This is a genomic window from Microbacterium sp. NPDC056003 (assembly GCF_042274785.1).
In the GTDB taxonomy this organism is placed as follows: domain Bacteria; phylum Actinomycetota; class Actinomycetes; order Actinomycetales; family Microbacteriaceae; genus Microbacterium.
This window is the reverse complement of record NZ_JBHJXQ010000003.1, coordinates 56,662-112,811: the sequence shown is the minus strand read 5'-3', so window position 1 is coordinate 112,811 and position 56,150 is coordinate 56,662. Positions and strand designations below refer to the sequence as shown.

The following is a 56,150-nucleotide window of genomic DNA, read 5'->3' as shown; positions in this document are numbered from 1 at the left end:
CGGTCAGGTCATCCCGTGGAACTTCCCGCTGCTCATGCTCGCATGGAAGATCGCTCCGGCGCTCGCCGCCGGCAACACCGTCGTGATCAAGCCCGCCGAGACCACGCCGCTGTCGGCCCTCATCTTCGCCGAGATCCTGCAGCAGGCCGACCTGCCGCCGGGTGTCGTGAACATCGTGACCGGTGCCGGCGCGACCGGCGCAGCTCTGGTGCGGCATCCCGATGTCAACAAGGTCGCCTTCACCGGCTCGACGCCGGTCGGTCGCGAGATCGCGAAGGCCGTCGCCGGCACCGACAAGAAGCTCACACTCGAGCTGGGCGGCAAGGCCGCGAACATCGTGTTCGAAGACGCCCCCATCGATCAGGCGATCGAGGGCATCGTCAACGGCATCTTCTTCAACCAGGGGCACGTGTGCTGCGCGGGCAGCCGCCTGCTGGTGCAGGAGTCGGTGCACGACGAGGTCGTGGATCGGCTGAAGCAGCGTCTGTCGACGTTGCGGCTGGGCGACCCGCTCGACAAGAACACCGACATCGGCGCGATCAACTCGCGTGAGCAGCTCGACCGCATCCGCGAGCTCAGCCGCATCGGCGAGGAGGAGGGGGCGGTGCGCTGGAGCGCAGACTGCGTGATCCCCGAGAACGGGTTCTGGTTCGCACCGACGATCTTCACCAACGTGCAGGCGAGCCATCGCATCGCACGCGACGAGATCTTCGGCCCGGTGCTCTCGGTGCTGACGTTCCGCACTCCGGGCGAGGCCATCGAGAAGGCGAACAACACGCCCTACGGCCTCTCTGCCGGCATCTGGACCGACAAGGGATCGCGCATCCTCGCGGTCGCCGACCGCCTGCGCGCCGGCGTCATCTGGGCGAACACGTTCAACCGCTTCGACCCGTCCTCGCCGTTCGGCGGCTACAAGGAGTCGGGTTACGGCCGAGAGGGCGGCAGGCACGGCCTGCTGGCTTACCTGAAGGGAGCGGCGGCGTGAGCAAGCGACTGACCGTGCCGAAGACGTACAAGCTCTACATCGGCGGAGCCTTTCCGCGCAGTGAGTCGGGGCGCACGTACGAGGTCGTCTCGACCAAGGGCGACTTCCTGGCGAACGCGGCGCTCGCGTCGCGCAAGGACGCCCGCGACGCCGTCACCGCCGCTCGTGGGGCCGTGAAGGGCTGGGCGGGAGCGACCGCCTACAACCGCGGCCAGGTGCTGTACCGCGTCGCCGAGATCCTCGAGGGCCGCAAGGCGCAGTTCGTCGACGAGATCGTGCAGCAGACCGGCGTCTCGTCCGCCGCCGCCACCGCCGAGGTCGACGAGGCGATCGATCGCTGGGTCTGGTACGCCGGCTGGTGCGACAAGTTCGGCCAGGTCGCCGGCAACGGCAACCCGGTCGCCGGCCCGTACTTCAACATCTCGGTGCCCGAGCCCACCGGCGTCGTCGCGGTCGTCGCGCCGCAGGACACCGCGCTCGTCGGGCTCGTGTCGGCCATCGCGCCCGCGCTCGTGTCGGGCAACTCGGTCGTCGTCATCGCATCCCAGCGCTTCCCGCTGTCGGCTATCAGCCTCGCCGAGGTGCTCGCGACGAGCGATGTGCCCGGGGGAGTGGTCAACGTGCTCACGGGCTCGCCCGCCGAGATCGCGCCGTGGCTCGCATCGCACCCCGACGTGCACGGCCTCGACCTGGTCGGAGCAGGCGATCTCGACTGGATCGACCTGCAGATCGCGGCCGCCGAGACGCTCACTCGGGTGCTCCCGCCCGAGCAGGGGAAGGATGCCGCGTCCCCGAGCCTCGAGCGCATCGCCGCGTTTACGGAGACGAAGACGGTCTGGCACACCAAGAGCCTGATCTGACCGCGGGCGGGCTTCGGCCGCGTGAAGGCGACCCGACGACCGCGCGCGGTCAGGCCAGGTCGAGTTCGTCCCAGTGGCCGGGCTCGGCCAGTTCGCCGTAGGCGACTTCGAGCCCGTCCCGCGACACCGACGCGACGCACGCCAGCAGCGAGAGCGTCGGGTAGCCGAGCGGCCGGTTGTCGCGGATGATCGCGCGATCGTCCGTCGGCTCGAGCTCGGCCGAACGCCGGAGCACGCCGAGCCAGGCATCCCACCATCGCTCTCCGCCGCCGACGGGCGCGGCCCGGAAGTCGTCGAGCCAGCGCGCGATGCGCGGGGTCGCGGGGTCGTCGACGTCGTCGTGGGCGATCATGTGCGTGCCCGGTGCGAGGTCGGTCACGCGCAGCACGTCGCCGTCCCAGGTCAGCACCCGCGAGCCGTTGGCCCGCACCTCGACGAGGTTGAAGCCGTGTGTCGGCGGCTCGCCCTCGGGCGATCGGTCGAGCACCGATTCGAGCACGATTCCGCCGCGCGAGATGAGCTCCGATTCCGGCCGGGTCGCGACATCCGCACGGTTCAGCAGCACCGACAGCCGGAGCGTCGCGGGATCCGCCGCCAGCCACGCGCCGCCGGCGCGCGCATCGCGCACCCCCACGACGCCCTCGTTCTCGGGCCACCAGGGGCCGAGCGCGTTCCAGGGGCGCTCGGGATCCTCGTCGCGGATCGCCAGCACACGCGTCGGCTCAGAAGCAGATTCGGGAACGCGGATGACCACGGTGCACATCGAGCGGGCGTCTCCTGTCTGCGGGGATCGAGGTCGTGCCAAGATCGGATGGTGTTCGTCGTCGTCGGAGTCACGGGCGGGATCGCCGCCTACAAGACGGTGCACCTCGTGCGCCTCCTCGTGAAGGAGGGCCATGAGGTGCACGTCGTGCCGACCGACGATGCCGTGCGCTTCGTCGGACTGCCGACGTGGGAGGCGATCAGCCGTCACCCCGTGACGACCTCCGTCCACGATGACGTCGCGCGCGTCCGCCACGTCGCGCTCGGCCAGTCGGCCGATCTCGTGATCGTGGCGCCCGCCACCGCGAACACCCTGGCGAAGATGGCCACCGGCCTGGCGGACGATCTCCTGGGAACGACCCTACTCGCGACCACGGCACCGGTCGTCGTGGCACCGGCGATGCACACCGAGATGTGGCGGCACCCCGCGACGGTCGCGAACATCGCCACGCTGCGGTCGCGGGGCGTGATCATGGTCGGACCCGCCGACGGCGAGCTCACCGGCGGCGACAGTGGGCCGGGACGCATGTCGGAGCCCGAGCAGATCTTCGAGGAGGCGCTCGCCGCCGTCGCCGCACCGGCGGGTGACCTCACCGGACTGCGCGCCGTCGTCACCGCGGGCGGCACGCGGGAGCCGATCGATCCGGTGCGCTTCATCGGCAATCGTTCGAGCGGCAAGCAGGGGATCGCCGTGGCGCTCTCGGCCGCCGACCGCGGTGCCGACGTCGTGCTCATCGCCGCCCACGTCGACGAGGGCGTGCTGGCCGAGGCATCCGCTCATCCCCGCCTGACGGTCCTGCGCGCGGGAACCGCGATCGAACTCCGGGATGCGGTGACGGATGCCGCACCCGGCGCCGACGTGATCGTCATGGCGGCGGCGGTCGCCGACTACCGCGTGGCGGAGGTGTCCGACGCGAAGCTGGCGAAGGAAGCGGCCACGGGCCCGGGGATCACGCTGCACCTGATCGAGAACGACGACATCCTGGCGGGTCTCGTGCGCGCGCGCCTCGACGGCCAGACGGTGGTCGGCTTCGCGGCCGAGACGCCGGGCGACGGCGAGACGCTGCTCGACCGCGGACGCCGCAAGGCGGCACGCAAGGGCGCCGATCTGCTCGCTGTGAACCACGTCGGGTGGTCGAGGGGATTCGAGTCCGACGACAACGAAGTGGTGCTGCTCGACGCGGGCGGCGAGGTCGTCGCTGACGCGCGCGGCTCGAAGCGCGAGGTCGCCGACGCCCTCTGGGACGCCGTGCGGAAAACCCGCGCGAAAACTAAGTAACGAAAAGGTAACGGCGCATGTAGAGTGGTCCGCACCCACGTCGACGGAGACGTGGTGAAAGACCCGGAGGACATGCCCGATGCCCTACTCCGCGGCTTCCGATCGCCCACGCGACCGGATCCACGCCCTGCTCGTCGTGTGCGTGCTCGCTGTCGTGAGCCTTGTGATCGCCTTCCTCGGCGCGAGTCCCGCCAGGGTCAGCGCGACCGAACTGCTCGGCGATCCACGCACCCCGGGCGATGCCGCGTTCATCGCGAGCCACCGCGGCGGCGGCGCGACGGCGCCCGAGAACACGCTGGCGGCCGTCTCCGCCGCGCTCGCAGGCGGCTTCGAGTACGTCGAGGTCGACGTCGCGCTCACCGCGGACGGGCATCCCGTGCTGATGCACGACGCCAAGGTCGACCGCACGACGAACGGCACCGGACGCCTCGACTCCCTCACCCTCGCCGAGGTGCGCGCGCTCGACGCCGGATCGTGGTTCGATCCGAGCTTCGCCGGCACGCGCGTGCCGACGCTGGTCGAGTTCCTCGACCTGCTCGCGCAGTCCGGGGGTCGCGCCATCATCGAGTTGAAGGGGGAGTGGGATGCCGCGGCCGCCGGCCGCGCGCTTGCCGAGGTCACGTCGCGCGACCTCGCATCGCGCGTGGCGATCGCGAGCTTCGACGCGCGCAGCCTCGCCCTGTCGGCCGCGGCCTCCGACGTCGTGCCGCGACTGCTCATCCTCAAGCACCTGCCGAAGGACGTCGTGACCGCGACCCAGCAGGCCGGTGCCCGGGGAATCATCGTCGACCGGAAGGCGGTGCTCGCCCGCCCCGAGGTCGTCGACGCGCTCCACGCCGAGGGCACCCGGGTGGTGGTGTACACGCTGAACAAGGACGCCCAGTGGGACGCCGTCACCGCCCTCGGCGTCGACGGCATCGTCACCGACGACCCGCGCACCCTGTCGGAGTGGCAGAGCGCGTCGGCGGGGAAGCGCTGAGGCCGGAGCATCCTCCCGCCGGGAGCGGTCGCGGAGGTGCGCTCGCGGTGCGGGTGTGCGGCGTGCGCGTGTGGCGGCGTGCACGTTTGCGGCGTGCGCCGACACGCTGACGGCACGCCACGGCGTAGGGTCGAAGGCGCACCACAGAGGATCCAGGGGGATGTCATGTCGCAGGGCCGTCGCCGAGACGCGAGCCGCACACTGGTCGGAGCCGTCGCGCTGATCGCGATCGCCGCGGCGCTCGCAGGCTGCCGGCCGGAGCCGTCGGCGTCGCCGACCCGATCGGCGACGCCCACCACGACTGCGACGGCGACCCCGACGGTCACGCCCACTGCCACGCCCACTCCCACCGCTGCCGCGTTCGTCGTCCCGGCCACATGCGAGGAGATCTACTCGGCGGGCATGCTCGCGACCCTCGAGGACGAGAACCCGCCGCTGAACGACCCCGGCGTCACGATGCTCTCGACACAGGACGTCGACCTGCTCGAGGTCATCGACAGCGGGCTTCCCACACTGCGCTGCTCGTGGGGCCAGCCGAGCGAGTTCGGCCTCGCGACCAACGTGACCGCCGTCGACGCCGACCAGACGGCGTTCGTCGACGAGCAGCTCCGCTCCGGCGGGTTCGACTGCACCACCCTCGGCGACGGCACGATCTGCTCGATGGAGCAGAAGGGTGTGACCCTCGACGACGAGGAGTACACCAGCGGCGAGACGCACTACATCGGCGGTGGTGGCTGGGTGTCGACGGCGTGGATCAACTTCCACCCCGACGGCTACACGGAAGACATCGTCGACACGCTCTGGGGCTGAGACCCCCGATTCCGCTAGACTGGGCCGCAGGGAATCCGCTGGGGACGCCACAGCTCGCTGAAGCGAGTGCCCGTGGCCGTCGGCGAGAACCACCCGTCCCGCGTTCGCGACGGCGCTTGCGCCGCCCGCGGGAGCATCGCAGAACTTCGGTCTCGCACCGATCATCGCCGGTTTCCCCGGCACTCACGCTCAGGAGGAGCATGCCGCCCACGGCACCCGCCCAGACGTCTCAGCGACGCCGGAAGTCGTCTTCCTCGCGTCGCGACGACGAGGCGCCCATCATCCCGATCCTCGCCCGCAAGGTGCGCGAGGTCGAGGCCAAGGCCCAGCGAGGCAAGCTCGGGCCGACCAACCGCGTCAAGTTCCAGGTGATCGCGTTCCTGGTGCGCGAGGAGCGCGCCCGCGTGAAATCCGACACCTCGGTGACCGACGCCGCGCGCGCCGAGCTGCTCAAGCGGCTCGACGGTGTGGCGACGATCCTCGCCAAGACCGCAGCGCGCGACACGTCGCTGATCCAGCTGCTCGAGGTCGACCAGGCCACGTCGCCGGTCGCACGCCGCATGCGCCGCGACTGGCTGCTCGAGTCGGGGGCCGAGCTGCCGCCCGACGAGCTCATCATCACCGACGTCGCCCCGGTCGCCGCGACGGTCGTGCCGGCCGCGCTCGCCGAGCGCCAGGTCATCCCGCCGCAGGTCGAGGCGCGCCGCGAGGCGAACCCGTTCCTTGCCCCCGACCTCACCGCCCGTGCGCCGAAGGAGACCCCGCGCCGCCGTCTGGACGGCTGGGAGCTCATGGGCCCGCTCTACAAAGCCTTCGAGACCGGCGCCGGCGGCGGAAGCGCGACGATGGACCTGCCGCCCGTCCCCGAGTTCGACCGCCTGTCGCCGAAGAACCTCGAGGTCATGCCGCACCAGTCGCGGTTCCTCGAGGCCGTGCGCCACGGACACCGCAGCTTCCTGCTCGCCGACGAGCCGGGCCTCGGCAAGACGGCGGAGTCGGTGCTCGCAGCATCCGTCGCCAATGCGTACCCGCTGCTCGCCGTCGTCCCCAATGTCGTCAAGATGAACTGGGCACGCGAGGTCGAGCGCTGGACCCCGCAGCGCCGCGCGACCGTGATCCACGGTGACGGCGAGAACATCGACGCGTTCGCCGACGTGTTCATCGTCAACTACGAGATCCTCGACCGCCACCTGTCGTGGCTCGGCGACCTCGGACTCAAGGGCATGGTCGTCGACGAGGCGCACTTCATCAAGAACCTCACGTCGCAGCGCTCGCAGAATGTGCTCGCCCTCGCCTCGCGCATCCGCGAGCAGGTGCGCAACCCGCTGCTGCTGGCGCTCACGGGAACGCCGCTGATCAACGACGTCGAGGACTTCGACGCGATCTGGCGCTTCCTCGGCTGGACGACGGGTGAGAAGCCCGGTCCGGTGCTGATGGAGAAGCTCGACGAGACGGGGCTGACCCCCGCCGACAAGGCGTTCTACCCCGAAGCCCGTGATGCCGTGATCTCTATGGGCATCGTGCGGCGGAAGAAGAAGGATGTCGCGGCCGACCTGCCCGACAAGCTCATCGCCGACCTCCCCGTCGAACTCGACGACGAGTACGGCCGGTCGATCCGCCAGGCCGAGCGCGAGCTGGGCGAGCGGCTCGCCGCCCGCTACCGCCGCATCATCGAGGCGCGCGGCGACCGCGGCCTCGCCCCGGGCGAGGTCGACGGCGACATCGTGCGGCTCGTCGCGCAGAACGAGCTCGAGGAGTCCAAGGCCGCCGGCACGGGTTCCGAGAACGTGTTCACGATGGTGCGCAAGATCGGTCAGGCGAAGGCGCTCCTCGCGGCCGACTACGCCGTGCAGCTGCAGCGCTCGGTGGGCAAGGTCGTCTTCTTCGCGAAGCACATCGACGTGATGGACGCCGCCGAGGCGCACTTCACCGCAGCCGGTCTCAAGACCGTGTCACTGCGCGGCGACCAGGCAACCACCGCGCGTCAGCAGGCCATCGACGCCTTCAACAGCGACCCCGACGTCGGCATCGCCGTCTGCTCGCTCACCGCGGCGGGGGTCGGCGTCAACATGCAGGCCTCGTCGAACGTCGTGCTCGCCGAGCTGTCATGGACGGCCGCCGAGCAGACCCAGGCGATCGACCGCGTGCACCGCATCGGTCAGGACGAGCCCGTGACCGCGTGGCGGATCATCGCCGCGCACACGATCGACACGAAGATCGCCGAGCTCATCGACTCGAAGCAGGGCCTCGCCGCCCGCGCGCTCGACGGCGAGGCCGTCGACCCGCAGTCGAGCGACTCCGTGCAGCTGTCTGCGCTCATGCACCTGACACGTCAGGCGCTCGGCGCGGACTGAGGTTCGGGTTCGGACTCGGCGCCCCCTTCGCGTACGCGAGGGGGGCGCCGTTCGCGTGTCGACCGTCTGCGGCGCGGTGTGCCTCATGCGCCACCGGCTAGGGTGACCGGATGGCTTTCGATGCGGATCTGCTGCTCGCGGGTCCGCGCGGTCGTCGGCTGTGCCTCGAGTATGCGCGGGCGTGCGCTCTCGACGCCGACACGGACGAGGGGCGGGATGCCTCGACCGCGGTCTTCTGGGCCGCGCATGCGCTCACCGACCCCGCCGATCGCGGCGTCGTCCTGACCATCGGCGAAGACGGAGCGGAGACGGCCAGCGCCGCGTTCGAACCGCCGGCCGTGACCGTCGACGGCGCCGCGGACGCGCTCCGATCGATGCCGCTCCTGCCGCCGACCCCGCAGCGGCTGCGCGACGCGCTTCAGGCGAGCGTCGACCGCGCCATGTACTGGCAGCCGCCGGATGGCGAGGACCTGCTGGCGGCTCTTCCTTCGGTGCGCGAGGCGCTGGGTCCGGCTGCGGCGCTGATCGCGGCGTCGCAGGCCGCCGCGTGGTGGGCGACCGGGGTCGAGATCACCGGCCAGTGGACGCTGCCGTGGGAGGGTGGCGCCCGTCCGGCCGATGACCTCGACGCGGCACTCGCCGCGTGGCACCGGGACACCCTCGACGAGGCCCGGGCTGCGCGGGAGCGCCCCGCCGACCCCACCGCGAACTGGTCGGGCATCTGGTGGTCGATCCCGCCGCACGGCCTCGTCCGCACGACGCGCGCTCTCGGTGCGGACGGTCCAGCCCGGCTATGGTTCGAGGAGGATTCGTTCCGTGACGACGCGGCCTTCGCGGTGCCCGTCGACGGGCATCCCGCGCGCGTGATCGAGATCACCGGCCCCGACGACTGGGCGGCGCTGTGCCGGCAGCATCCGCTCGATGTATCTGCCGCCCGCCGCCACGACTGGTACCGCGTCACCGGCCGCGTCGGATCGTGGGTGATCCCCGACTGGCGGAGCGTCGCTGCCGAGGCGGATGCCGTGCATCTCACCGTGCTCGGGTACCTCACGGCGGCCACGCGCCCGATCGACGTGGACGGCGAGCGGGCCACCGTGCTGGCGGGCTGGAACCCCGACGAGACATTCTGGTTCCGCGGGACGCTGGCCCGGCCCGCGGACGAGCAGCGCTGGGTGCGCGCCGACGAAGGCTGGGTGAGGGTGGCGCCCTGACCGCTCGTGTGGCAGGGCGAGTCATCCGGCACTAATGTCGGGGGAGGCAGCGTCGCCGACCCTCTTCTCCCGACAGCGAGGAACACAGCTATGAAGATCGGCATCCTGACCAGCGGCGGTGACTGCCCCGGACTCAACGCGGTCATCCGCGGCGTCGTGCTCAAGGGGACGACGACGTACGACCTCGAGTTCGTCGGCATCCGCGACGGCTGGCGCGGGGTCGTCGACGGCGACTTCTTCCCGCTGACGCGTCACGAGGTCAAGGGCCTCTCGAAGGTCGGTGGCACGATCCTCGGCACCTCGCGCACGAATCCGTACGAGGGGCCGCGCGGCGGCGCCGAGAACATCGCGAAGACCATGTACGGCCACCGCCTCGACGGCATCATCGCGATCGGCGGCGAGGGAACCCTCGCGGCGGCGAACCGCCTCTCGAACGACGGCATCAACGTGCTCGGCGTTCCGAAGACGATCGACAACGACCTGCGGGCGACGGACTACTCCTTCGGCTTCGACACCGCCGTGAACATCGCCACCGACGCGATGGACCGCCTGCGCACCACGGGAGACTCGCACCAGCGCTGCATGGTCGCCGAGGTCATGGGCCGTCACGTCGGCTGGATCGCGCTGCACGCCGGCATGGCCGCCGGCGCCCACGCGATCTGCATCCCCGAGGTGCCGATGTCGATCGACGAGATCGCGGCCCTCGTCTCGCGCGCCCACGACCGCGGCCGTGCGCCGCTGATCGTCGTGTCGGAGGGCTTCACGCTCAAGGGCATGGACGAGGCCTACAGCGACAAGGGCCTCGACGCCTTCAATCGTCCGCGCCTCGGCGGCATCAGCGAGATCATCGCGCCCGAGATCGAGCGCATCACCGGCATCGAGACGCGCTCGACCGTGCTGGGTCACATCCAGCGGGGCGGCTCGCCCTCGGGCTTCGACCGCGTGCTCGCGACCCGCCTCGGCCTCCATGCCGCCGACGCGGTCGTCGACGGCGCTTGGGGCCAGATGGTCGCCATGCGCGGCACCGACATCGTGCGCGTGCCGTTCGCCGACGCCCTCGGCGAGCTCAACACCGTGCCGCTGTACCGCTACGAAGAGGCCGCCGCGCTCTTCGGCTGATCCCGCCGCCGGGGTTCCGCGGATCGCCGCCCCGCGGCATCCGTCACCGGCACCTCCACCTCGCCACTCGCCGAGAACAGGCGTTCTGCCGAGGGCAGGGCGGCACCTGCCCGATGTGTCCTGCGGTCGCCAGATCACCTGTACCGGGCGACGGGTCGCTCGTGTGCGCCCTGGGCCATCGCCGTCAATACCGTCTCCCGCACGACGTCCCATCCGAACAGCACCTGCTGATAGTCGAACCTGAGGACCACGAAGCCGCGCGTGACCAAACGAGCGTCGGCGGCGAGATCCCGGCGCCGGGCGCTCGGGTTGCCGTGGTGCTCGAAGCCGTCGAGCTGAACGACGAGCGAGTCGCCGATGAGTCCATCCAGCGGGTGACCGTCGATCCAGGCCTGCTGCCGCACCGCCACTCCGGCCTGACGCATTCCGTCGACGAAGCGCGTCTCGAGACCTGAGTCGGACAGTGACGACGCGAGGTCGGCCAAGGCGATCGCCTCCGCTCGCCGCCAAGCCACACGACGAAGCACCGCCGGGTCGGTCAGCTTCTTCCGGATCGCCGACTCCCACACCGCGAGCGCGTCCGATCGCGGCAGGCAGTGGGCGACATGGAAGAGCACGTTGAGGATCGGCTCCTCGGTCATGTTGCGGCCGACCGGCGCCGGTCCGGTCGCCCAGTGGAGCACGGTGTCGTCGCGCGGATGTCGTGAGGAGGTGCCGGGAACGGCGACGTGAATGGGCTGAGCAATGCCGCCGGCATCGTCTTCGGCCGGCGGGACCCACAGCCCGAGCAGTCCGGCGGCGCTCACGCACGTCACGCGGCCGCCGTGGGACGCGGCGATGACGCGCCGAGGATCGCAGTCCGGCGTGACGAGCCACGACCGACGGACACGTACGAGCCCGCCGAAGGACACGGCGTCGGCCATCTCGTACCGGCTGAAGCCCGCCGCTCGCGCATCCGACGTGTGGCTCACGCCGTGTCGCCGGCGCGTCCATGCGATGAGCGCTCGGCGCCGGGCGACGATGGCGGGTTCGACGATCTGAGCCACGTTGCCGAGCCTGTCGCCGAAGAGCGGCGTCAGGCACGATGTCCCGACGATCGGGGGAAGAAGTCCCGTTCCCCTCTTCGGTGGAGGAGTCGCCGACCGTCGGCGCCACCCTCCCCAGAACAGGTGTTCTGGCGAAGGGAGGGCGACGGGCGTCAATCCGACCTGCATGCGCCGGAACACCTGTTTCGGGCGACGGGCTCGAGCGAAGGGCAACGCCCGGCTCCTTGCCCAGGACAGGTGTTCCGGCGAAGGTAGGCGAACTCGCGGCGAATCGACCTGTACCCGCCAGAACACCTGTTGCGGGCAAGTGGCGTAGTCATCCAACGAGTGGCGCAACAACGAAGGGGAGCGGATGCTGCGGCATCCGCTCCCCGAACCGAACCCGACCCGGGGTCAGGCGTCGGCGACGCCGAGCGTGTCGAGCAGCCAGGCCAGCTCGAACGCTCGCTCGCGCCAGGAGTTGTAGCGCCCGGAGACGCCGCCGTGGCCGGCGACCATCTCGCACTTGAGGAGCGCGTCGGCGCCGACCTCGCGCAGGCGCGCGACCCATTTCGCCGGCTCGACGTAGAGCACACGCGTGTCGTTGAGCGAGGTCACTGCGAGGATCTTCGGGTACGAGGCATCCGTCCGCACATTCTCGTAGGGCGAGTACGACTTCATGTAGGCGTACACGTCGGGGTTGTGCAGCGGATCGCCCCACTCGTCCCACTCGATCACCGTCAGCGGCAGCGACGGGTCGAGCACCGTGGTGAGGGCGTCGACGAACGGCACGACGGCGAGGATCCCGGCGAACAGCTCGGGGGCGAGGTTCGCGACGGCGCCCATCAGCAGGCCGCCGGCCGATCCGCCCTCGGCGACCAGCTGCGCCGGCGTCGTGTATCCGTTGTCGATCAGGTGGCGGGCGCAGTCGACGAAGTCGGTGAAGGTGTTGCGCTTGCTGAGGAGCTTGCCGTCCTCGTACCACTGGCGGCCCATCTCGCCGCCGCCGCGGACGTGCGCCACAGCGAACAGCACGCCCCGGTCGAGTTCGGACAGCCGCGCGATCGACAACCCGGGCTCGATCGAGTGCTCGTACGAGCCGTAGCCGTAGAGGTGCACCGGGCGGGGCGCGGCGCCGGCGTCGCCGAAGGAGCGCTTCCAGACGAGCGAGATCGGGATCCGGGTCCCGTCCTGGGCGGTCGCCCACACTCGTGCCTGCGCGTAGTCGCCGGGGTCGTACCCGCCGAGCACCGGCTGGCGCTTGCGCAGCAGCCGCTCGCCCGTGGCGACGTCGTAGTCGAACACGGTCCCGGGCGTGACGAATGAGCCGTAGCCGAGACGCAGCAGCGGCGGTGCCCATTCGGGGTTGCCACCGGTGCCGACGGAGTACAGCGGCTCGTCGAATTCGATCTCGCTCACCGCGCCGCTCGCGTAGTCGAGCATGCCGAGGCGAGGGAGTCCGCCGCGGCGGTAGCCGACCACGCCCCAGTCGCGGAACGTCGAGACGCCCAGGAGGCGATGGCCGGGCTGGTGGGGGATCACGACGGAGCGATCACCGGTCGGATCGGATGCCGCGACCCGCACCAGCTCGAAGTCGAGCGCCCCCTCGTTGTGGAGGATGAACAGCACGTCCTCGCCGTCGATCACGGCATGCGCGGACTCGTACTCGACGCCCTCTGCGCGCGGCCACACCACGCGGGGCTCGCCGCGCAGGTCGTCGGCGTCGAGCAGCCACTCCTCGGACGTGATGGACGAGCCGATCTCGATCACGAGGTAGCGGTCGCTGCGCGTGAAGCCGGCGCCCACCCAGTACCGCTCGTCGGGCTCGTGGTAGAGCTTCTCGTCACTGTCGACCGAGGTGCCGAGCTCGTGCAGCCAGACCGTGTCGGGGCGCCACGCATCGTCGACGGTCGTGTACACGATGAAGCGGCCGTCGGGCGAGAACGTCGCGCCGGCGAAGGTGCCCTCGATCACGTCGGGGAGCTGCTCGCCCGTCGTGAGGTCGCGCACGCGCACCGTGTACCGCTCGTCGCCGGCGACGTCGACGCCGTAGAGCATCAGCCGGCCGTCGGTCGAGACCTCGAAGCTCCCGAGGGAGAAGAACTCGTGGCCCTCGGCCTCGACGTTGCTGTCGAGCAGCACCTGCTCACCCGGCACATCGACATCGGGGGAGAGCTCCGGCGGCGTCCAGTCGTCGGGCGAGGAGAGCGGAGCGCGGCACTGGATGCCGTACTGCTCGCCCTCGACGGTGCGGCCGTAGTACCACCAGTCCCCGCGCCGCGTCGGCACGGACAGGTCGGTCTCGAGGGTGCGACCCTTGATCTCCTCGAAGATGCGCTCGCGCAATCCGGCGAGGTGCGCTGTGCGCGAGTCGGTGTAGGCGTTCTCGGCCTCGAGGTGCGCGATGACCGCCGCGTCCTCCTTGGCCCGGAACCATTCGTAGCGGTCTTCGACGTCGTCGCCGTGGTGGGTGCGCACGATCGGGCGCGAGTCGGCGACGGGGGCGGATGCTGCGGCAGGGGTGTCGTGGACGGTCACGGCATCCACGCTAGACCCCGCCGGCCTGCGCTGTACCTGTGAGAGGCCCTGTCAAGTTGACCGGAGGCGAGGGCGGTGTAAGGATTCTTCTGGCCGGTTGCCGGTACCTGAACTCACGGTGAACTGTTCGTTCGTCACGCCGATCCCGTCGGCACTCCTCTCCACACCCCCTCTTCGGAAAGCGAACGGTGGAAACCGCAACCCTCATCATCGTCGTGCTGACGATCGCGCTGGCGCTGTTCTTCGATTTCACGAACGGATTCCACGACACCGCGAACGCGATGGCGACGCCCATCGCCACGGGAGCCCTCAAGCCGAAGGTCGCCGTGCTGCTGGCCGCAGTGCTCAACCTGGTGGGCGCGTTCCTGTCGACGGAGGTGGCGAAGACGATCTCGGGCGGGATCATCCATGAGGAGGACATATCGTCGTCGATCCTCCCGGCGGTGATCTTCGCGGGGCTGATAGGCGCGATCACGTGGAACATGATCACGTGGCTGCTGGGCCTGCCGTCCAGCTCGTCGCACGCCCTCTTCGGCGGTCTCATCGGAGCGACGATCGTCGGCGTCGGCGCGACGGCCGTGAACTTCAGCGTGGTGGTCTCGAAGGTCGTCCTGCCGGCCGTCATCGCTCCGCTCACCGCCGGGATCATCGCGTTCACGGCGACCAAGCTCGCCTACGCGATCACGCGCCGCTACGACAGCAAGCCCGACGGTCGCGACGGCTTCCGGGTGGGCCAGATCTTCACGTCGTCACTGGTGGCGCTGGCGCACGGCACGAACGACGCACAGAAGACGATGGGCGTCATCACCCTCCTCCTCATCACGGTCGGCTGGCAGACCAGCGACGAGCCCGAGCTGTGGGTCATCGTCGCCTGCGCCGTGACCATCGCCCTCGGCACCTACATGGGTGGCTGGCGGATCATCCGCACCCTCGGCAAGGGACTGACCGACGTCAAGCCCGCACAGGGCTTCTCGGCGGAGAGCTCCACCGCCGCCACGATCCTCGCGTCGAGCGCCCTGGGCTTCGCGCTGTCGACCACCCAGGTCGCCTCGGGTTCCGTCATCGGCTCGGGCCTCGGGCGCCGCGGTTCGAAGGTCCGGTGGCGCACCGCAGGCCGCATCATGATCGGCTGGATCCTCACGCTCCCCGCGGCCGGCGGGGTCGGCGCACTCGCCGCACTGCTGGTCGTGTGGTTCGGCGTGTGGGGCATCGCCGTCGACGCGGTGCTCGCCGTCGCGATCATCGCCGGGCTGTTCCTGCGCTCCCGCCGCGACGAGGTGAACGCCGGCAACGCCATGAGTGAAGTCGCGCACTCCGGCAAGGCCGTCAAGGTCAGGCGCAACCCCCCGCCCACGCGGCGTCAGCGTGCGATCGCGCGCGAGGAGGCGCGCCAGCGGGCCGCGCAGGCCGCCGAGGCCAAGAAGGCCGCCAAGGCAGCCAAGGCCGCCGAGCGATCTTCCCGCGGGCCGAGGAACGGAGCCGGCGCATGATCGTCATCAACTGGATCGCGTTCGTGCAGGTGTTCGTCGCGGCGTTCCTCGCGGCCACGATCGTGGTGAGCGCGTACGCGGTCGGCCTGCGCCTGCTCGTGCGTGCCGGTCGCGCCCCGGTGGTCGCACCGGCGGAGTTCACCGACGCGATCACGGTGATCACCGAGAAGGAGGCGCGTCGCGCCGAGAAGGCCGCCGCCAAGGCCGCCAAGAAGAGCCCTCTCACCGACGGCCAGAAGCGCGTCGCCCTCGTCGGCGCGTACCTCTCCTTCGCCGTCGCGGGTGCCGCGGTGCTCGGCGGCCTGCTGCTGATCGTCTTCAACCACTGAGGCCTCGTCGCCCGCGTCACGTCGAGGGCGCGGCCTAGGCTGAGTGGCATGCCAGCCGCCTCCGTCCAGTTCGGCCAGTATCCTCCCGCGCGGCGCACGCTGCTGCACATCAGCGACACGCACCTGCTCGCCGGCAATCGGCGGCTCGGCGGACGCTTCGACACTGCGGCGAATCTCCGGCGCGCGCTCGAGGCGGCCGAGGCCAGCGGCATCCGTCCTGATGCCATCGTCTTCACGGGTGACCTGACCGACTTGGGTGAGCCCGAGGCCTACGCGGCGCTGCGCGAGGCCGTCGCGCCCGTGGCCGCGCGCCTGGACGCGCCGGTGGTCTGGGTGGCCGGCAACCACGACGAGCGCCCCGCGTTGCGGCGCGAGCTGCTCGACCTCGAGCCCACCGAGGAGCCGGTGACCGGCGTGTGGGACCTCGGCGGCCTGCGCCTCGTCGCGCTCGACTCCACTGTGCCGGGCTGGCATCACGGCGACCTCGACCCCGCGCAGCTCGCCTGGCTGCGCGAGGTGCTGTCCACGCCGGCGCCACTCGGCACGATCCTCGCCCTGCACCATCCGCCGCTGCCGTCGCACGTCCCGCTGTTCGACATCCTCGAGCTGCGCGATCAGGGCCGGCTCGCCGAGGTCATCGCCGGCACCGACGTCCGGGCCATCCTCGCGGGGCACCTGCACTACTCGACGAGCGGGACTTTCGCGGGAGTCCCCGTGAGCGTCGCCGCGGCCACCTGCTACACGATGAACCTGGCCCGCCCGGCCGTCGACGTGAACGGCATGGACGCCGGTCAGTCGTTCCACCTCGTCCACGTCTACGACGACACGATCACGCACGCCGTCGTGCCCGTCGTCGATGCCCCCACGGGCGACTACTTCTCGGCGGAGTGGGTCGAGCGGATGTCGCGGCTGACGCCTGAAGAGCGCCTCGAGGCCTTCTCGCGCAAGCCGCGCTGAGCTCCGCACGCGATAGACGCGGTGTACACCGGACGGTGACCGGTGTACCCCGAGTACACACGCGTCTCCCACTCGGCGAGCGTAGGGTGAAGGCATCCCTCACACACCGCCGTGACCGACCCACAAGGATTCACATCACCATGGCTCTGGACGCAATGACGCGCACTCGCACCGAGACCGACTCCCTGGGATCCCTCGAGATCCCCGCCGACGCCTACTGGGGCATCCACACTGCCCGGGCGCTCGAGAACTTCCCGATCTCGAAGCGGCCGATCTCGGTCTATCGCGACCTCGTGACGGCGCTCGCGATGGTCAAGCAGGCCTCGGCCCGCGCGAACCGCGAGATCGGCGTGCTCTCGCCGGAGAAGGCCGATCTGATCGACCGTGCTGCGCAGCTCGTGATCGACGGTCAGTACCACGACCAGTTCGTCGTGGGCGTGATCCAGGGCGGCGCGGGCACGTCGACCAACATGAATGCGAACGAGGTCATCACCAACATCGCGCTCGAGCTCGCCGGCCGCGAGAAGGGCGACTACGCCTTCCTCTCGCCGATCGACGACACCAACCGCAGCCAGTCCACGAACGACGTCTACCCGACGGCGATCAAGGTCGGCCTCGGCCTCGACCTGCAGACGCTGCTGGAAGAGCTCGATCTGCTCCGCCGCGCGTTCCTCGCCAAGGCCGTCGAGTTCCACGACGTGCTCAAGGTCGGCCGCACGCAGCTGCAGGATGCCGTGCCGATGACCCTCGGCCAGGAGTTCCACGGATTCGCCACGACACTCGGTGAGGACTACAGCCGCCTCAAGGAGAACGCGTACCTCCTCTACGAGATCAACATGGGCGCCACGGCCATCGGCACGGGCATCACGACGCACCCCGACTACGGCAAAGCCGTGCTCGGCCACCTGCGCCAGATCAGCGGACTCGACCTCGACCTCGCGACCGACCTCGTCGAATCCACGAGCGACACCGGTGCCTTCATGTCGTTCTCGTCGTCGCTCAAGCGCAACGCGATCAAGCTCTCGAAGATCTGCAACGACCTGCGTCTGCTGTCGTCGGGTCCGCAGGCGGGTATCGGCGAGATCAATCTCCCGGCGCGACAGGCGGGCTCGAGCATCATGCCCGGCAAGGTCAACCCGGTGATCCCCGAGGTCGTCAACCAGATCGCCTTCGCGGTCGCCGGCGCCGACCTCACGGTGACGATGGCCGTCGAGGGCGGTCAGCTGCAGCTCAACGCGTTCGAGCCGGTCATCGCGCACTCGATCTTCCAGTCGATCACGTGGATGCGCCGCGGCATGCACACGCTGCGGGTGAACTGCGTCGACGGGATCACGGTCAACCACGAGCGACTCGGCGCCATGGTCGGCGCCTCGGTCGGAGTCATCACCGCGCTCACGCCCTTCATCGGCTACGCGGCGGCCGCAGCGCTGGCGAAGACCGCCCTGCTCACGGGGCGCAACGTCGCCGACCTCGTGGTCGAGGCCGAGCTGATGTCGCGGGAAGAGGTGACCAAGCAGCTGTCGCCGGCGCGCCTGTCGGGACTGGAGACCATCACCGCGGCGATCCCCGTCGTCGACAAGAGCGCCGAGATCATCGTCGACGACCCGCAGATCTGATTGCCGCATCGGGCCACCGACCGGTACCGTCATCCCGAGTCCCCACGAGAGGAATGACATGACCGATCCGCAGAGCCCCGCACCGGGCGACGGCAGCGTCCCGCCCCCGCCCCCGGGCTACTCGACCAATCCTCCGCCCGCCCCTGCCTACGGGCAGCCGCAGTCCTACGGGCAGCCGCAGGAGGCACACGGGCAGCCGCAGTACGCACCCGCGCCGCAGGCGCCCTACGGTGCCCCCGCGTCCGCCACGATCCCGGGCCGCACGATGGGTATCGTCGCGTTCATCCTGTCGTTCTTCGTTCAGCTGATCGCGCTGATCCTGGGCATCGTCGCGCTCGTCCAGAGCCGCAAGGCCGGGCACAAGAACGGCTGGGCGCTCGCCGCGATCATCATCAGCGCGGTGCTGATGGTGCTCGGCGTGATCCTATTCTTCGCGCTCGTCATCCCGTTGATCACCTTCGGCACGGAGGCGTTCCAAGCGTGCCAGGCGGTCGGCTTCGAGGGCACCGTGACCGTTCGCGGTCTCCCGGTCGAGTGCTCCGACGTCAACCGCTAGACCTGTCCACGACGGTGCCCCCTCCCGCGCACGGGAGGGGGCACCGTCGTTGCGGGATGCGGAGCGGTCGGGATGCGCGTCGGTCGAGGATGCGGCGCGGTCGAGTGTGCGCTCAGTCGAGGATGCGGCAGTGCGTGGTGAGCGCGCCGACGCCGTCGATGCCGACCGTGACAGTCGAACGGTCGCGGAGGAACACCTGCGGATCGCGCGAGTAGCCCGCGCCGCCGGGCGACCCCGTCGAGATCAGGGTTCCGGGCAGCAGGGTGACCGACTTCGACAGATGCGCGATGAGGGTCGCGACGGTCCGCACCATCTGCCCCGTCGACGCGTCCTGCATCGTATGACCGTCGAGCACCGTCCAGATGTGGAGGTCCTGCGGGTCGGGGATCTCGTCGGCGGTCACGACGAACGGGCCGGTGGGTGTGAAGCCGTCGAACGACTTGCAGCGCGACCACTGCGCCTCCGAGTACTGGATGTCGCGCGCGGTGATGTCGTTGACGACGGTGTAGCCCCACACGTGGTCGAGGGCCTCGTCGGCCGGGACGTCCTTCGCCGGGGTGCCGATGATGACGCCCAGCTCGGCCTCGTAGTCGATGGACTCACTGAGCGATCGCGGCCAGGTGGTGGTGCCGTCGTGGCCGGTCAGGGAGTTGGGCCAGAGCACGAAGACGGTCGGATTCGAGTCGGTCTTGAGTCCCAGCTCGCTCGAGTGCGCCGCGTAGTTGAGGCCGATCGCGAGGATGACCGGGGGAGTGAGCACCGCCGAGGCGTATCGCTGACCGGCAAGGGGGAGGCGGGTGCCGCCGGGCGCCGAGTCCCGCACCCGCGCGAGGAGGTCGTCACCGCCGGCGATCAGCTCTTCGAGGTAGCGCGGTGCGCCGTCGAAGAGCTCCTCGACGAGCACGGCGTCTTCGCCGTCCACGAGTACGAGCCGGGGGTCGTCCGACCCAGGCGGGAGCACATGGGCGAAACGCATCCCTCCAACCTACCCCGCCGGGCGGCGCTGATCCCCGGCCCGAGCGCGCCCTAGGCTGTGCGCATGACGCACGACCACGGCCATGCGCCCCAGCGACCCGGACTCACGCCGCCGGACTTCCCGTCCGCCCTCGCCCAGCCGCGGCACGCGGCGCCGGCGCTGATCCCCGCGGCGACGAGTTCGCCCACCGCGCTGCCGGTGTCGCCACGCCGGGGCCGCACGGCGCCGATCTGGATCGGCGGCCTGCTCGTGGTCCTGCTCGTGGCCCTGATCGCATACTTCCTCAACGCGCTCGGGCCCGCGGCATCCCTCATCGGAATGATCCTCGCCCTCGTCCCGCTCGCCGGCGTGCTGCTCGCGGTGCGGATCGTCGACCGGTGGGAGCCCGAGCCCGCCGGACTCGTCGTCTTCGCGGTCGCCTGGGGTGCGATCGCGGCAGTGGCCATCGCCCTCGGCGTGGACCTGGTGCTGTCGATGGTGTTCGGCCCCGCCTCGACACCTGCAGCCGATGCGCTGTCGGCCATCGTGCAGGCACCGATCGTCGAGGAGTTCGGCAAGGGACTCGGCGTCTACATCATCTTCGTGACGGCGCGGCGGGCGTTCGACGGTCCCGTCGACGGAATCGTCTACGGCGCGCTTATCGGCGCGGGGTTCGCCTTCACCGAGAACATCCAGTACTTCGCCGTGAGCTTCCTCGAGGGCGGGGCCGCCGACACGACCGTGACGTTCTTCATGCGCGGCATCCTCTCGCCGTTCGCGCACGTGATGTTCACGAGCGTCACGGGCTTCGCGCTCGGCCTGGCCGCCCGCCGGGGTGCGAGTGCCGGACGCGCGATCGGGCCGTGGATCGCCGGCATGATCGGCGCGACCGTGCTGCACGCGCTGTGGAACGGCTCGGCCGTGCTGGGCGACTTCTGGGCGCTGTACGTCACCCTGCAGGTGCCGCTGTTCGTGGGATTCATCCTCGGGATCATCGCCCTGCGCCGCGAGGAGTCGCGCCTCACCCGGCGCCGGCTCGGCGAGTACGCCGACGCCGGCTGGTTCACCGTGCAGGAGGCCGACATGCTCGCGACCGGAGCGGGCCGCAAGGCCGGGCTCGCCTGGGCGGGGACGCTGCGCGGCGACCGCACGCGCCTCATGAAGGAGTTCATCGCCGACGCCACGGCGCTCGCCGCAGCCCGCCAGCGCGCCATCAGCGGCCGCGATCCGCACGCCGCGGAAGACGAGCGGCTGCTGCTGCACCGCGCGACGGCGGCGCGCGCGGCCCTGTTCGCCCCGTAGAACCGGCGTGTCCCGGAGCGGGGTCTTGACATGTTCGCGGGGCCCCCTGCATCCTGGGGGCAGATCAACTCAGCGCTCGGTCGTTACGCAGGCATCGCCGCGACACCGAGCGCTGAGTCTTGTGCGAGGCGCCTCCCGCGCCGGGTGCTCGCGTTGACCCGGCGGACCCGCTCGGGTTGGATGGACACATGACTGACGACCGCACCAAGCCCGAGTTCGACGCCCCCGAGGGCCCCGCCCCCACCGAGCTCGTCATCCGCGACCTCATCGTGGGCGACGGAGCCGAGGCCAAGCCCGGCGACACCGTCACCGTCCACTACGCCGGTGTCGAGTACGAGTCCGGTGAGGAGTTCGACTCGTCGTGGAACCGCGGCGAGAGCATCCAGTTCCCACTCCGCGGCCTCATCCAGGGCTGGCAGGACGGCATCCCGGGCATGAAGGTCGGCGGCCGCCGCGAGCTCGTGATCCCGCCGCACCTCGCGTACGGCCCCGCCGGTGGGCACTTCCTCGGCGGTAAGACCCTGGTCTTCATCATCGATCTCATCGCGGTCGGCTGAGCCGCACGGCGACAAACGACAGAGGGGCGGATGCTGCGGCATCCGCCCCTCTTGCGTGCGCGCGGGAGGTGGTCGGCCGAGAAAATCTCTATTCATCGGAATAGATAGACGCGACCGTGGCGTTGGACTCCGTATGCCCGTCGCACACCGCGACTCACCGACACGAAGGACCACCATGACCGACACCGCCTCGACGCTCGACATCCCCGGCTACAAGACCGGCACCTGGGTGCTGGACCCTGCTCACAGCGAGGTCACGTTCAGCGTGCGCCACATGATGATCTCGAAGGTGCGCGGCACGTTCGGCATGAAGAGCGCCACGCTGGTCGCTCCCGAGAACCCGCTCGAAGCGAAGGTCGAGGCGAGTGTCGACGTGAGCTCGGTCGACACGAAGGATGAGGGACGCGACAACCACCTGCGCTCGGCCGACTTCTTCGACGTCGAGAACCACCCGACCATGGAGTTCCGCTCCACCGGTGCCCGCGTCGAGAACGGGGACTTCCTCGTCGACGGCGACCTCACCATCCGAGGCATCACCAAGCCCGTCACGTTCGACTTCGAGTTCGGCGGCTTCGGCACCGACCCGTGGGGCAACTACAAGGCCGGCGCCACCGCCAAGGCCGTCGTCAATCGCGAGGAGTTCGGCCTGACCTGGAACGCCGCGCTCGAGACCGGCGGCGTGCTCGTCGGCAAGGACATCACGATCACGCTCGACCTGCAGGGCGCGCTCCAGCAGGACTGAGCTCGGGTCCCGGCCGCTCGAGGGGGGCGGGGCGTTCAGCGTGAGATCGAAGGGGCGGGGGCTGCGGCCGTCGCCCCTTCGGCGTGTCCGCGTCGCCCGACACGCAGCCGATCCTGGGCGAGGAGGATGCCGAGGAACACCACGAGCGCGCCGAGCGGCTCGTTCCATGAGATGGTCTCGCCGAGGATCAGGATGCCGAGGATGACGCCGACGACGGGGGTGATGTACGTCACGGTCGACGCCCGCGTCGGACCCCACGCGCGGACGGTGTTCTGGTTCCAGACGTAGGCGATCCCGGTGCCCAGGCACCCGAGCAGGACGAGGCTGACGATGATCGGCAGGTCGAGCTGCACCGGCGTGAGGACGAGGAACGGCGTGAGCAGGGTCATCACGACGCCCGCCATGGCGATGTAGCCGAACGTGAAGGCCAGCGCCGACATCCCGGTGTTCGAGACGAACCGGCGCATGTAGGCGAAGCTGAAGCCGTAGCTGGCCGTCGCGCCGAGGATCGCGAGCTCCGCCACCAGGCTCCCGTCGAGCGAGATTCCCTGCCACGGCGCGATGATGACGACCACGCCCAGGATGCCGACGCCGATGCCGAGGACCTGCAGCAGCTTGAGCTTCTCGACGCGGAAGACGAGCCACGCCATGATCGCCGTCATGATCGGGATCGTCGCGTTGAAGATGCTCGCGACGCCCGAGCTCACGTGCTGCTGCGCCCACGAGAAGAGCAGGAACGGGACGACGCAGAACGTCAGCCCGAGAACGGTCAGATGACCCCACACGCGCAGGCTGCGCGAGAGCGACTCGCGCCGCAGCAGCACGAGCGCGCCCAGTGTGAGCGCACCGAGCAGGATGCGCGTCCAGGCGACCTGCGCGGGTGAGATGCCCGTCAGCGCCACCTTCATGAACAGGAAGCTCGCTCCCCACACGATGCCCGCGAGCACGAACTGAACGGTGATCCATCGCGCCGACGGCACGCCGCTCTCGCGCACCGTGGGGCTCGTCCGTGTCGTGGTCACGGCTTCACGGTACGCTCGCGCGCCGACGTCGAACGCGCTGGGCGGGTGCGACGTCCGAAATCCGCCGGTGTGCGGCCGTTCGGCTACGGCACCGGGTTCTCGGCGTCGTAGGCGCGGAAGCGCGGGCTGAGCCGCACCAGCGTCGCGACCAGGCCGACGATGACGAAGCCGCCGAGGAGCGGGGGGAACCACAGCGCGGTGAGCGTGGCGAGGGTGCCGGCATACAGGGCGCCCAGCCGCGGTCCTCCCGCGACGACGACGATGAAGACGCCCTGCAGGCGGCCGCGGATGGCGTCGGGCACAGCGGCCTGCACCATCGTGTTGCGGAAGATCGAGCTGACGTTGTCGGAGGCGCCCGACACCGCGAGCACGAGGCACGCCAGCACGATGAGCACGAGGTTCGGTGTCTGCGCGTCGACGCCGTCGGGTGCGAACCAGCCCAGCGCCGCCGCGCCGAGCACGAGACCGAGGGCGACGATCGACGTGCCGTACACCAGGATCGCCCGCTCGATGCCGAGCCCCTGGTGCCGCACCGCGCCGACGCGACCCGAGAACAGGCTCGAGCCGAACGCGCCGACGGCGACGGATGCGGTGAGCACGCCGGTCGTGATCGGACCGCCGCCCAGCAGCACGGCGCCGATGGCGGGGAAGAGCGCGAGCGGCTGCCCGAACGTCATGGCGATGATGTCGAGGATGAATTGCAGTCGGATGTTCGACGCCCGCCGCAGGAACCGCCAGCCGTCCCGCAGCGACTCGATACCCGGGCGCACCGTCTCGCCTTCGGGGCGCAGCTTCGGGAGCGTCCAGAGTCCGAGGAACAGCGACAGCATGAGCACCACGTCGAGCGTGTAGGTCCAGGCGTACCCGGTGAGTGCCACGAGGACGCCTGCCAGCGCGGGGCCTGCCATGACCATGATGCCGACCGTGATGCCGCCGAGGGCCGATGCCGCGGGCAGGAGCCGCCGGGGGAGGAGGCGCGGCACGATCGCCTGGCGCGTCGCCATGACGATCGAGTTGGCGGAGGAGTTGACGATGCTCAAGGCGTAGAGCCACCAGACCGTCTCGAGCTGCGCCCAGGTGAGTCCTGCCAGCAGCGCCGTGGAGCCGAACGTGATGGTCGCCGCGATCAGCGCGACGGCGCGGCGGTCGAACGCGTCGGCGAGCATGCCGCCGTAGATGCCCGCGAAGATCATCGGCACGAGTCCGGCGACGGCGATCATCGCCACGGCGAAGGTCGACCCGGTGAGGTCGTACATCTGCAGCATGATCGCCACGATCGTGAGCTGGCCGCCGAGGCCCGCGAGCGTGGAGCCGATCCACATCCGCGTGAACGCAGGGCTCTCGCGGAACGGGCTCAGATCGATGAGGTGGCTGCGGCGCTCCGTGTCGCTCACTCGTCGACCTCGACGCGCTTGATGCGCGCGGTGTGGCCGCGGAGGATCGTCACGCCGCTGCGCGGGACGCCGAAGTGCGCGGCGAGCGCCCGTACGACGCCGTCGTTGGCGGCGCCGTCGACGGCGCGCTCGCGCACGTAGACGACAAGAGCGTCGTCGGATGCCTCGACCAGCGGTCCGCGCCGGCTGCCGGGTTTGACGCGGACGGTGTACTGCATCCTTCGAGGCTAACCCGGCCGGCGGAGTGCGCGTCCGTCCCCGTACCGTCCGTCCCCGTACCGTCCGGGTCGTTCCGGCTGGTAGACTCTTGAGGTTGCCGTTTGATCGGCCGCGGATAAAGAGAGCTCACGCATCAGGCGTCGGGCACCGCGCAACGACGAGAAAGGGGATCACTTTATGGCACTGGAAGCAGACGTCAAGAAGGCGATCATCGAAGAGTACGCGACGCACCCCGGTGACACCGGATCCCCCGAGGTGCAGGTCGCGATGCTGACGCAGCGCATCAAGGACCTCACCGAGCACCTCAAGGAGCACAAGCACGACCACCACTCGCGTCGTGGGCTGTTCCTGCTCGTCGGTCAGCGCCGCCGTCTCCTGGGTTACCTCCAGGACATCGACATCAACCGTTACCGCTCGCTCATCGAGCGCCTCGGTCTGCGTCGATAAGGCAGAGCGAACCAGCGTTCAATCGCGCAAAACATTCTTGGAAGGCCTCCCCACGGTGTGGGGAGGCCTTCGTCATTCCCAGGTGCCGCGGCATCCGCTCTTCCGAATCAGGGGATTTGGCGCAGTCAGGACGGTTTCGACGATTCTGTCCTGATCTCGCCAGATCCCCTGATTTCGGGGGAGAGAAAGAGAGACGGCACAGGCGAGCGGATGCCGCGGCCTTCGGAGCTGCGGCGGTCCGGCGCCGTAGGCGGCCTAGGCTGCCTCGGCCGCGGCGAGCAGGCGGACTAGGTCGCTGCGGCGCCGCGGGAGGCGAGGAGGTCGGCGTGGTGGAGCTCGGCCACGTCGGGGTGCGCGCGCAGACGCGACTTGAGCGCGTTCTCGCCGTAGAGCGCGTGGATGGGGTTCGCCGGGTCCTGGGTGACTCCGCGCGCCTCCGCCGCGAGCTCGGGCGGCAGGTCGATCAGCGGCAGGCGCTTGTCGAGGGCGGGGTTGAAGAAGAACGGCACCGAGATGCGGTCATCCGGATAGGCCGGCGAGATCACCCGGTGGTTCGTCGCGACGAGGTAGCCCTGAGTCGCGTACTCCAGCAGCTCGCCGATGTTGACGACGAACGCACCCGGCACCGGCGGAGCATCGACCCATTCGCCATCGCGCTGCACCTGCAGGCCGCCCTTGCCCGGTTCGACCCACAGCAGTGTCAGCACGCCGGAGTCCTTGTGAGCGCCGACACCCTGCTGGGGCGTCGGGTCCTCCTTGCCGGGGTAGCGCACGATCTTGATCAGCGTCGAGGGCTCGCCGAAGTGCTCGTCGAAGTAGGTCTCGGGCGCGCCGAGCGACAGCGCCCAGGCCCGAAGGAGCTTGCGGGCGACACCGGACAGGTGGTCGTGCCACTCCGACACGACCTCGCGCAGCTCGGGCTGAGCCTCGGGCCAGAGGTTCGGCCCGACGAGACGGAAGAAGTCGGCCGCGCCCGGGTCGGCGACCGTCTCGCGCTCGGGGCCGATGTCGATCTGCTCGCGCCAGTCGACCTTGCCCTGCGTGCGCTCGCCGCCGATGCGCGTGTACCCCCGGAAGTGCGGGCTCTTCAGGTTCTCGATGGCGAGCTTGTCGGCTTCGGGGAGTGCGAAGAAGTCGCGCGCCGCCCGGTGCAGGCGCTCCTCCAGCTGCGGCGTGACTCCCGTGCCCGTGAGGTAGAAGAACCCGACGTCGTGCGTCGCCGCCCGCAGCTCGTCGCGGAATCGGGCGGCCGCCTCGGGGCCCTCGTCGAGCTGGGACAGATCGAGGATCGGCAGGGTGAGGTCGCTCATGTGCCGAGAGTAGGCGGATGCCGCGGCATCCGCTTCTTTGTTGCAGTCGATGACCATGCACCCGATCGACGACCCGACATCGCGCCGGCGGGACACGACGATGCTCGTGTCCGCGCAGCCCGGCGCCTGGGCGTCAGGCGCGAGCGGCCAGCACGAAGGGCAGCACCGGCCCGGCACCGGCCTGACGGAGCAGGCGACCGGCGACGGTGAGCGACCAGCGGCTGTCGACGAGATCATCGACGAGCAGGATCGGCGCGCCCTCCAGGCCGGCGATCGCCGACCGCAGCGCGGGACCGACGACGAAGCTCTCCGCCACTCCGGCCAGACGGTAGGCGCTGTTTCCGCCATTCCCGCCCGGACCTGACCCGGTGAGCTCCAGCGAGCCGAGCAGCGGCAGCCTGCCCACCTCGACGATCGTGCGGGCGAGCGAGCTCACCAGGCGGGGGTGCGTGCGCGACGGCATCGCCACCACCGCGGCCGGCCGGGCCTCCCAGTCCCACTCCGCCAGCACGCGCACGCAGGCGGACGCCATCGCCGGAGAGACCTCGGTGTCGGGCGCGCCGGGGGCGAAGAGCGCGCGCAACGGCCCACCCCAGCCGAGGTCGGTCAGACGCGCGAGCGCCCGCCCCGGCTCGAGACGCTCGTCGCGCGCGATGTTGCCGCGCAGCTCGAGCCCGAGTCTGGGCATGCCGCTCGGCCACTGTGCGCGCGGCTCGACCAGGACGCCCACGCGATCCATGGCGGCGCCGGCGGTGACTGTGGTGGCCGGGTCCACATCGGTCGGGTACCAGGGCGACGTGCAGTTGTCGCACCGCCCGCACGGCGCGGCGGCGGGGTCGTCGAGGGCGCGCTGGAGGAACTCCATGCGGCACTCCGAGGTCGTCTCGTACTCGATCATCGACTGCTGCTCGCGCGTGCGCGCGTCGGCGATCCGTCGGTAGCGCTCGGCGTCGTAGGTCCACGATGCTCCGGAGGACACCCAGCCTCCCTGCACGCGGTCGACCGCGCCGTCCACGTCGAGCACCTTGAGGAGCAGCTCGAGCCGGCTGCGGCGGATGTCGACGCGCGCCTCGAGCGCGACCGTCGAGAGCGGACCGCCCTCGTGGGCGAGCTCGTCGAGCACGGCGGACGCCTTCACCTCGTCGGGCATCGAGGCCGTCGCGAAGTACTGCCAGATCGCGGCGTCCTCGGGCCCGGGGAGGAGCAGCACGTCGGCTCGCTCGGTGGCGCGGCCGGCGCGGCCGACCTGCTGGTAGTACGCGACGGGCGTCGACGGCGCGCCCACGTGGATGACGAAGCCGAGGTCGGGCTTGTCGAAGCCCATGCCGAGGGCGCTCGTGGCGACCAGTGCCTTGAGCCGGTTCTCCTTCAGCAACCGCTCCGACTCCTCGCGTTCCGCGGTATCCGTCTGGCCGGTGTACGCACGCACCTCGTGGCCGGCCTCGCGCAGCAACCGGGCGGTGTCTTCCGCGGCCGACACCGTGAGCGTGTAGATGATGCCGCTGCCGGGCAGGTCGCCGAGATGGCTGAGGAGCCAGGCGAGGCGGGCCGCGGCATCCGGAAGTGTCAGCACACCCAGCCGCAGCGACTCGCGCGCCAGCGGGCCGCGGATCGTGAGCACGCCCACGCCCCCGGCGCCGAGTTGCTCCTCCACGTCGTGCACGACCCGCTCGTTGGCGGTGGCTGTGGTGGCGAGCACCGGCACGTCGGCGGGCATGCCGGCGATGAGGTCGCGGAGCCGACGGTAGTCGGGACGGAAGTCGTGCCCCCAGTCGGAGATGCAGTGCGCCTCGTCGACGACGAGCAGCCCGATGCGCGCCAGAAGGGCCGGCAGCTGCTCGTCTCGGAAGCGCGGGTTGTTGAGGCGCTCGGGGCTGACGAGCAGCACATCGAGCTCGTCGGCGCGCAACCGCGACAGCACGTCGTCCCACTCCGTCGGGTTCGCAGAGTTGATGCTCGCGGCGCGCACTCCCGCGCGCTCGGCCGCCGCGACCTGGTCGCGCATGAGGGCGAGCAGCGGCGAGACGAGGATCGTGGGCCCGGCGCCTCGGCGGCGCAGCAGCAGCGTCGCGACGAAGTACACCGCGGACTTGCCCCACCCGGTGCGCTGCACGACGAGCGCCCGGGAGCGGCCGTGCACGAGCGCCTCGATCGCCTCGAACTGGCCGTCGTGGAAGGTCGCGTCGTCGCGGTCGACGAGCCGGCGCAGCGCCGCCAGCGCCTCGGTATGCAAGTGGTCGGTCGTGTCGTCGCTCACCCCGCGACCGTACCCGGCAGGACCGACGTCGCGCGCATCGGTGGCCGCCGCACGCGGATCGGTGTCACCCGTTCTGGCGGGGATCGGGACGCGGGCGCACGGGCTTCGGAGCCTCGCGCGGGCGGCGAGATCCGGTCGGGTCGCTGCGGCGTCCCTCGAGTCCGGCGAGGGCGCGATCGGCGAACAGCCACGTGGGCCGCGGCTCGACGAGCGGTCGGAACACGCGCCGCACCGGCCGGGTCGCCAGGCCGAGCGCGATGAGCACCGAGGCGACGACGACGATCGGCAGCCACAGCCACGTCGGCTCGAGGTCGCGCAGCACGCCGGACTCCCGGAACGGGTAGAGGACGAACGAGTGCAGCAGATAGACGTACATCGTGTACTGGCCGAAGTGCGTCCACCAGTGGGTCCCGCGCGGGAGCAGCGCGAAGAACGCGGCGCTGAGCACGATCGCGGCCGCCATGAGCGCGAGTCGCACGCCGCCCGCCCACCACTCGGTGCCGCCGAGCGCCGCGTAGTTGTCGTCGTAGAAGAGCCACTCGCGCAGGTTCATGGCCCGCCAGCCGTCGACGAAGTACCAGGCCGACCACCCCGCCACCGCGAACACGGCCACCGCCGCGAGCGTGACGCTCCATCGGCGTCGCGCGAGCAGCCCGAAGCGCTCCACGACGTCGTGCTCGCGCAGCCACCAGCCGAGGGTGAAGAACGGGAGCAGGCCGAGCGTGCGCGAGAGTGAGAACGTCGAGTCGATGTTCGGCAGGTACCCGGCGCCGATCGAGATCGCCACGGTCCACAGCAGCGGCCAGCGCAGCAGCGCGAGGTACGGCAGCACGAGGCGGAAGATGCCGAGCGCCAGCAGGAACCACAGCGTCCACGACGGCTGGGTGAGGTTCGGGTTGGCGCTGCCCTCGACGATCCACTTCGTGAGCGTCCACAGGCCCTCGAAGATGAAGTAGGGCAGCAGGATGTCGGTGACGACGCGCGCCATCTGGCGGCGGTTGGGCGGATCCGACTTCGAGAAGTAGCCCGAGATGATCGCGAACGCGGGCATGTGGAACGCGTAGATCAGCAGGTACAGGCCGAGCGCGATGTCGGAGTCGTAGGTCAGCCGTTGCACGGCGTGACCGAGCACGACGAGCACGATGCAGGCGAAGCGGGCGTTGTCCCAGAACGGCGTCCGGCGCTTGGCGCGCGCGACGGCGGTGCTCCCGGTCAGCGGGGGAGCGGTGGAGGCCGCGTCGGAGGCGTTCGCTGGATCGGTCATGGCGCGTTGCCACCCTATCCTGGGGGTCTCGCCGCGCGCCGGTGCGCGGCCGAGAGCCGTCGATGACCCGAGGAGCGTGGGATGCCCGATTCCCCTGTCCTGTCCATCTCGAGCGGACGCCTGCGCGGTGTGCGGCAGAACGGGATCGATCGGTTCCTCGGCATCCCCTATGCGGCGCCTCCCGTCGGAGAGCTCCGCTTCCGCGAACCGGCTCCTCCCACCGCGTGGGAGGGGGAGCGGGATGCCTCGGCCTTCGGCCCCACGGCGCCGCAGACGGTCTATCCGCCGGCGCTCGCGCCCTACCTGCCGACCGTCGAGATCCCGGGCGCCGACGCGCTGACCGTCAACGTGTGGACGCCCTCCGATCGCGCTGAGCGTGAACCGCTGCCGGTCGTCGTCTACGTCCACGGCGGTGCGCTGACCCGCGGATCGGCGGCGCTGCCGATCTACGACGGAGTGTCGTTCGCACGCCACGGCATCGTGTACGTGTCCGTCCAGTACCGGCTCGGCCAGGAGGGCTTCGGGGTGCTCGACGGCGTGCCGCAGAACCTCGGCGTACTCGACCAGGAGGCGGCGCTGCGGTGGGTGCGCCGGGAGATCGCCGCCTTCGGCGGCGACCCCGGCCGCGTGACGGCGATGGGCCAGTCGGCCGGCGCGAACACGCTCACCGCCCTGCTCGCCCTGCCGCACGCCGGGGAGCTGTTCGATCAGGCCGTCCTGCAGAGCGGCCCCCTGTCGGCTCAGCCGTGTGAGAGAGCCGGCCGCATGTCGCGTGCGATCGCGAAGCGCCTCGGAGTGCCCGCCACACGAGAAGGATTCGCCGGTGTCGCACCGGAGGACCTCGCCGCAGCGCAGACCGCCGTCTCGGCGGGCGCGTCGCCGCTCGGCCGTGGTCCGTCGGTCGCGCTCGCGATCGGGGGTGCGGCGGTGCCGTCGAACCCGCTCGACGCTCTGCGAGGCGGCGCGGGGCGCGGCATCCCCGTCCTGATCGGCTCCACCAGCGAGGAGTACCGCCTGTGGTTCGTCCCGAGCGGTGCCGTGGAACGGGTCACCACGACCACCCTCACGCTGGCTCGTCTCGCCGCCCGCGTGCCGAAGCGGATCGTCGAGGCGCACCGCCGTCGTCGCCCCGGTGCGACTCCCGGCGAGCTGCTGGGCGAGGTCATGACCGACATCGTGCTGCGCGGCCCGATCACGCGCTTCGCCGACAGCCGGATCGAGGGCGCCGCACCCACCTGGGTGTACGAGTTCCGCTGGCGGAGCCCCGTCGACGGACTCGGCGCCGCTCACGCGATGGAGCTCGGCTTCGTGTTCGACCGGCTCGACACCCCGGACGCCGTCGCCCTCGGCGGCACCGACGGGCCGCGCGCGCTCGCCGACGCGATGCACGGCGCCTGGGTGTCGTTCATCCGCGACGGCGATCCGGGGTGGGAGCGCTGGTCGGAGCTTCGGCCGGTGCAGGCCTTCGATGCCGATGGCGGGCACATCGACTACGCGCCGCGTCAGGACGAGCTCGCGGGCCTTCCGGAGCGGTAGTCTGCCCCGCGATGACCACCATCGACGAGGCGCGCGACCAGGACCGCGCCATCCCCGACATCGACTGGCGGGTGTTCCCCGACGGCACCGAGCGCGACACCTTCGCCGCGCCCAGCGGCGGGCTCGCCCGGGTGCGCCTCGGGCCCGCCGATGCGCCTCGCGTGCTGCTCGTCTCGGGTGTCGCGGGGTCGAAGGAGGACTTCGTCCGGCTGTTCCCGCTCTTCGCGGCCGCCGGGTACCGAGTCGAGTCGTACGATCTCGCCGGACACTATCAATCGGCCGGCGCGGGTCCCCAGAACCTCGATCCGCCGCGCGACCACTACGACTACCGGCTCTTCCTCGACGATCTCATCGCCGTGCTCGAGGACGGACCCGCCCCGGTGCACGTGCTCGGCTACAGCTTCGCGGGCCTGCTCGCCGAGCTCGCGCTCACCGAGCGCCCCGAGCTGTTCGCCAGCCTCACGCTCATGGCGGCGCCACCGGCGACGGGGCAGGTCTTCCGCGGCGTGAAGCACATCGGACCCATCTCCGACATGCCGCCCCACCGTGCCGCCGGGCTCATCCTGTGGGGCATCCGCTACAACCTCAACCGCACGCCGCCGCTGCGCATCCAGTTCGTGCGGGAGCGGATGACAGTGACCGGCCGGCCGGTGATCGACGACGTCGTCGCGCTCATGATGACGATGCCCGACATCGCCGACGACGTGGCGGGCGTCGGCATCCCGAAGCTGATCGCGGTGGGCGAGCAGGACCTCTGGCCCACTGAGCAGCACGCCGCCTACGCGGAGCTCATCGGCGCGCGGATGGCCGTGTACCCGACCGGCCATGCGCCGTGCGAGACCGCACCGCATCAGCTCGTGCGGGACATGCTGGCGCTGTTCACGAGTTCCTGACCTGCGATCGGCCGAGGCCGCGATATCCGCCCGGGAATAACCTGGAGACGCACACGTTGCACGAGATACATTCATTTGCATAGAACCGTCCGGCGCCGGAGATCCCGGCAGGGCGCAGAAGCGGAGAGATCGTGAGCGAGAGCACCACGTGGCCGGGGATGCAGTTCGGCATCTTCACGGTGAGCGACATCACCGAGGACCCGACGAACGGCACCACCCCCAGCGAGGCGGAGAAGATCCGCAACACCATCACCGTGGCCAAGCACGCGGAGGAGGTCGGCCTCGACGTCTTCGCTCTGGGCGAGCACCACAACCCGCCGTTCTGGTCGTCGTCGCCGACCACGACCCTCGCGTACATCGCCGCGCAGACCGAGCGCCTCGTGCTCTCGACCGCGACGACGCTGATCACGACGAACGACCCGGTGAAGATCGCCGAGGACTTCGCGATGCTCCAGCACGTGTCGGGAGGACGCGTCGACCTCATGCTCGGCCGCGGCAACACCGGCCCGGTCTACCCGTGGTTCGGCAAGGACATCCGCCAGGGGCTGCCGCTCGCGATCGAGAACTACAACCTGCTCCACCGCCTGTGGCGCGAGGACGTCGTGGACTGGGAGGGGCAGTTCCGCACGCCGCTGCAGGGCTTCACCTCGACGCCGCGTCCGCTGGACGGCGTCGCGCCGTTCGTGTGGCACGGCTCGATCCGCACCCCTGAGATCGCCGAGCAGGCCGCCTACTACGGCGACGGCTTCTTCGCGAACAACATCTTCTGGCCCAAGGAGCACTACCAGCGCCTCATCGCGCTGTACCGCCAGCGGTACGCCCACTACGGGCACGGCACGCCCGAGCAGGCGATCGTCGGTCTCGGCGGCCAGGTGTACATGGCGGCGAAGTCGCAGGACGCCGTGTCGCAGTTCCGCCCGTACTTCGACAACGCGCCGGTGTACGGCCACGGGCCGTCGCTCGAGGACTTCAGCGAGATGACCCCGCTCACCGTCGGCTCGCCGCAGCAGGTCATCGACCGCTACGCGGCCATGCGCGACTACTACGGCGACTACCAGCGTCAGCTGTTCCTCATCGACCACGCCGGCCTCCCGCTGAAGGCGGTGCTCGAGCAGCTCGACATCCTCGGCGGCGAGGTCGTGCCGGTGCTCCGCAAGGAGCTCGCGCAGAACCGCCCGGCGGAGGTTCCGGATGCCCCGACCCACGCCGGTCTGGTCACGGCCGCGTACGGCGACGCGGCGCCGCGCCAGGCGGTGCCCGGTGCGAACCGCGGCGACAACCTGGTAGGGGACAGCCCCTACCAGGACACCCCGGCGCCCGCGGGCGCCGCGTTCGGTCTCGGCCGGAAGGAGGCGTGACATGACCTCAGCTGCTGGAGCGGGCGCGCCGCGCGCGGCCCGCCGCATCGCCGTCGTCTCGGCAGGCCTGTCCAACCCGTCCTCGACCCGGCTGCTGGCCGACCGCCTGTCGTCCGCGACCGTGAAGGAGCTCACCGCGCGCGACATCGCGGCCGAGGTCGACGTGTTCGAGCTGCGAGACTACGCGCACGACATCACCAACAACCTGCTCACCGGTTTCGCGCCGCCCGCGCTCGAGTCGATGGTGAACGCCGTCGTCTCGGCCGACGCGGTCATCGCCGTGACGCCGATCTTCTCGACGAGCTACTCCGGCCTGTTCAAGTCGTTCATCGACGTGCTCGACCCGGACGCGCTCACCGGCAAGCCGGTGCTCATCGGCGCGAACGCCGGCACCGCCCGCCACTCACTCGCGATCGACTACGCCATCCGGCCGCTGTTCACGTACCTCCACGCCGAGCCGGTCTCGACGGGTGTGTTCGCCGCGTCGAGCGACTGGGGCGCCGCAGGCGATCAGGTCGCCCCGCTGGGCGAGCGCGTGGACCGCGGCGCGCGCGAGCTGGCAGACGCCATCGCGCGCCGCGAGCCTGCCGGGAACGCGGACCCGTTCGACCCGGCGAACTACCTCGGCGAGGGTCGATCCTTCGGGCATCTCCTCGGCGGCCTGGCCGGGGAGTAGCTCTCAGCCCAGCACGACGTCGTCGGCTGTGCGGAGGGGGCGCCACGCGCTCTCTCCGCGCACCGCGACCGGCTGCAGCACGTCCGCGTCGACGAGCGGCCCGAAGCCGACGCCGGTCAGGACCTCGATGTCGGCGATCGGCACCTGGAAGGTGCGGAAGCCGCCGAGTCCCGGCACGGTGAGGACTCCCTGCGACGTGTCGATCAGGTCGGACTGGTCCAGAACGAATCCCGCCGCCTCGAGGCGGGGCCGGCCGTTGTCGGCGCCGCCGGACGACGCCCAGGCCGCGACCTTGAAGAACCGCCGGGGGATCTGCACCCCGCGGTACCCGGGATCGTCGTGCGCCAGCACCGGCGCAGTGAACACGCTGACCCGCTGATCGGTGGTGTCGGCGTATGCCAGCACGTGGTCTTCCAGCCCCAGCCACAGCTCTTTGGACTGGTTGAACGCACCCGCCTGAGGGGCGGCATTGGGGTACGCGAACGTCGCCTCGGTCGCCGCGCGCGCCTCGGCGACCGTGCCCCACCCCGGGTCGCGCCGACGCACGAGATGGCCGCGGTCGAGGTCGTTGCCGGCGTAGACCGCGGGGCCCGCCTGCTCCGACGCGGGCACGCGCGGGTCGAGCCGCCACTCACCCGTGCGCGGGAGGTCGCGGAGGGTCGAGCCGTCGATGTTCACCCCCGTCATCATCGCGAGGCGCCGCACGGGATCGAGCAGCACCGTGAACCGCGGGTAGGCGAGGTCGCGCACGGCGTCGTCGCCCTGCGACCGGGGAAGCGGCACGGGGGTGCCGAGGAAGCGGTCGTCGTATCCCGTCCAGGTCGCGTCTGCCACGGCTCCATCCTGTCGGTCGCCGCCGACGGCGAGAATCACCCGCCCGGATCCGCTCCGGTGCCACGCCGCCGCCACGACCGCGTGAGCACGGCATCGAGCAGCAGGCCGGCGGCGACGGCGACCACGATCGACACGACGACGGCGACGGTCGGTCCGCCCGGCACCAGACGGGCGACCGCGGCGCCGATGAGCGCCTGATAGGCGGCCCACGCGGTCGCGGCGGCGGCGACCACCGCGGTGTAGCGGGGAGCGGGGACCCGGGTGGCGCCGGCCACGAGGTTGACGGCGAGGCGCGCGAACGGGATGAAGCGCGCCGTGAACACCACCGTGCCGGAACTGCGGTCGAGGCGCGCGCCCGCCCACGCGAACGCCGCCCGCGCCCGCGCGGTGCGCATCCACCGCCACCGCTCGAGCCCCACCGACCGCCCGATGAGGTAGCAGCCCGCGTCGCCCAGGACGGCGGCGACAGCGGCGACGATGACGACGGCGGCGAGCGGCGGCGTGCCGGCGGTCACCGCGAGCGCGCCGAAGGCGGTGACGACGGCCTCTCCCGGCACGACGACGAGGAATGCGTCACCGAGCACCAGGGCGAACAGCAGCGGAAGCGCCCACGGACCGGCCGCGATCGCGGTCAGCAGCTCCTCGGTCACCCTTCCTGGCTACCAGTCGACGGTGAACCGCCGGCGAACGCCCGGTGCTCGCCGGGCTCGGAGATGACGCCAGGGCGAGGATCGCGTGAACACTGCCGGTCGAACGCCGGTTCGCGGCATCCGTCTCCTCTGTCGCCGTCACGCTGAGATCGTGAGAGTCGCACTGCTCGCCGAATCGTTCCTGCCCCACATGAACGGGGTGACGGGCTCGGTCCTCCACGTGCTGCGGCACCTGAAGGACGAAGGACACGAGACCCTCGTCATCGCCCCTCGAGCGGGTGAGGTCCGCGCGGACCTCCACGGCGCCCGCACCGAACTGCTGCGCTCGGTCCCGCTGCCCGGATATTCCGACGTACGCGTCGTCTTCGCCCGCGCGGCCCGGCTGAGCGCCATCCTGCGCGGCTTCCGTCCGGATGTCGTGCATCTCGCGTCCCCCTTCGTCCTCGGTCGGCAGGGGGTGGCAGCCGCCGACGCGCTGCGCATCCCCGCCGTCGCCGTGTATCAGACCGACGTCGTCGCGTATGCCGAGAAGTACGGGATGCCGCGGGCCACAGCCCTGGTCGAGCGCCATGTGACGCGCCTTCACCGCCGGGCGACCATGACGCTCGCGCCGTCGTCGGCGTCGGTGCGGCAGCTCGAGGCGCTCGGCGTCGATCGTGTGCGCCGGTGGGGCCGGGGCGTCGACGCGGAACGGTTCTCGCCCGAGCGGCGGAACGAGGAATGGCGCCGCACGGTGGCGCCCGGCGAAACGGTCATCGGGTATGTCGGACGCCTCGCGCCCGAGAAGCAGGTGCAGGATCTCGCCGCGGTCGCCGACCTGCCGGGCACGCGGTTGGTGATCGTGGGCGACGGCCCCGCGAGACCCGCGCTGGAGCGCGCACTCCCGCGTGCCGTCTTCACCGGCCACCTCGACGGAACCGCGCTCGCCGAGGCGCTCGCCGGCTTCGACGTCTTCGTGCATCCGGGGGAGAGCGAGACCTTCGGTCAGACCATCCAGGAGGCCCTCGCGAGCGGCGTGCCTGTCGTCGCCACCGGCGTAGGCGGCCCCGTCGATCTGGTGCGGTCCAGCATCGACGGCTGGCTGTACCGGCCCGGCGACCTGCGAGATCTGCGCGACCGGGTGGCCGACCTGGTAGGCGATGAGAGCAAGCGGCGGGCCTTCGGGGCCGCCGCGCACTCGTCGGTGCGTCACCGGTCCTGGGATGCGGTGTGCCGTGAGCTGGTCGAGTACTACGAAGACGCCCGGATGCTGCGCCCCATCGACGACGCTCTCGTCCTGCGCTCCGCCACCCGGCCCTCGGCTCCGCCGCGACCGACCGCCGTGACGCGCTGGTCCCGCTACGTCGCGCTGGGCGACTCGCTGACTGAGGGGCTGTGCGACACGTCGCGGATGCCGCCGGGCGAGCACCGCGGCTGGGCCGACCGGCTCGCCCAGCTGCTCGCGCACGAGGGGCCGGCGACCGAGCCGTTCCGGTACGCGAACCTCGCGGTCCGCAGCCGGCGGGTCCGTCACCTCGCCGCCCAGCAGGTGCCCCGGGCGCTGGCGCTGCGGCCCCAGCTCGTCTCGGTGCTGATCGGAGCCAACGACCTGGTCGCGCGGCGGGTCGACATCCCGGCGATCGTCCGCGAGCTGGAGAACGCGGTGCGGACGCTCCGCGAGGCCGGCATCGACGTGCTGCTCGTCACCCCGTTCCTGCCCCGGCGCCGTGCCGCCCGGATGTTCGCGCGCCGCTTCGCGACGTTCGCGTCGGAGCTGCGGGGCATCGCAGAGCGGACGCACGCCCTGCTGCTCGACCTGGAGGCCGTTCCCGCGATCGGCGACCTCGACCTGTGGGCGCACGACAAGGTGCACCTGCGCTCCCGGGGCCATCGCTTCCTCGCCTACCGAGCGGCGGACGTCCTGGGCGTCCGCGATGCCGAGGCCCTGGGAGGGCTCGACGCCGCACTCCACGCGGACGACGACGCGCCGGCACCCGGCTCGTGGCTCCGCCGCGACGCGCTGCCGTGGGTCTGGCGGCGGCTCCGCGGCCGCACGGCGGGCGACGGCCTGGCGCCGAAGCACTCGGGGTACGTCGTCATCGGCGGACGCGGCGGCGTCCGATCGCGCGCGGCAGCACCCTAGGGGCCGGCGCGCCAGGCGTACTCGGACTCCGGTCGTCCGGGGGCGCCGTAGCGCGGCGAGCGTGCGACGGCGCCCACCTCGGCGAGGTGCTCGAGGTACCGCCGCGCCGACACCCGCGACATGCCGAGCCGCTCCGCGGCCTCGACGGCCGACACGGGCCCGTGCGCGCGCACGTCTTCGGTGATGCGCGTGAGCGTCGCGGCCGACAGGCCCTTCGGCAGGGGGACGACGGCGGACGGGCGGAGCGCCCCGAGCAGCGCGTCGATCTCGGCCTGGGTGGCGCTGCCCGCGGTCTCGTCGGCTCGCTGCCGAAACGCCCGGTACTGCTCCATGCGTTCGCGGAAGAGGGCGAAGGCGAACGGCTTCACGAGATACTGGGCCACGCCGAGCCCCACCATCTGACGCACCACGTCTGCCTCGCGCACGCCCGTGATCGCGACGACATCGACCCGCGAGCCGCGCGCACGCAGGTGCCGCAGCACGTCGACCCCGGTGCCGTCCGGCATCGTCATGTCGAGCAGCACGAGGTCGAAGTCGTCGCCGCGGTCGACGAGCGCCGTAATCGCGGCGCGCGCGCCGGTGCACTCTCCGGTCACCTCGAAGCCGTCGAGCCGCTCGACGTACGACCGGTGCAGCTCGAGCGTCAGGGCGTCATCGTCGACGAGGAGAACGCGGATCACGGCGACCCCGCCGGAAGCAGGACCGTGAAGACGGTCGGCTCGGCGGAGATCTCGACCGTCCCGCCCGCGCCGTCGACGATCGAGCGCACGAGGGCCAGCCCCACGCCGCGCCCTTCCGCACCGGCGGGCTTGGTCGAGAACCCGTGCTCGAACACGCGCTCGGCGAGTTCGTCCGGCACCCCCGATCCGCTGTCGGAGACGGCGATCCGCAGACGGCCGTCGTCCGCCGCGGTGAACTCCACGCGGACCCAGCGGGGCGGCTCGCCGACCGCCGCCGCGTCGAGGGCGTTGTCGATGAGGTTGCCCACGACCGACACGGCGTCGACGGGGGACAGCGGGCTGCGCGGCGCCTCGGGATCGATGTCGGCGCTCCACTCGAGACCGCGCTCGCGGGCCTGTGCGGACTTGCCGAGAAGCAGCGCGCCCACGGTCGGATCGCCGTGCCGGCCCGCGGCGACCTGGTCCACGAGCACCTGGCTCTGCCGCGAGGTCTCGGTGAGCAGATCGATCGCCTCCTGCGTGCGACCGAGCTCGAGCAGGGAGACCGCCGTGTGCATCCGGTTTCCGTGCTCGTGGGTCTGGGCCCGAAGCGCCTCGCCGAGCGTCCGCATCGACTCGTACGACGCGACGGCGTCGCGGATGGTCCCTGCGGGAAGGTCGCCGGCCACGCGGCGGGTCGTCTGGCGGGCGAGGACCGCGCCCAGCAGCCCGGCAGCGAGCACCGCCAGCGTGATCATGACGACGAACGGCAGGCGCGGCACGATGTCCGACGCGATGCTGCCGATCGTCACTCCCACCGCCACCCAGCCCACCACCTCACCGTCGCGCACGATGGGGGCGATCGTGCGCACCGACGGCCCCAGTGTGCCGGTGAACTCCTCGGTGGCCGTTGCGGCCGATCCGGGGATCGTGCCGATGTACGTGCGCCCGATCTCAGCCGGATCGCGGTGCGTCACGCGCACGCCGTCCTGTGTCATGATCGTCACGAAGTCGACGTGCGCGTGCTCCATGACATCGACGGCGACCGGTTGAAGACGAGCGGATGCCTCGGCCTCGGTCACGTCCGACACGACCTGCGGCATCACGGCGAGCGACTCGGCCACCGCGCGCGTGACCTCCTCCGCCTCGGTGCGGGCGGCGCGCTGGGCGTCGAGGATCAGCACGACGGCGAGCACGGCCACCAGCGCAGCGACCGCCACCACGACCGTGAGGAAGACGCGCGAAGCGGCGCTGCCCTGCGGGGTCGCCTCGCCCATGAGTCCTCCTGGTGCGGATGGCGCGGCATCCGCTGCGACCAATACGACCACAACTCGTCGCGGCCCGCGACGCGCCGCACGCTGGTGTCACCGGCGGGACCGATGCCCGCCGGATCTGGACAACGACGTTTCACCAGGAGGCGATGATGGCTCTTTCCACACGGACGACTTCGTTCACACTGCCCGGCTTCAACTGGAGACGCGGCAAGCGATCGTGGGACAAGCACACGTGGCTCTATGTCTCCGTGATCATCGCCGTCGTGCTGGGCGCGATCGTGGGCCTCGTCTGGCCGGAGGTCGGTGTGGCGCTCAAGCCCCTGGGCGAGGCGTTCGTCGGACTCATCAAGATGATGATCGCCCCGATCATCTTCTGCACGATCGTGGTCGGCGTCGGCTCCATCGCCAAGGCCGCGACGGTCGGAAGGATCGGCGGGCTGGCGCTGCTCTATTTCATGGTCATGTCGACCTTCGCGCTGGCCATCGGCCTCGTCGTCGGGAACCTCCTCCACCCGGGCGAGGGACTGAACATGGCGAACGCGACGTACGAGGCGACGGCGGAGGCGAAGTCCACGCAGGAGTTCATCCTCGGCATCATCCCCACCACGTTCTTCTCGGCCTTCACCGGCGAGAGCGTGCTGCAGGTGCTCTTCATCGCGCTGCTCGTCGGCTTCGCGCTGCAGCAGATGGGCGCGAAGGGCGAGCCGATCATGAACGCCGTCAAGCACCTGCAGGCGCTCGTCTTCCGCATCCTCGGCATGATCCTGTGGCTCGCGCCGATCGGCGCGTTCGGCGCGATCGCCGCGGTCGTCGGCAACACCGGCGTCGCCGCGATCTGGGCGCTGGGCACCCTCATGATCGCGTTCTACATCACCTGCGTCGTCTTCATCGTCGGCGTGCTGGGGACTCTGCTCTACGCGGTGACGCGGGTGAACATCTTCAGCCTGGTGAAGTACCTGGCCCGCGAGTACCTGCTGATCGTCGGCACGTCCTCCTCGGAGTCGGCGCTGCCCCGTCTCATCGCGAAAATGGAGCACCTCGGCGTATCCAAGCCGGTCGTGGGCATCACCGTTCCCACCGGCTACTCGTTCAACCTGGACGGGACGGCGATCTACCTGACCATGGCATCGCTGTTCATCGCGAGCGGCATGGGCGCTCCGATGTCGATCGGCGAGCAGATCGGGCTGCTGGTCTTCATGATCATCGCCTCGAAGGGTGCGGCCGGAGTGACCGGAGCGGGTCTGGCGACGCTTGCGGGCGGCCTCCAGGCCTACCGTCCCGACCTGGTCAACGGCGTCGGCGTCATCGTGGGCATCGACCGCTTCATGTCGGAGGGCCGCGCGCTCACCAACTTCACCGGCAATGCGGTCGCCACCGTCCTCATCGGCACGTGGACGAAGGAGTTCGACGCGTCGCGTGCCCGCCGCGTGCTCGCGGGCGAGCTTCCCTTCGACGAGACGACGCTGTCGGGCCACGACCACGACGGCATGTCGACCGATTCCGGCGCCGTCGACCTACGAGGCCTGGAGGAGGCCGCCGTCGCCGAGGCCGGGGCGAAGGAGGAGCGGTCGCGACAGCGCGAGCTGCTCAGCCGCTGAGCGACCGACGGGCCCGTCTGCGCGTGCGCAGACGGGCTCACCGCCGTCCGGAGGTCTTGCGGTGACCCGTGAGTCGGCGCGCGGAGTCCGTCGCCGGGATCTCGCGGCGCGAGAGCACCGCTGCGGCGAAGAAGCAGATCGCCCCGATCGCCGTGCCGAGGTTCGTCCACCGCTCGCTGACCAGGTCGCCGGTGGAAGGCACCACATACGCAGCCACCGCCGACACGCCGAAGGCGATCGAGCCGAGCATGTTGAGACCCGTGCCGTGCCAGGTGCGCGCATCGCGATCCCAGAGCCGCTCGCGCTCCCGTGTAGCCGCCACCGCGAGCGCGCTCGAGATCAGGAACGCCGCCGATCCCCAAGCATCGGGTCGCCACCCCACTCCGACGGCGTCGGGCCGGGCGATCGCCGCCAGCAGGGCGCCCAGGGTGGAGACGTTGAACAGCAGGGTGCCGGCGAACTGGATCGCCGCCGCCCACCAGTCGGCGCGGTCGGCGCGATTCGTATCGCCCCTCGGCGGGCGGCGACCGCTCAGCACCAGCTGGATCAGCGCGGCGAGCGTGAAGAAGATCGACCCGACGAAGAAGGTGACGTTGGTCCAGACGGTCCCCGCCCAGTCCGCATAGAAGGGCAGCGAGCCGGCCAGGAAGCACAGCGACCCGATCGCGAAGCCCCAGGCCTCACGCCGCAGGCGCGTGACCCGGTCGGTGCCGCTGCTCACGCCCCCGGATCGAGCTCGCCCGACTCGATCGCCGATTCGCGCTCCTCGAGGTCGAGTTCGTCCATCTGATCCTCGACGGACTCCATCGGGTCGAGCGTGGCCGGCGGCAGCTCGAACTCCGTGTCGTCGTCGAGCGGCACGTCGCGCTCGTCGTCGGGGATGCGCTCCCGGAAATCACTCATGCCGACTCCCCGGTCACCCGCTCTTGCGGCGGAACTCCCGCTTGGTCACGGCGCCATGCGTGCCGTGAACGGCGGAATCGCCGTCGAGGTGCTGCTCGCCTTCGCGGTGCTGCGAGTTCTTCTTGTCGAGTGCTTCCTTGAACTTGCGCTTCATCTCATCGGATGCCGCGCCCGCCGGCTTCTCGTCGGTGCTCATGACCCCACCCTAGGCACGGGGCCGGTCGGGCGCCAGGCATTTCCGCCGGAACGGGCGCGCACTGGTAGGATCGGGAAGGTTGCCCTCGCGGCATCCGCTCAATTCAACATGAGCTCACGGAGCAGGCCGGCAGCTAGCTGGTCCCCTGTGGTGGTCTCCTCGTCGCTCCGCGCCGGGTGGATTTCTACTGGTGGCCAGTGCTGGCGACATCCGCGGCGATCGCCGCGCGCCGAGATCTGCCTGTTCCTGCTCCTTCGATTGATCCTCGCCCGGCACACGGCCGGACGAGGCTAAACAAAGAAGGAGAGACCTCTTGGAAGGTCCTGAAATCACCGCCGCCGAAGCCGTCCTCGACAACGGCCGCTTCGGCACCCGCACCGTCCGGTTCGAGACCGGACGCCTCGCGCAGCAGGCACAGGGTGCCGTCGCCGCGTACCTCGACGAGGAGACGATGCTCCTCTCGGCCACCAGCGCCGGCAAGCACCCGCGCGAAGGCTTCGACTTCTTCCCGCTGACCGTCGACGTCGAAGAGCGCTCGTACGCCGCGGGCAAGATCCCCGGCTCGTTCTTCCGCCGTGAGGGCCGCCCCTCCACCGAGGCGATCCTCGTCTGCCGTCTCATCGACCGCCCGCTGCGTCCGTCGTTCGTCGACGGCCTCCGCAACGAGGTGCAGATCGTCGTGACGGTGCTCTCGATCGCACCGGGCGAGTACTACGACGCGCTCGCGATCAACGCCGCGTCGGCGTCGACGCAGATCTCGGGTCTGCCGTTCTCGGGCCCGATCGCCGGCGTGCGCCTCGCGCTCGTCCCCGGTCACGGCGAGCACGCCGACCAGTGGGTCGCGTTCCCGAACCAGGCCCAGGTCGAGGAGGCCGTCTTCGACCTCATGGTCGCCGGTCGCGTCCTGCCCGACGGCGACGTCGCGATCATGATGGTCGAGGCCGAGGCCACGGAGAACAGCTGGAACCTCATCAAGGGCGGCGCCGTGAAGCCGAACGAGGAGATCGTGGCGCAGGGCCTCGAGGCCGCCAAGCCGTTCCTCAAGCAGCTCGTCGAGGCACAGGCCCAGATGGCTGCGAGCTCGTCGCGCGAGCCCGGCGTGTACCCGGTCTTCCCGCCCTACACCGACGAGACGTTCGAGTTCGTGAACTCGCGCGCCTACGGCGAGCTCGTCGGGGTGTACCAGATCGCCGACAAGCAGGAGCGCCAGAGCGCCGACGACGCGATCAAGGACCGCGTCAAGGCGGAGCTCACTGCGGCGATCGAGGCCGGCGAGCTTCCGGCGTCGGCCGCAGCCGAGTTCGGCGGTGCGTACAAGTCGGTCACCAAGAAGATCGTGCGCGGTCGCATCCTCTCCGAGGGCGTCCGCATCGATGGTCGCGGCCTGGCCGACATCCGTCCGCTCGACGCCGAGGTGCAGGTCATCCCGCGCGTGCACGGCTCGGCGATCTTCCAGCGCGGTGAGACCCAGATCCTGGGTGTCACGACGCTGAACATGCTCAAGATGGAGCAGCAGATCGACTCGCTGTCGCCCACCACGAGCAAGCGCTACATGCACCACTACAACTTCCCGCCCTACTCGACCGGTGAGACCGGCCGTGTCGGCAGCCCCAAGCGTCGCGAGATCGGGCACGGCTTCCTCGCCGAGCGCGCGCTGATGCCGGTGCTGCCCAGCCGCGAGGAGTTCCCGTACGCCATCCGCCAGGTTTCCGAGGCGCTGAGCTCGAACGGCTCGACGTCGATGGGCTCGGTCTGCGCCTCGACGCTGTCGCTGCTGAACGCCGGTGTGCCCCTGCGCGCCCCGGTCGCCGGCATCGCGATGGGCCTCGTGTCCGACGAGGTCGACGGCCAGACCCGCTACGCGGCACTGACCGACATCCTCGGCGCCGAAGACGCCCTCGGCGACATGGACTTCAAGGTCGCCGGCACGAGCGAGTTCGTCACGGCGATCCAGCTCGACACGAAGCTCGACGGCATCCCGTCGTCGGTCCTCGCCGCCGCGCTGACGCAGGCCAAGGAGGCTCGACTCACGATCCTCAATGTCCTCAACGCCGCGATCGACGGCCCGGACGAGATGGCTCCGACCGCCCCGCGCGTGATCAGCGTGCAGATCCCGGTCGACAAGATCGGCGAGCTCATCGGCCCGAAGGGCAAGACGATCAACGCGATCCAGGACGAGACCGGCGCGCAGATCTCCATCGAGGAGGACGGCACCGTCTACATCGGCGCGACCGACGGCCCGTCGGCCGAAGCCGCCCGTGCCCAGGTCAACGCGATCGCCAACCCCACCAACCCGGAGGTCGGCGAGCAGTTCCTCGGCACGGTCGTGAAGATCGCGACGTTCGGCGCGTTCATCTCGCTCCTGCCCGGCAAGGACGGTCTGCTGCACGTCAGCGAGGTCCGCAAGCTCGCCGGCGGCAAGCGCGTCGAGAACGTCGAAGACGTGCTCGGTGTCGGCCAGAAGCTGCTCGTCCGGATCACCAAGATCGACGACCGCGGCAAGCTCTCCCTCGAGCCCGTTCTCGAGGAGGCGGCCGACCAGGAGGGTCGCGACGCTGCGAGCGAGGGCCCGGAGGCTCCCGCCGAAGGCTGAGCCAGACAGCATTGTCCGGATGCCCGCCCATTCCCGAGTGGAAGGGGCGGGCATCCGTCGTCTCCGCGCACGAAGCGCGAGCTTGTCGGTCACATGGGGGACACGCGGCGCACGACCCCCTCAGCGTGACCAAAGCGTTATGTAATGTTTACCCCCGACACACCGCAACGGTCAGGGGATTGTCCGGACTGCCATACCCTCTTAGGTAACGCGCCGGGGGGTGCGGAACAGGCGATCACGAAGTCTCCATCGGGAGTCGACGTGAGGGGGTGTCACATGGCTTTCTTCGGCGTTGACTCGACGCTCTCGTCATCGAGCCCCGAGACCGTCTCCACTCTCGTGCCCGGCGTGCACCCGTCCGCGCCGATCCCGGTTCAGGGGCCGCCTGTGGGCCAGAACGTGCGCACTCCGCTCGGCGAGAGCGGCATCGACATCTTCCCCCTGATCCTCGGCGGTGCGGAGTTCGGCTGGAACGTCGACCTCGAGTCCAGCCACGACATCCTCGACACCTATGTCGAGCTCGGCGGCAACGCCGTGCACACCTCCGACAGCTTCGCCGCGGGGCGCAGCGAGCACATCATCGGACAGTGGCTGCATTCCCGCGGCCTCCGCGATGACGTCGCCCTCATGGTGCGCATCGGCGGCCATGCCGACAACCCGGGCCTCGGCTCGGTGAACCTGGTGCGCGCGGTCGAGGCATCCCTCACCCGTCTGCGGACCGACCGCATCGACGTGCTGTACCTCGACGCCACCAGCGACTCGACGACCGCCCTCGAAGACACGCTGGCCACGGCGGAGTGGCTGGTCGACAGCGGCAAGGTCCGCGCGCTCGGCGCCAACGGCTACACGGCTGCACAGCTCGTCGAGGCGCGCATCTACTCGTCCGCGGGGTTCCCGCGCATCACCGTGCTCGACGTGCCGTTCAACGTGCTCCGACGGCACGAGTTCGACGCCGACCTTCGGCTCGTCGCCGGAGCGCAGGGCATGGCGGTGACGCCGTCGCACGCGCTCGAGCACGGCTTCCTGGCCGGTCGACAGCGCACGCGCCTGCGCGGCGCACTGTCGGTGCGCGGCGCCCAGCTCGCGGCGAACCTCAACCGGCGCGGCAGCCGCACACTGCGCGCGCTCGACGCGGTCGGCACGGAGCTCGGCGTGCCCGACGCGGCCGTCGCGGTGGCGTGGCTGCTCGCGCAGAAGCTCGTGACGGCGCCCATCATCAACGCGTTCGCCTCGGCACAGGTCGAGGAGCTCGTGCAGGGCGTCGGCGTGCGCCTGAGCCGCGCCCAGCTGTCCGACATCGCCCGGGCGTCCGAGTAAGTCGCCCGGCCACGGCGCGACCGGGCGCTGTCTGGTCCGTGTCGTAGGGTGGAAGAGGTGTCCCGTCGGGGCACGCGACCCCCGACGGAGTGAGCTGCGTGACGCACTACATCTACCTCGTGCGACATGGTGAGCACCAGGATGCCCAGCACGGCCTGGTCGACGGACGCCTGTCGCCGCGCGGCCGCCGCCAGGCCGCACTGCTGGCCGATCGGCTGTCGGGCGTGCCGTTCGACGCGGTGTGGCATTCGCCGCTCGAGCGCGCGAGCCAGACCGCGCAGGCCGTCAAGGAGCGCATGCCGTCCCTCCAGCCGGAGCCCTCGGCGCTGCTGTTCGACTGCGTGCCGACCGGCATGACCGAGGAGACGCCGACGGCGTTCGAGCCGTTCTTCGGATCCGTCACCGAGGCCGAGATCGACGCCGGGCGCGCGCAGATGGCCGATGCCGTGAGCGAGTACCTCGTGCGCAAGCGCGGCGAGGTGCACGAGCTGCTCATCACCCACAACTTCGTCATCGCCTGGTTCGTGCGGGAGGTGCTGCAGGCGCCGGACTGGCGCTGGATGACGCTCAACCAGGCGCACTGCGGACTGACGGTGATCGCTCAGAAGCAGGGCCGCCCCTGGACGCTGCTCTCGCACAACGACATGGCGCACCTGCCGGTCGAGCTGCGCACCGGCCTGCCCGAGGTCTACCCCGTCTGATCCTCGGAGCTCACCGGACCCGCGAGCACCTTGCTGTACCAGCGGCTCGCGTTCGGGTTGTCGTTGTACGGGGCGATCGTGGTGAAGCCGGTGCGGGCGTAGAGTGCGCCGGCGGCTTCCAGCGAATGGTGGGTGTCGAGCACCAGCTCGCGCGCACCGAGCTCCCGTGCGCGCGACTCGAGGGCGTCCACGAGCAGACGGCCCCAGCCCCGGCCGCGGGTCTCGGGGCGCAGGTAGAGGTGCTTGACCTCGTAGCGGGTTCCGTGCGGCCCGTCGTCGATGAGGCGGATTCCGCCGCACCCGACCGGCCGGCCCCCGTCGTCGTCGAGGACGACGAAGACACCCGCCGGCCGCACGAACGCCGCGGGCTGCGGGAAGGTGGTCGTGTAGACCACGTCCTGTTCGGCGAACCCGACGGTGCGGGCACGGAAGTACTCGGCAAGGAGTTCGTGTGCGTCAGGGGCGTCGACAGGGGATTCGCGAAGGGTCACCACCCTTCCAGCGTAGGTGTCCGAGGTGGGCCGGGAGGCCCGCCGGCGGGACGTCATGCGGCAGGGTCGCGGCATCCCTCCCGCCTAGGATGGAACGCATGACGACGCGCGTGGCCATCGTGGGCGGCACCGGCAAGCTCGGCGGGATCATCCGCGACGTGGTCGAGCAGGAGGACGGCTTCGACGTGCACGCGACCCTGTCGTCGCGATCGCAGCTCGACGAGCTCGACGGCGCCGATCTGGTCGTCGACGCGTCCACTCCGGCGGTGTCGATCGACGTCGTCCGCGCCGCCGTCGAGCGCGGCATCAACGTGCTGGTCGGCACGTCCGGGTGGTCGGCCGAGCGCATCGCCCTCGTCCGCCCGCTTGTGGACGCCTCCGATGTCGGCGTCGTCTTCATCCCGAACTTCTCGCTCGGCTCGGTGATCGGCTCGGCGATCGCCGCCGCGGCCGCGCCGTTCTTCCCCTCGATCGAGATCGTCGAAGCGCACCGCGAGACGAAGATCGACTCGCCCAGCGGCACGGCCGTGCGCACGGCCGAGCTCATCGCCGCCGCGCGCGCCGGGGTCGGCCCGGTCGAGTCGCCCCACGTCGACCAGCGCGCCCGCGGTCAGCAGGTCGCGAGCGTGCCGATCCACTCGCTGCGTCGTCCCGGCGTCATCGCTCGGCAGGAGACGATCCTGGCCGGTGCGGGGGAGTCGCTCACGATCGTCCACGACACCATCGAACCGGCCAGTGCGTACGGGCCCGGCATCCGGCTCGCCCTCGCCGCCGCGCGCGACGCGAAGGGCGTCACCGTCGGCCTCGACAGCTTCCTCGACCTCCGTCTGCGCACCCCCGGTGCGTCGACGACGGCCGGTCGTCCACTCGACGAGGGCGGCGTGCCCGGCCAGGTCGCCCGGACGACGGGCGCATGAGCGCACGCGTCGGCGTCGCCGTCATGGCGGTGCTCCTCGCCCTGTACATCGTGCTCGTGGGGCAGCGGGCGTGGCTGCTGCTCACGAGCGGCGAGACGATCGCCGTGGTCATGGGCGCGGCGCTCATCGTGCTTCCGCTCCTCGCCGTGTGGGGCGTGGGGCGCGAGCTGTGGTTCGGCGTGCGCGCCGAACAGCTCGGCCGGCGGCTGTCGTCGGAAGACGCGCTTCCCGCCGAGGAAGTGGCGGTGCGCCCCAGCGGACGCGCGATCCGATCAGAGGCCGACGCGCTGTTCCCGGTGTACCGCACCGCCGCCGAGCAGAACCCGCACGACTGGCGCGCCTGGTACCGTCTGGGCCTCGCGTACGACGCCTCCGGCGACCGTCGTCGCGCGCGCGAAGCCGTGCGCCGCGCCATCCGGCTCGAAAGAGCCGAACGCCGGTCCTGAGGTTCAGCCCGCCGAAGGCACGGCGGAGGCGATCGCGTCTTCGACCGTGGGGTGGCGGAACGAGAATCCGGATGCCTCGAGCACAGCGGGCGCGACGTCGAGGTCGGACGTCAGCACAGCCTCGGTCGCGTCGGCTCCGAGCACCGTCCGCACGGCCCACACCGGTGCTCGGAGCAGGAACGGGCGGTTCATCCGCACCGCCAGCGCGAAGCCCAGGTCGTTCGCGGTGGCGCGCGTGGGACCCACGAGGTTGACCGGGCCGTCGAGGCCCGAGTCGATGACGTGACGGATGGCGCGCACTTCGTCGTCGAGCGAGATCCACGGCCAGACCTGCGTGCCGCGGCCGATCGGTCCGCTCACGCCGAGCCTGGTCAGCAGCATGAGCGGCTTGAGCACGCCGTCGGCATGAACGATCGGAGCCGTGCGCAGCAGGGCGACCCGCGTCTGATCGCCCGCTGCACGCGCAGCGGTCTCCCATTCGCCGCAGAGGTCCGCGAGGAACGTCTCGCCGCGCGGCGATGTCTCGTCGAGCCGGCGACGTGGCGCCGAGCCGTAGTACCCCACGGCCGACGCGGATACGAAGGCCGGGGCATCCGTCCCCAGTTCGCGCAGCGCGCGCGCGATCGCCTGGGTCGGCGTCACACGCGACCAGAGGAGCGTGTTCCTGTAGCGAGCCGTCCACGGGAATCGCCCGATGGTCGCCCCGTTGAGCCCGACGACCGCCTGGGCGCCGTCGAGGACGGCGGGATCGAGCGGGGATGCGCCGGTGAGCCACTCCACCTCGTCGGATGCCTGGGCCGGCCGGCGCACGAGGCGCGTGACCTCGACGCCATCGGCGCGCAGGCTGTCCACCAGCGCCGACCCGATGAGTCCCGTCGACCCGGTGACCACGACCCGGCGTGCGCCGGGCCGCGGTGAGTCGGAATCAGGCAAGCGTGGCCTCGATGGTGATCTCGACGCCCGCGAGGGCCTGGGAGACGGGGCATCCCGCCTTCGCCGCCTGCGCCAGGCGCTCGAACTCCTCGGGGTCGAGGCCGGGTACCACCGCATTCACGTTGAGGTGGCTTCCGGTGATGCCGGTGCCGGGCTTGAAGGTCACCGACGCGGTCGTGTCGATCGACTCGGGCGGAGTGCCGTTCTCGGCCAGCGCGAGCGAGAAGGCCATGCTGAAGCACGACGAGTGGGCGGCGGCGATGAGCTCTTCGGGCGTCGTGGTGGAGGTCGAGCCCTCGCTGCGCGCCTTCCAGTTGACGTCGAACGTGCCGAGCCCGGACGAGACGAACGTCACCTCGCCGGCTCCGTCGAACAGGCCGCCCTTCCAGGCGGTGGTTGCTTCGCTCGTGACCGTCATGGGGGCCTCCCTCTCACGGCGCCCGCGGACCGAGCGCCTCGCGGTCAGCCTAACCGCGGGTGACGCCGCGGCGCGACGGTGCGCGATGCGTGTCAGGCGGAGGCGGGCCGTGCGCGGCCGATCACGCCGAGCCGCTGCAGCAGGAGGTACATCATGCAGCCCAGGCAGACGCCGAAGACCGCGTTGAGGAAGGCGGCGACGAACGCGAAGGCCGCGGCGACCGGGAGGGCCAGAGGCACGCCGAGGAGGTGCAGGACGAGGCCGAGGCCGACGACGAAGAGGCCGACGCCCTGCGCGAAGCGCGGCGGGCGCGGGTCTTCGAGTTCGGTCGGCGGCGCGAGGCGCGGTGCGACCACGGCGCGGTAGAGCACGCCCCACGGCGCGGTGCGCGGCGAGACGACCCCCCACAGGAACAGCAGCGCGATGACGAGCAGCAGCAGGAAGCCCGGGTCGAGGAGGCGGGCATCGAGCGTCGCGGAGGACACCGCCCATGCGGTCGGGCTGAACGTGGCCCCCGCGAGAGGCTGGTAGGCGAACCATCCGAACGCCGCCGATCCGTACGCCGCAGACAGCCCCGTGAGGCTGAGGAACAGTGCGATCAGCAGCAGGACCGACGTGATGCCGGCCGCGAAGCGCGGACCACGGGGGTCGATGCCGCGCGGGGTCGAGGCATCCGCCGGTTCAGACATGCGCGTCCTCCGCGGTGAGCCGGTTCAGTTCGAGCTCGAGCACGTCACGGCTCGGCGTGCCGCCGAAGCGGGTCTGGATGACGCCGTCCCGGTCGAGGACGAGCGTGGTGGGCGTCTGCAGGACGTGGAAGTGCTTCGCGATGTCGGGCCGGTGCGTGAGGTCGACGTCGAGGTGGCGGACGCCCTCGTGCGCATCGGCGATGCTCGACAGCGTGCGGTGCACGCCGGGGCAGCGGGCGCACAGCTCGGTGCTGAACTGCAGCAGCGTCGCCACTTCGCCGAGACCGTCGGCGCCGAGCCGCTCGGGCTCGACGACCTCGTGGAGGATGTGACGGTGCGGACGCGACTGGCGCCAGCGCAGATAGACGCCGAGGGCCACCGTCAGCGCGAGGAGCGCGGCGATGGCGACGAAGGCGGTGACGAGGTTCACAACTGATCAGGGTATTCCCGTTCAGCTGAATGGATACCGGATGCCGTGATTATGACGCTCCCGGCGTAACAGACGCCGCTGGGGGAGGGCGCGGGTATCGTGGCAGCCGTGACGACGGCGATCCCCACCCCTTACGAGGACCTCCTGCGCGATGTGCTCGAGCACGGCACCCATAAGGACGACCGCACCGGAACGGGGACGACCAGTGCGTTCGGGCGGCAGATCCGCTTCGACCTGTCGCAGGGCTTTCCCCTGGTCACGACCAAGCGCGTGCACTTCAAGTCCATCGCCTACGAGCTGCTGTGGTTCCTTCGCGGCGAGTCCAACGTGCGATGGCTGCAGGACAACGGCGTGACCATCTGGGATGAATGGGCCGATGCCGACGGCGAGCTCGGTCCGGTGTACGGCGTGCAGTGGCGCTCATGGCCCACGCCCGACGGCGCGCACATCGACCAGATCTCACAGGTGATCGAGCAGATCCGCTCGAACCCCGATTCCCGTCGGCTGCTGGTGTCGGCGTGGAACCCGGCCGACATCCCCGACATGGCTCTTGCGCCGTGCCACGCGATGTTCCAGTTCTACGTCGCCGACGGTCGCCTGTCGTGCCAGCTGTACCAGCGCAGTGCCGACCTCTTCCTCGGCGTGCCGTTCAACATCGCCTCGTACGCCCTCCTCACCCTCATGGTCGCGCAGCAGACAGGCCTCGAGCCGGGGGACTTCGTCTGGACCGGCGGCGATTGCCACATCTACGACAACCACGTCGAGCAGGTGCGCGAGCAGCTCACGCGCGCGCCGTACCCCTACCCGACCTTCCGCTTCGCGCGGAAGCCCGAGACGATCTTCGACTACACGTACGAGGACTTCGTCATCGAGGACTACCAGCACCACCCGGCGATCCGCGGGGCGGTCGCGGTATGACGTCACGCATCGGCCTTGTCTGGGCCGAAGCGCACGGCGGGGTGATCGGGGCCGACGGCGGCATGCCGTGGCACGTGCCCGAAGACCTCGCGCACTTCAAAGAGGTGACCTCGGGCGCGCCGGTCGTGATGGGCCGCCGCACGTGGGAGTCGCTGCCCGAGCGGTTCCGGCCGCTCCCGGGGCGGCGCAACATCGTCGTCACGCGCAACGAGGCCTGGGGTGCCGACGGCGCGGAGCGGGCGGGATCGCTCGACGACGCGATGACCGCGGTGACGGATGCCGCGACCCCCGAATGGATCTGGATCATCGGCGGGGGTGAGCTCTTCCGCGAGAGCATCGCGTCGGCCGACCGGCTCGAGGTCACCGAGCTCGACGCCGAGGTCGACGGCGACACGTTCGCGCCCGACCGAGCCGGCTGGGCGGTCGAATCGATCGACCCCGATGAGGGCTGGCACACGTCGAGCAGCGGCATCCGCTACCGATTCCTCCGTCTCGCGCGCGCGTCCTAGGCTGTCGCGCATGGCGAAGACGGCGATGATCACGGGCGCGAGCTCGGGCCTCGGCGCGGAATACGCGCGCCAGCTCGCGGCGATGGGTGCCGACCTCGTGCTGGTGGCCCGCGACCGCGCGGCCCTCGATGAGCTCGCAGCGACGCTGCGCGCGCGGCACCGCGTCGGCGTCGAGGTGCTCGCGGCCGACCTGCTCTCGCCGCGGCAGCGCGAGAAGGTGGAGCGGCGCCTCACGGACCCCGACCGGCCGATCGAGATGCTCGTGAACAACGCGGGCTTCGGCCTTCCGCTGGCTTTCGAGCGCAACGACATCGAAGACGAGGTGCGTCACCTCGACCTCCACGTCGAGGTGCCCATGCGGCTGAGTCACGCCGCCCTCGGACCCATGCTGGCCCGCGGGCACGGCCGCATCCTCAACGTCGCGTCCGTGGCGGGTTTCACCCCCCGCTCGACCTACGGGGCGTGCAAGGGCTGGCTGATCAGCTTCAGCCGCTGGGCCAACGGCGCGTACGCAGCCCGCGGCGTGACCATGACCGCCGTCTGCCCGGGCTTCACGCACACCAACTTCCACGAACGGGCCGGACTCCCGCCGGGGAAGGAGGGCGTTCCCGACTGGATGTGGCTGGATGCACGCACGGTCGTCGCCGCCTCGCTGCGCGATGCCGCCCGGGGCAAGGCGGTCTCGGTGCCCTCGGCGAAATACAAGCTGCTCGTGACGGCGAGCCGCCTCGCACCCGCCCGGCTGGTCGCCCGGGCGGCTGCCACCGGGCGCTGACGACGCGGCGCAGGAGGCGGCATCCCGATAGCCTGGGTCCATGACGCACACGGGCAACCCATTCGGACAGGTTCTCGTCGCGCTCGTCACCCCGATGACGGCGGACGGCGAAGTCGATTGGCCCGCTGTCGAGAAGCACATCGACGACGTCATCACCGCAGGAGCCGACGGCATCGTCGTCACGGGCACCACGGGTGAGACCTCGACCCTGACCGACGCCGAGAAGATCCGGTTGGTGGAGGTGGGGAAGGATGTCGCGGCCGGCCGCGCCAGGATCATCACGGGCGGCGGCTCCAACGAGACAGCGCACGCCATCGAGCTCTACAAGGCCAGCGAGAAGGCCGGCGCCGACGGCATCATGATCGTCACGCCGTACTACAACAAGCCGACGCAGGCGGGCATCCTGACCCACTTCCGGCTCGTCGCCGACGCCACCGATCTGCCGGTCATCCTCTACGACATCCCCGGCCGCACCGGCGTGCCCATCAAGTACGAGACGATCCTGCGCCTGGCCAAGCACCCGAACATCCTCGCGATCAAAGACGCCAAGGGCGACTTCAGCGAGGTCAGCCGTGTGCTGAACCAGACCGACCTGCTGTACTTCTCCGGCGACGACGCCAACGTGCTGCCGCACCTCTCGATCGGGGCGACCGGACTCATCGGTGTCACCGCCAACATCGCCCCCGCGCCGTACCGCGCGATCGTCGACGCCGTGAACGCGGGCGACCTCACGGCCGCCACGGCCGAGCACAAGCGACTCGAGCCGCTCGTGCGCGCGGTCATGACGCACGTGCCGGGCACCGTCTCGGCGAAGTACATCCTGCACGGCCTCGGCCGCATCGGCAGCCCGCGCGTGCGGCTGCCGCTTGTCGGTCCCGAGGAGTGGGAGGCCGCGAAGATCGAGGACGAGCTGGCGCTCGTCGTCGGTGTCCCCGGCGCCGACTTCTCCAACTTCCGGCCCGACCGCAACGCCGCCGCCGGCGGCGCGCTGCCGAAGGTGTCGGGCACCACGAGATGACCACGCGCGCCGACCTGCCCGCATCCGGGCGACGGCGACACAAGCGAGGGGGCGCCTCGGCGCCCTGAGGAGGCTGACCATGCCCACTACCCCCTTCGACCCGCCCGCACTCGAGCAGGGCACCCTCCGGATCACCCCACTCGGCGGCCTCGGCGAGGTCGGCCGCAACATGACCGTGTTCGAGTACGGCGGCAAGCTGCTCGTCGTCGACTGCGGCGTGCTGTTCCCCGAGGAGCACCAGCCCGGCGTGGACCTGATCCTCCCCGACTTCGAGCCGATCAAGAGCCGTCTCGACGACATCGTCGGAGTGGTGCTCACCCACGGTCACGAAGACCACATCGGCGCCGTGCCGTACCTCCTCAAGCTGAAGTCCGACATCCCGATCGTCGGCTCGGGGCTGACGCTCGCCCTCACCGAGGCGAAGCTCAAAGAGCACCGGATCAAGCCGTACAGCCTCACCGTCGCGGAGGGGCAGCGCGAGAACCTCGGACCGTTCGACCTCGAGTTCATCGCGGTCAACCACTCGATCCCCGACGCGCTGGCCGTCGCCATCCGCACCCCGGCGGGCCTCGTGCTCGCGACCGGCGACTTCAAGATGGACCAGCTGCCGCTCGACGGCCGCCTCACCGACCTCCGTGCGTTCGCGCGCCTCGGCGAGGAGGGCGTCGACCTGTTCCTCGTCGACTCGACGAACGCCGATGTGCCGGGCTTCACCCCGCTCGAACGCTCCATCGGTCCGGTGCTCGACCAGGTGATCGGCAATTCTCCGCGCCGCGTCATCGTCGCGAGCTTCTCGAGCCACGTCCACCGCGTGCAGCAGGTGCTGGATGCCGCGGCCGCGCACGGCCGCCGGGTGGCGCTCCTCGGCCGCAGCATGCTGCGCAACATGACGATCGCGGAAGACCTGGGCTACCTGAATGTGCCCGAGAACGTGCTCATCGACTACAAGAAGGCGCG

The 56,150-nt window shown here is 70.7% G+C and carries 55 protein-coding genes (2 of these 55 only partly in view); 33 read left to right on the top strand and 22 right to left on the bottom strand.

The window, feature by feature from the left end:
• Together ACFC1W_RS12905 and ACFC1W_RS12900 are read left to right on the top strand one after the other, a co-directional pair.
• Positions 1–985, top strand: partial view of an aldehyde dehydrogenase family protein gene (locus ACFC1W_RS12905; protein WP_375993142.1) — the 3' portion only. The gene continues 458 nt to the left of window position 1, outside the view; 985 of the gene's 1,443 nt are visible here — the last part of the coding sequence; the start codon falls outside the window, past its left edge; its stop codon occupies positions 983–985.
• The gene (locus tag ACFC1W_RS12900) at positions 982–1,845 is read left to right on the top strand and encodes an aldehyde dehydrogenase family protein (RefSeq protein ID WP_375993141.1); all 864 of its coding nucleotides are present in this window, start codon (positions 982–984) and stop codon (positions 1,843–1,845) included. Before ACFC1W_RS12905 ends, ACFC1W_RS12900 begins: the two co-directional genes overlap by 4 nt.
• Before the next feature lie 49 nt (positions 1,846–1,894).
• On the opposite strand, the gene ACFC1W_RS12895 is transcribed toward ACFC1W_RS12900, so the two are convergent.
• Complete coding sequence (locus ACFC1W_RS12895; RefSeq protein ID WP_375993138.1) at positions 1,895–2,650, bottom strand: NRDE family protein; 756 nt, start codon at positions 2,648–2,650, stop codon at positions 1,895–1,897.
• 9 nt (positions 2,651–2,659) lie between these two features.
• Here ACFC1W_RS12895 and coaBC point away from each other — a divergent pair, with 9 nt between their 5' ends.
• The 6 genes from coaBC (at position 2,660) to ACFC1W_RS12865 (ending at position 10,359) form a co-directional block, all read left to right on the top strand.
• Complete coding sequence (coaBC, locus tag ACFC1W_RS12890; protein WP_375993981.1) at positions 2,660–3,886, top strand: bifunctional phosphopantothenoylcysteine decarboxylase/phosphopantothenate--cysteine ligase CoaBC; 1,227 nt, start codon at positions 2,660–2,662, stop codon at positions 3,884–3,886.
• Positions 3,887–3,965: 79 nt separating this feature from the next.
• Positions 3,966–4,865 carry a glycerophosphodiester phosphodiesterase gene (locus ACFC1W_RS12885; protein ID WP_375993135.1) on the top strand — a complete coding sequence of 300 codons (900 nt, stop codon included), beginning with the start codon at positions 3,966–3,968 and terminating at the stop codon, positions 4,863–4,865.
• Positions 4,866–5,030: 165 nt separating this feature from the next.
• The gene (locus ACFC1W_RS12880) at positions 5,031–5,675 is read left to right on the top strand and encodes a hypothetical protein (protein ID WP_375993132.1); all 645 of its coding nucleotides are present in this window, start codon (positions 5,031–5,033) and stop codon (positions 5,673–5,675) included.
• Between the two features lie 200 nt (positions 5,676–5,875).
• On the top strand, positions 5,876–8,029 hold the full coding sequence (locus tag ACFC1W_RS12875) for a DEAD/DEAH box helicase (RefSeq protein WP_375993131.1): 2,154 nt from the start codon (positions 5,876–5,878) through the stop codon (positions 8,027–8,029).
• A gap of 110 nt (positions 8,030–8,139) precedes the next feature.
• Positions 8,140–9,240 carry a hypothetical protein gene (locus tag ACFC1W_RS12870; RefSeq protein WP_375993128.1) on the top strand — a complete coding sequence of 367 codons (1,101 nt, stop codon included), beginning with the start codon at positions 8,140–8,142 and terminating at the stop codon, positions 9,238–9,240.
• Between the two features lie 90 nt (positions 9,241–9,330).
• Positions 9,331–10,359, top strand: coding sequence for an ATP-dependent 6-phosphofructokinase (locus ACFC1W_RS12865; RefSeq protein ID WP_241113118.1), 1,029 nt, complete (start codon positions 9,331–9,333; stop codon positions 10,357–10,359).
• Positions 10,360–10,493: 134 nt separating this feature from the next.
• Here the strand turns inward: ACFC1W_RS12865 and ACFC1W_RS12860 are convergent, their stop codons facing one another.
• Together ACFC1W_RS12860 and ACFC1W_RS12855 are read right to left on the bottom strand one after the other, a co-directional pair.
• Positions 10,494–11,405 carry an endonuclease domain-containing protein gene (locus tag ACFC1W_RS12860; protein WP_375993125.1) on the bottom strand — a complete coding sequence of 304 codons (912 nt, stop codon included), beginning with the start codon at positions 11,403–11,405 and terminating at the stop codon, positions 10,494–10,496.
• A 393-nt stretch (positions 11,406–11,798) separates the two neighbouring features.
• Positions 11,799–13,922: a S9 family peptidase gene (locus tag ACFC1W_RS12855; RefSeq protein ID WP_375993122.1), complete on the bottom strand. Its 2,124-nt coding sequence runs from the start codon at positions 13,920–13,922 to the stop codon at positions 11,799–11,801.
• Between the two features lie 188 nt (positions 13,923–14,110).
• Between ACFC1W_RS12855 and ACFC1W_RS12850 the strand changes: the two genes are divergently transcribed.
• The 5 genes from ACFC1W_RS12850 to ACFC1W_RS12830 all read left to right on the top strand — a co-directional run bounded on the left by ACFC1W_RS12850 (position 14,111) and on the right by ACFC1W_RS12830 (position 18,870).
• Entirely contained in the window at positions 14,111–15,412 is a 1,302-nt protein-coding gene (locus ACFC1W_RS12850) for an anion permease (protein ID WP_375993121.1), read from the top strand.
• On the top strand, positions 15,409–15,741 hold the full coding sequence (locus tag ACFC1W_RS12845) for a peptidase (protein ID WP_375993118.1): 333 nt from the start codon (positions 15,409–15,411) through the stop codon (positions 15,739–15,741). Before ACFC1W_RS12850 ends, ACFC1W_RS12845 begins: the two co-directional genes overlap by 4 nt.
• 48 nt (positions 15,742–15,789) lie before the next feature.
• Positions 15,790–16,698: a phosphodiesterase gene (locus tag ACFC1W_RS12840; RefSeq protein WP_375993115.1), complete on the top strand. Its 909-nt coding sequence runs from the start codon at positions 15,790–15,792 to the stop codon at positions 16,696–16,698.
• Positions 16,699–16,838: 140 nt separating this feature from the next.
• Positions 16,839–18,314 (top strand): aspartate ammonia-lyase, encoded by a 1,476-nt coding sequence (locus tag ACFC1W_RS12835; RefSeq protein ID WP_375993113.1) that lies wholly within the window; start codon positions 16,839–16,841, stop codon positions 18,312–18,314.
• A 58-nt stretch (positions 18,315–18,372) separates the two neighbouring features.
• A complete protein-coding gene (locus tag ACFC1W_RS12830; RefSeq protein WP_375993111.1) occupies positions 18,373–18,870 on the top strand; it encodes a DUF4190 domain-containing protein in 498 nt (165 codons plus the stop codon).
• A gap of 112 nt (positions 18,871–18,982) precedes the next feature.
• Here ACFC1W_RS12830 and ACFC1W_RS12825 read toward each other — a convergent pair whose 3' ends face one another.
• On the bottom strand, positions 18,983–19,846 hold the full coding sequence (locus ACFC1W_RS12825) for a fumarylacetoacetate hydrolase family protein (protein WP_375993109.1): 864 nt from the start codon (positions 19,844–19,846) through the stop codon (positions 18,983–18,985).
• 63 nt (positions 19,847–19,909) lie between these two features.
• Between ACFC1W_RS12825 and ACFC1W_RS12820 the strand changes: the two genes are divergently transcribed.
• The 3 genes from ACFC1W_RS12820 (at position 19,910) to ACFC1W_RS12810 (ending at position 22,426) form a co-directional block, all read left to right on the top strand.
• Positions 19,910–21,127 carry a PrsW family intramembrane metalloprotease gene (locus tag ACFC1W_RS12820; protein ID WP_375993106.1) on the top strand — a complete coding sequence of 406 codons (1,218 nt, stop codon included), beginning with the start codon at positions 19,910–19,912 and terminating at the stop codon, positions 21,125–21,127.
• Positions 21,128–21,315: 188 nt separating this feature from the next.
• Positions 21,316–21,684, top strand: coding sequence for an FKBP-type peptidyl-prolyl cis-trans isomerase (locus ACFC1W_RS12815; protein ID WP_241113108.1), 369 nt, complete (start codon positions 21,316–21,318; stop codon positions 21,682–21,684).
• Between the two features lie 175 nt (positions 21,685–21,859).
• Complete coding sequence (locus ACFC1W_RS12810; RefSeq protein ID WP_375993103.1) at positions 21,860–22,426, top strand: YceI family protein; 567 nt, start codon at positions 21,860–21,862, stop codon at positions 22,424–22,426.
• A 35-nt stretch (positions 22,427–22,461) separates the two neighbouring features.
• Here the strand turns inward: ACFC1W_RS12810 and ACFC1W_RS12805 are convergent, their stop codons facing one another.
• The 3 genes from ACFC1W_RS12805 to ACFC1W_RS12795 all read right to left on the bottom strand — a co-directional run bounded on the left by ACFC1W_RS12805 (position 22,462) and on the right by ACFC1W_RS12795 (position 25,060).
• A complete protein-coding gene (locus ACFC1W_RS12805) occupies positions 22,462–23,448 on the bottom strand; it encodes a DMT family transporter (RefSeq protein WP_375993100.1) in 987 nt (328 codons plus the stop codon).
• Positions 23,449–23,531: 83 nt separating this feature from the next.
• Positions 23,532–24,842, bottom strand: coding sequence for an MFS transporter (locus tag ACFC1W_RS12800; protein WP_375993097.1), 1,311 nt, complete (start codon positions 24,840–24,842; stop codon positions 23,532–23,534).
• The gene (locus ACFC1W_RS12795) at positions 24,839–25,060 is read right to left on the bottom strand and encodes a DUF167 domain-containing protein (RefSeq protein WP_241113105.1); all 222 of its coding nucleotides are present in this window, start codon (positions 25,058–25,060) and stop codon (positions 24,839–24,841) included. The genes ACFC1W_RS12800 and ACFC1W_RS12795 overlap by 4 nt, the downstream gene beginning before the upstream one ends.
• A gap of 178 nt (positions 25,061–25,238) precedes the next feature.
• On the opposite strand from ACFC1W_RS12795, the gene rpsO reads away from it, so the two are divergent.
• Positions 25,239–25,508: a 30S ribosomal protein S15 gene (rpsO, locus tag ACFC1W_RS12790; RefSeq protein WP_005048780.1), complete on the top strand. Its 270-nt coding sequence runs from the start codon at positions 25,239–25,241 to the stop codon at positions 25,506–25,508.
• A gap of 287 nt (positions 25,509–25,795) precedes the next feature.
• Here rpsO and ACFC1W_RS12785 read toward each other — a convergent pair whose 3' ends face one another.
• The 3 genes from ACFC1W_RS12785 to ACFC1W_RS12775 form a co-directional block, all read right to left on the bottom strand.
• A complete protein-coding gene (locus ACFC1W_RS12785; RefSeq protein ID WP_375993094.1) occupies positions 25,796–26,818 on the bottom strand; it encodes an isopenicillin N synthase family dioxygenase in 1,023 nt (340 codons plus the stop codon).
• Between the two features lie 133 nt (positions 26,819–26,951).
• Entirely contained in the window at positions 26,952–29,075 is a 2,124-nt protein-coding gene (locus ACFC1W_RS12780) for a RecQ family ATP-dependent DNA helicase (protein ID WP_375993092.1), read from the bottom strand.
• 64 nt (positions 29,076–29,139) lie between these two features.
• On the bottom strand, positions 29,140–30,339 hold the full coding sequence (locus tag ACFC1W_RS12775; protein WP_375993090.1) for an acyltransferase family protein: 1,200 nt from the start codon (positions 30,337–30,339) through the stop codon (positions 29,140–29,142).
• Between the two features lie 81 nt (positions 30,340–30,420).
• Between ACFC1W_RS12775 and ACFC1W_RS12770 the strand changes: the two genes are divergently transcribed.
• The 4 genes from ACFC1W_RS12770 (at position 30,421) to ACFC1W_RS12755 (ending at position 34,802) form a co-directional block, all read left to right on the top strand.
• Positions 30,421–31,875, top strand: coding sequence for a carboxylesterase/lipase family protein (locus ACFC1W_RS12770; RefSeq protein WP_375993087.1), 1,455 nt, complete (start codon positions 30,421–30,423; stop codon positions 31,873–31,875).
• 11 nt (positions 31,876–31,886) lie between these two features.
• Positions 31,887–32,768 (top strand): alpha/beta fold hydrolase, encoded by an 882-nt coding sequence (locus tag ACFC1W_RS12765; RefSeq protein ID WP_375993086.1) that lies wholly within the window; start codon positions 31,887–31,889, stop codon positions 32,766–32,768.
• A 158-nt stretch (positions 32,769–32,926) separates the two neighbouring features.
• Positions 32,927–34,126: an LLM class flavin-dependent oxidoreductase gene (locus ACFC1W_RS12760; RefSeq protein WP_375993978.1), complete on the top strand. Its 1,200-nt coding sequence runs from the start codon at positions 32,927–32,929 to the stop codon at positions 34,124–34,126.
• Position 34,127: 1 nt separating this feature from the next.
• A complete protein-coding gene (locus ACFC1W_RS12755) occupies positions 34,128–34,802 on the top strand; it encodes an FMN reductase (protein WP_375993083.1) in 675 nt (224 codons plus the stop codon).
• A 3-nt stretch (positions 34,803–34,805) separates the two neighbouring features.
• On the opposite strand, the gene ACFC1W_RS12750 is transcribed toward ACFC1W_RS12755, so the two are convergent.
• Together ACFC1W_RS12750 and ACFC1W_RS12745 are read right to left on the bottom strand one after the other, a co-directional pair.
• Positions 34,806–35,636 (bottom strand): DNA/RNA non-specific endonuclease, encoded by an 831-nt coding sequence (locus ACFC1W_RS12750; protein ID WP_375993080.1) that lies wholly within the window; start codon positions 35,634–35,636, stop codon positions 34,806–34,808.
• A 35-nt stretch (positions 35,637–35,671) separates the two neighbouring features.
• Complete coding sequence (locus ACFC1W_RS12745) at positions 35,672–36,286, bottom strand: DedA family protein (protein ID WP_375993078.1); 615 nt, start codon at positions 36,284–36,286, stop codon at positions 35,672–35,674.
• A gap of 151 nt (positions 36,287–36,437) precedes the next feature.
• Here ACFC1W_RS12745 and ACFC1W_RS12740 point away from each other — a divergent pair, with 151 nt between their 5' ends.
• Positions 36,438–38,408 (top strand): GDSL-type esterase/lipase family protein, encoded by a 1,971-nt coding sequence (locus ACFC1W_RS12740; protein WP_375993077.1) that lies wholly within the window; start codon positions 36,438–36,440, stop codon positions 38,406–38,408.
• Here ACFC1W_RS12740 and ACFC1W_RS12735 read toward each other — a convergent pair.
• Together ACFC1W_RS12735 and ACFC1W_RS12730 are read right to left on the bottom strand one after the other, a co-directional pair.
• Complete coding sequence (locus ACFC1W_RS12735) at positions 38,405–39,088, bottom strand: response regulator (protein WP_375993074.1); 684 nt, start codon at positions 39,086–39,088, stop codon at positions 38,405–38,407. The genes ACFC1W_RS12740 and ACFC1W_RS12735 overlap by 4 nt on opposite strands.
• Entirely contained in the window at positions 39,085–40,344 is a 1,260-nt protein-coding gene (locus ACFC1W_RS12730) for an ATP-binding protein (RefSeq protein ID WP_375993072.1), read from the bottom strand. The genes ACFC1W_RS12735 and ACFC1W_RS12730 overlap by 4 nt, the downstream gene beginning before the upstream one ends.
• 146 nt (positions 40,345–40,490) lie before the next feature.
• Between ACFC1W_RS12730 and ACFC1W_RS12725 the strand changes: the two genes are divergently transcribed.
• Positions 40,491–41,939: a cation:dicarboxylate symporter family transporter gene (locus tag ACFC1W_RS12725; protein WP_375993070.1), complete on the top strand. Its 1,449-nt coding sequence runs from the start codon at positions 40,491–40,493 to the stop codon at positions 41,937–41,939.
• Between the two features lie 37 nt (positions 41,940–41,976).
• Here the strand turns inward: ACFC1W_RS12725 and ACFC1W_RS12720 are convergent, their stop codons facing one another.
• Genes ACFC1W_RS12720 through ACFC1W_RS12710 form a run of 3 tightly spaced genes read right to left on the bottom strand, consistent with a single transcriptional unit; the run spans position 41,977 to position 43,038 of the window.
• Entirely contained in the window at positions 41,977–42,660 is a 684-nt protein-coding gene (locus ACFC1W_RS12720) for a YrhK family protein (RefSeq protein WP_375993067.1), read from the bottom strand.
• Positions 42,657–42,842 carry a hypothetical protein gene (locus ACFC1W_RS12715; protein ID WP_191763114.1) on the bottom strand — a complete coding sequence of 62 codons (186 nt, stop codon included), beginning with the start codon at positions 42,840–42,842 and terminating at the stop codon, positions 42,657–42,659. The genes ACFC1W_RS12720 and ACFC1W_RS12715 overlap by 4 nt, the downstream gene beginning before the upstream one ends.
• 13 nt (positions 42,843–42,855) lie before the next feature.
• Positions 42,856–43,038 (bottom strand): DUF5302 domain-containing protein, encoded by a 183-nt coding sequence (locus ACFC1W_RS12710; protein ID WP_191763112.1) that lies wholly within the window; start codon positions 43,036–43,038, stop codon positions 42,856–42,858.
• A gap of 313 nt (positions 43,039–43,351) precedes the next feature.
• On the opposite strand from ACFC1W_RS12710, the gene ACFC1W_RS12705 reads away from it, so the two are divergent.
• The 3 genes from ACFC1W_RS12705 to ACFC1W_RS12695 all read left to right on the top strand — a co-directional run bounded on the left by ACFC1W_RS12705 (position 43,352) and on the right by ACFC1W_RS12695 (position 47,649).
• Positions 43,352–45,631, top strand: coding sequence for a polyribonucleotide nucleotidyltransferase (locus ACFC1W_RS12705; protein WP_375993063.1), 2,280 nt, complete (start codon positions 43,352–43,354; stop codon positions 45,629–45,631).
• Between the two features lie 276 nt (positions 45,632–45,907).
• Positions 45,908–46,948, top strand: a complete 1,041-nt coding sequence (locus ACFC1W_RS12700) for an aldo/keto reductase (RefSeq protein WP_375993061.1) — start codon at positions 45,908–45,910, stop codon at positions 46,946–46,948.
• Positions 46,949–47,046: 98 nt separating this feature from the next.
• On the top strand, positions 47,047–47,649 hold the full coding sequence (locus ACFC1W_RS12695; protein WP_375993058.1) for a histidine phosphatase family protein: 603 nt from the start codon (positions 47,047–47,049) through the stop codon (positions 47,647–47,649).
• Here ACFC1W_RS12695 and ACFC1W_RS12690 read toward each other — a convergent pair.
• Positions 47,637–48,143, bottom strand: a complete 507-nt coding sequence (locus ACFC1W_RS12690) for a GNAT family N-acetyltransferase (protein ID WP_375993056.1) — start codon at positions 48,141–48,143, stop codon at positions 47,637–47,639. The genes ACFC1W_RS12695 and ACFC1W_RS12690 overlap by 13 nt on opposite strands.
• A 95-nt stretch (positions 48,144–48,238) precedes the next feature.
• Here ACFC1W_RS12690 and dapB point away from each other — a divergent pair, with 95 nt between their 5' ends.
• Both dapB and ACFC1W_RS12680 read left to right on the top strand, forming a co-directional pair.
• Complete coding sequence (gene dapB, locus ACFC1W_RS12685) at positions 48,239–49,057, top strand: 4-hydroxy-tetrahydrodipicolinate reductase (RefSeq protein WP_375993054.1); 819 nt, start codon at positions 48,239–48,241, stop codon at positions 49,055–49,057.
• Entirely contained in the window at positions 49,054–49,503 is a 450-nt protein-coding gene (locus tag ACFC1W_RS12680) for a hypothetical protein (RefSeq protein ID WP_375993052.1), read from the top strand. The genes dapB and ACFC1W_RS12680 overlap by 4 nt, the downstream gene beginning before the upstream one ends.
• A 3-nt stretch (positions 49,504–49,506) precedes the next feature.
• Here ACFC1W_RS12680 and ACFC1W_RS12675 read toward each other — a convergent pair whose 3' ends face one another.
• The 4 genes from ACFC1W_RS12675 to ACFC1W_RS12660 all read right to left on the bottom strand — a co-directional run bounded on the left by ACFC1W_RS12675 (position 49,507) and on the right by ACFC1W_RS12660 (position 51,973).
• Entirely contained in the window at positions 49,507–50,436 is a 930-nt protein-coding gene (locus tag ACFC1W_RS12675; RefSeq protein ID WP_375993049.1) for a TIGR01777 family oxidoreductase, read from the bottom strand.
• Positions 50,429–50,854, bottom strand: a complete 426-nt coding sequence (locus tag ACFC1W_RS12670) for an OsmC family peroxiredoxin (RefSeq protein WP_191763096.1) — start codon at positions 50,852–50,854, stop codon at positions 50,429–50,431. Before ACFC1W_RS12670 ends, ACFC1W_RS12675 begins: the two co-directional genes overlap by 8 nt.
• A gap of 92 nt (positions 50,855–50,946) precedes the next feature.
• Positions 50,947–51,543, bottom strand: a complete 597-nt coding sequence (locus tag ACFC1W_RS12665) for a DUF4395 domain-containing protein (protein ID WP_375993047.1) — start codon at positions 51,541–51,543, stop codon at positions 50,947–50,949.
• Positions 51,536–51,973 carry a TlpA family protein disulfide reductase gene (locus ACFC1W_RS12660; protein WP_375993044.1) on the bottom strand — a complete coding sequence of 146 codons (438 nt, stop codon included), beginning with the start codon at positions 51,971–51,973 and terminating at the stop codon, positions 51,536–51,538. The genes ACFC1W_RS12665 and ACFC1W_RS12660 overlap by 8 nt, the downstream gene beginning before the upstream one ends.
• A gap of 108 nt (positions 51,974–52,081) precedes the next feature.
• On the opposite strand from ACFC1W_RS12660, the gene ACFC1W_RS12655 reads away from it, so the two are divergent.
• The 5 genes from ACFC1W_RS12655 to ACFC1W_RS12635 form a co-directional block, all read left to right on the top strand.
• Positions 52,082–52,891, top strand: a complete 810-nt coding sequence (locus ACFC1W_RS12655) for a thymidylate synthase (RefSeq protein ID WP_375993041.1) — start codon at positions 52,082–52,084, stop codon at positions 52,889–52,891.
• Entirely contained in the window at positions 52,888–53,400 is a 513-nt protein-coding gene (locus ACFC1W_RS12650) for a dihydrofolate reductase (RefSeq protein ID WP_375993038.1), read from the top strand. The genes ACFC1W_RS12655 and ACFC1W_RS12650 overlap by 4 nt, the downstream gene beginning before the upstream one ends.
• A gap of 10 nt (positions 53,401–53,410) precedes the next feature.
• A complete protein-coding gene (locus ACFC1W_RS12645) occupies positions 53,411–54,175 on the top strand; it encodes an SDR family NAD(P)-dependent oxidoreductase (protein ID WP_375993035.1) in 765 nt (254 codons plus the stop codon).
• Positions 54,176–54,215: 40 nt separating this feature from the next.
• The gene (dapA, locus tag ACFC1W_RS12640) at positions 54,216–55,193 is read left to right on the top strand and encodes a 4-hydroxy-tetrahydrodipicolinate synthase (protein ID WP_375993032.1); all 978 of its coding nucleotides are present in this window, start codon (positions 54,216–54,218) and stop codon (positions 55,191–55,193) included.
• A 79-nt stretch (positions 55,194–55,272) separates the two neighbouring features.
• Positions 55,273–56,150, top strand: partial view of a ribonuclease J gene (locus tag ACFC1W_RS12635; protein ID WP_241113087.1) — the 5' portion only. Its footprint extends 799 nt past the window's final position; 878 of the gene's 1,677 nt are visible here — the first part of the coding sequence; it begins with the start codon at positions 55,273–55,275; its stop codon lies beyond the right edge, outside the window.

Coding starts and splice junctions, on each gene's coding strand:
- ACFC1W_RS12710 (WP_191763112.1), bottom strand. CDS start 43,038: ATGAGCACCGACGAGAAGCCGGCGGGCGCGGCATCCGATGAGATGAAG.
- ACFC1W_RS12700 (WP_375993061.1), top strand. CDS start 45,908: ATGGCTTTCTTCGGCGTTGACTCGACGCTCTCGTCATCGAGCCCCGAG.
- ACFC1W_RS12875 (WP_375993131.1), top strand. CDS start 5,876: ATGCCGCCCACGGCACCCGCCCAGACGTCTCAGCGACGCCGGAAGTCG.
- ACFC1W_RS12670 (WP_191763096.1), bottom strand. CDS start 50,854: ATGACGGTCACGAGCGAAGCAACCACCGCCTGGAAGGGCGGCCTGTTC.
- ACFC1W_RS12665 (WP_375993047.1), bottom strand. CDS start 51,543: ATGTCTGAACCGGCGGATGCCTCGACCCCGCGCGGCATCGACCCCCGT.
- ACFC1W_RS12840 (WP_375993115.1), top strand. CDS start 15,790: ATGCCAGCCGCCTCCGTCCAGTTCGGCCAGTATCCTCCCGCGCGGCGC.
- ACFC1W_RS12865 (WP_241113118.1), top strand. CDS start 9,331: ATGAAGATCGGCATCCTGACCAGCGGCGGTGACTGCCCCGGACTCAAC.
- ACFC1W_RS12680 (WP_375993052.1), top strand. CDS start 49,054: ATGAGCGCACGCGTCGGCGTCGCCGTCATGGCGGTGCTCCTCGCCCTG.
- ACFC1W_RS12795 (WP_241113105.1), bottom strand. CDS start 25,060: ATGCAGTACACCGTCCGCGTCAAACCCGGCAGCCGGCGCGGACCGCTG.
- ACFC1W_RS12725 (WP_375993070.1), top strand. CDS start 40,491: ATGGCTCTTTCCACACGGACGACTTCGTTCACACTGCCCGGCTTCAAC.
- ACFC1W_RS12775 (WP_375993090.1), bottom strand. CDS start 30,339: ATGACCGATCCAGCGAACGCCTCCGACGCGGCCTCCACCGCTCCCCCG.
- ACFC1W_RS12870 (WP_375993128.1), top strand. CDS start 8,140: ATGGCTTTCGATGCGGATCTGCTGCTCGCGGGTCCGCGCGGTCGTCGG.
- ACFC1W_RS12755 (WP_375993083.1), top strand. CDS start 34,128: ATGACCTCAGCTGCTGGAGCGGGCGCGCCGCGCGCGGCCCGCCGCATC.
- ACFC1W_RS12885 (WP_375993135.1), top strand. CDS start 3,966: ATGCCCTACTCCGCGGCTTCCGATCGCCCACGCGACCGGATCCACGCC.
- ACFC1W_RS12845 (WP_375993118.1), top strand. CDS start 15,409: ATGATCGTCATCAACTGGATCGCGTTCGTGCAGGTGTTCGTCGCGGCG.
- ACFC1W_RS12785 (WP_375993094.1), bottom strand. CDS start 26,818: ATGAGCGACCTCACCCTGCCGATCCTCGATCTGTCCCAGCTCGACGAG.
- ACFC1W_RS12765 (WP_375993086.1), top strand. CDS start 31,887: ATGACCACCATCGACGAGGCGCGCGACCAGGACCGCGCCATCCCCGAC.
- ACFC1W_RS12880 (WP_375993132.1), top strand. CDS start 5,031: ATGTCGCAGGGCCGTCGCCGAGACGCGAGCCGCACACTGGTCGGAGCC.
- dapA (WP_375993032.1), top strand. CDS start 54,216: ATGACGCACACGGGCAACCCATTCGGACAGGTTCTCGTCGCGCTCGTC.
- ACFC1W_RS12820 (WP_375993106.1), top strand. CDS start 19,910: ATGACGCACGACCACGGCCATGCGCCCCAGCGACCCGGACTCACGCCG.
- ACFC1W_RS12715 (WP_191763114.1), bottom strand. CDS start 42,842: ATGAGTGATTTCCGGGAGCGCATCCCCGACGACGAGCGCGACGTGCCG.
- ACFC1W_RS12830 (WP_375993111.1), top strand. CDS start 18,373: ATGACCGATCCGCAGAGCCCCGCACCGGGCGACGGCAGCGTCCCGCCC.
- ACFC1W_RS12810 (WP_375993103.1), top strand. CDS start 21,860: ATGACCGACACCGCCTCGACGCTCGACATCCCCGGCTACAAGACCGGC.
- ACFC1W_RS12730 (WP_375993072.1), bottom strand. CDS start 40,344: ATGGGCGAGGCGACCCCGCAGGGCAGCGCCGCTTCGCGCGTCTTCCTC.
- ACFC1W_RS12650 (WP_375993038.1), top strand. CDS start 52,888: ATGACGTCACGCATCGGCCTTGTCTGGGCCGAAGCGCACGGCGGGGTG.
- ACFC1W_RS12770 (WP_375993087.1), top strand. CDS start 30,421: ATGCCCGATTCCCCTGTCCTGTCCATCTCGAGCGGACGCCTGCGCGGT.
- ACFC1W_RS12815 (WP_241113108.1), top strand. CDS start 21,316: ATGACTGACGACCGCACCAAGCCCGAGTTCGACGCCCCCGAGGGCCCC.
- ACFC1W_RS12645 (WP_375993035.1), top strand. CDS start 53,411: ATGGCGAAGACGGCGATGATCACGGGCGCGAGCTCGGGCCTCGGCGCG.
- rpsO (WP_005048780.1), top strand. CDS start 25,239: ATGGCACTGGAAGCAGACGTCAAGAAGGCGATCATCGAAGAGTACGCG.
- ACFC1W_RS12760 (WP_375993978.1), top strand. CDS start 32,927: ATGCAGTTCGGCATCTTCACGGTGAGCGACATCACCGAGGACCCGACG.
- dapB (WP_375993054.1), top strand. CDS start 48,239: ATGACGACGCGCGTGGCCATCGTGGGCGGCACCGGCAAGCTCGGCGGG.
- ACFC1W_RS12825 (WP_375993109.1), bottom strand. CDS start 19,846: ATGCGTTTCGCCCATGTGCTCCCGCCTGGGTCGGACGACCCCCGGCTC.
- ACFC1W_RS12835 (WP_375993113.1), top strand. CDS start 16,839: ATGGCTCTGGACGCAATGACGCGCACTCGCACCGAGACCGACTCCCTG.